Genomic DNA, 57,387 nt, shown 5'->3' on the forward strand with positions numbered 1-57,387 from the left:
CGTGTATTATCAAGGGGCGATTTACATTTTTGGCGGTGGATTAACGCAAGTCGATGTGTTTTATACGGACGACCAGCCAGAAAGAGTAGCTTTATTAGCATGGCTAGCTACAAGATAGGAGGGATACAATGCGTACCAAAACACAAAATCTCGGACTTAACGTCTGGAGCCGCGATGATAAACTTAACGTTGCGGAGTGGACCGAAAACTTTACGAAGCTGGACGCTGCCGTCCCTGCTGCCGAGCAAGCCGCAAAGGACGCCGCAAAACAGTATACGGATGACGCGGTAGGTGACGTAGAGGCACAAGTACAGCTCGTCAGCGATGCGGTCAACGGGGCGACAGCGGATGTAGGCTCGCTAAATCAGCGCGTGACGGCGGCAGAAAACAAAAGTGTAATAACCCAAATCAATGACCTTGCCGCGAGCTCCCCATCTACATCCGTTAATATTGTTGGAGGCACGGGTATTTTGGTGGAGAGTGTTGCGGAGACAAACGAAATAAAAGTAACCGCAACAGGGACAGCATTACCCGGGGAACACGCATCTACGCATTTAACAAATGGCAGTGATCCGATACCGGAAGCAACAACATCATCAAGTGGGTTAATGAGCCCGTTGGATAAGCAAGCTATCGCGGACACAACTGGTATGCTAGACGACATTGCCGCGCAGTTGGCGGAAACGGCAAATGGAAACGCATTAATAAACGGTAATTTTGATGTTTGGCAAAGGGCAGTAAATGCCAATATGGTCGGTATGCAGTATGTTGCAGACAGGTGGCAAAATGTTCTCATATCTAGCGTAAGTGACCCCTCGGTAATCACTGTAAATCGCATGCCTTCGCAAGGTGGAGACGTACCAGGCTCGGCTTATTATATGCGATTTGAGATAACAAACCCTGGTACAGGAATCGTTTCATACGCGCGTTGCAACATGATGCAAGCAATAGAAAATGGCGTTCGCAAGCTCGCTGGCGCGGGGAGAAAGGTAACGTTGAGTTTTTGGGCCCGTACCAATATCCCTGGAAAATTAATCGGAGTAAATCTCCATCAAGACTATGGTACTGGCGGTACGCCATCAACATACGAAAACATATACGGAAGAAACTTTGAATTAACCTCCGAATGGAGGAGGTACTCACATACATTTGAGACAAACTCTCTTGCAGGGAAAACATTTGGATTGAACAATAACGATGTATTGACACCACAAATTTGGCTAATGTGGGGAGAAGACTACAAGATCAGATTTGGAACACCAGTGCCAGAAACTTTCCGGTCAGCCGGCTACGTTGATATTGCCCAAATACAGTTAAATACTGGCGACAAGGCGTTATCTTTTCAACCGAGAAGGATCGCCGATGAAATAAACGCTTGTCAGCGGTACTTTAAAAAGTCCATTGTAAATTTTGTATATTCCAACGTAGATAAAATCTACACCGCATTAGGCGGATGGGGGAGACCAATGCGTATTCCACCTACAATAACCTTCGGCCAATTGCGGGGGACTTACGGAACAGAAATAGACACGACAGCCACATTATTACAACAAGACGAGAATGGAATTAAAACTATCCTTCTCGGTGAACTTCCCGTTTTAAATCAGGCGATAAGTTGCGAAGTTTCCGCTGACGCTGAATATTAAGGAGGTTTTAATTTGCTGGGATATAAGCATTTCATCCGAACTGATCACGGTGGTAAAGTTCTGCATGGTTTTTCGACGGCCTTTGAAAGTCCAAGCGGAAATGACATAATGGTGAATGGAAACGCCGAAAGACACTTTCCAATAAACGTGTTGAATGCGGCCGGAGAACCTATATACGAATTCATTGACGGGAAAATGGTAGCTATGGAGAAAGCATAGTAGGACGAAACTGCACAACAAGCACACTTATAATGAGTGTGTTTTTATTAAGCCCTCGGAGCTGATCCGGGGGCTATTTTATTACGGAAGAAGGCGGATGGATGGATTGGGTAGCGGTAATCGCCGTAATCTCAACGGTAAGTAGCATTATACTCGCGTGGACAACTTTCGCACGCAACGCAAAGCATGACATCAGCGCAAGCACGGAGTCCGACGTTGTTCAGCGTGTGGACGTCGAATATATCAAGCGCGGCATTGACGATATTCGTGCGGACGTGCGTGCGCAAGGCCAGCGTGTGGACGGTTTGTCCGAGCGAGTAACGCGACTTGAGGAGCGTCAAAACAGTCGCGAACGGTTGGACAAATTTGCGTAGGAGGCGCGGCATATGATTTACTCCGCGATTGCGATTGGAGTTGCGGTATTGGCGGTCGTACTGGCGCTGTTTTGGCGGCCCGGCGAACGAAAGGAACGTAGGAAGCGTAAGAAAATCGAGTTTAGCAAGATCGTGCTGGCGCTCGTCATGGCGACGTACTTTTTCGGCGTCGTCATCGGCGTCGTCGTTGTATTGCGGTCGAGTGCGGAATTGGGCGCATTGCTTGCGTTTATTGGCGCGCCGGTGGCAACGGCTCTCGGCTTTTATTACTGGAAGGCGAAAAATGAAAACGTAAGTAAAATCAAATTACATACGCCGGACGACCCGGCAGAGGAGGAAGGACCCTGATTGATTTAACGCCAATTGTACAAGCGGTTGTCGTATTGATCGCGGCTGTTATAACGACGTTTGTCGTCCCGTATATCCGCAGCAAAACCACTGAGCAACAACGCCAGCAGATCGCCGCATGGACGCGCATCGCCGTAGCCGCAGCGGAACAAATTTATAACGGACCCGGGCGGGGGGATGAAAAGAAGCGCTATGTGCTCGACTTTCTGGCGGCGCGCGGCTATACGGTCGACACCGACGCCATTAACGCGCTGATTGAAGCTGCGGTCCACGAATTGGGGGCAGTTTAAACGTGAATAAATCGGAGTTTATCGCCAAAATCGCGCCTCACGCTGTCGCCGACATGCGCAAAACGGGCGTAGCGGCTTCGCTAACCATCGCTCAGGCTGCGCTTGAGAGCGGATGGGGCGGCAGTGGCCTTACGAAACGCGCGAATAATCTTTTCGGGATCAAAGGCGCAGGGCCGGCGGGGAAGTGCGTTATGCCCACGCGTGAGTATAGCGGCGGCAAGTGGATTACGGTCGATGCGGCCTTTCGCGCATACCGCGATTGGGGCGAATCGATTGCGGACCACTCGGCGCTGTTTTTGCGCGGTGTATCATGGGACCGCAATAAATATCGCGGAGTCATCGGCAAGCGCGGGGCTGCGGCGGCCCGTGCGGTGGCGGCGGCTGGCTACGCGACCGATCCGGATTATGCCGCGAAGTTGATTGCGATTATGGATGCGCACAATTTGTACGACTATGATACGCAGGGGGAGGCGGAACCGAAAGTGACGAAGGATGACGCGAATAAGATAATTAACACGTGGCTGAAACCGGCGTATGGCGCGGCAAAAACGGTAGCCGAACGTAAGGAAATCGGACGACTGGCGGATGAGCTACGTGTGGCGTCGGGCCAACCGAAACAAAATGGTTGATGCAAATTCTTGCGCATATAATTGCGTTGCAATACGGAAATAAGAGAACAAAACCGAATAATGCGAAATAACGGAACCCCTCGCGGGTCTTTGCGTAATTGACGTAGAGACTATGTCGAGGGGTTCTTTTTTCGTTTATGGGATGGTATGATTTAGGTAATTCGGAGGGGATACATATGCGGTTTAAAAATAAATGGGAATATGCGCTGGCTGGGTTTGTACTTGCGGCCGCTGTTTTAGCAGTAATTGTCCTAAGTTTAAACTATGGAAGTAGCGGCGGTCGGTCGAAACCCGCGGACAGATCCGAAACGAAGGATGCGATGCAGACGCAAGCGCCCACTAATTCAGAAACTAAAACCGAACCAGCGGACAACGCGCAGGGTACAGATAAATCGGAGCCGAAATTTGACTGGGCGAATGCGGAAGTGACCGAAGAAAACGTAAAAAAGGCGCTCGAAGATAATATAGGCGCTGCGATGGCTATTCCGTTGACGGAAGAAAGATTCCGCAAGTTCGTGACTAGTGCGGATGCGCAAGGGGAGTACGTTGAAATAACGTTAAACCCCGGAATTTTTGCGGATTATAAAGACTTCGTTAAAAGAGCGGGCGGTTCGTTGATCGCGTACTCTAAGGTTTTATTTGAGAATCCGCAAGTTTATGAGGTCTCGTTGAATGTATTAATTGATAATGTTGGTGGCGGTGAGAATAACGGGGTATACATATCGTGGAGACGTGATCAGGTGGCCGACGTTGATTATGACGCTGTTTTGGACAATATGTTTGGCGACTACACGATTCCTTATCAGTTGGCGCGGAAATACAACATTCAAAAGGATATATATGATGGGCTGGAAGAGTTCAACTTACCTGAATCGAATAACTTATAAGTAAAGAGGGCGCAGATTCGCGGAGTCAGATCCGTTGGGTCTGCGCCCTCTTTATTGTGTTTATCGCTTAGTCTTTCTACTGCGTTCCAATTTACCAACAATCGCGTTCATTGGCGAAAACTCTTCGTGGTTTTTTTTCACGTTCTTATCGGACAGGTGCGTGTAGTGTGCCGTCATTCTTCCGTCCGCGTGTCCGAGAATAACTTGTAGATGGCGTTGCGAGCCGCCTTCTTCAAGAAAGAGAGTCGCCCCGGAATGGCGCATTAAGTGCGGGTATACTCGCTTATCTAATCCAGCCATTTCCGCGTACTTTTTTAATTGGTGGCGAAAGTGATTAGGAGTCAGGCGCTCTCCGTAATTACTCAGAAATACGTAGTCACTGCTAAACTCGACAGTCTCACGCATCAACTCGGTTATAAGTTTCAGAGTCCGCTTTGTGATCGGAACTATCCGTGACTTTCGTGTTTTTGTAATATCGCGGCGAAGGAATACGCTGCAGGTCGACGGGTCTACGTTTTCTCGCCGGAGAGTCAACGCCTCATCAACGCGAAGCATTCCGTCAATTAGTAAGTTAAGCACAACGTAGTCGCGGAACTCGCTATACTTCCGTTGGTTCGGAGCGTCGAGTAGGCGCTTCAACTCCTCAGGAGACAAAACCTCGATGTCGCGTCCGATATCTTGAACATTCCTCAAATATGCGAAGGGGTTTGAGTCAATGACTCCTTCTTCATGCAAAAACTTGAACATTGTCTTTAAATTCTTGATACGCGTGTTAATCGACTTAGGCTCAAGCCCGATGGTCCTCACGTAATCAGGAACGTTACAATCCTCGCTAAACTTAACCTTTTCGTCGCGCAACCATATGATGTACTCGCGGCCGAGCTCTACGTCTACGTTTCGAATGTCTCGCCCAACGCCGCGCATGTCCAGGTACTCGCAGAAGTACTTATAGTTCGCAACGTATGTCTTGAGGGTGTTGTCTGCGCGCCCCTCTGCTTTTCTCGCCTGATAATAATATTCGAACAAATAGTCGAGCGAATATCGCAGCTTGTCCGAAGTTCTCTCGTTCTTAACCGCGCGCCCCTTACGTTTGTCTTCGCTCAAATCAAAAAAGCTCCTTCCCGTTATATTACGGAAAGAAGCCGATTATTCTGCGCGTATATCTTCGTCAATTTAGAGCGTATATCCGTATATGTCAACGTACAGTCAACGTATACAGTCAGCGTACAGTTTGCGTTGAAACAACGGGATTTTAACGATGACGCTGCCAGCGATGCGCTCTCCCAGCTGAGCTAAGGCCCCTTGTCTCATAAGCGACTATTTTATTTTATAAAAATGGTTGCTTGATGTCAAGAATTTTTTTGAAAAAAATATCCGGCAAGATTACCGGATTAAATACTGCCCTAAAATTAGAAGCGGACTGCGGTAATTCTCGGAAATGGAATCATTACGACTTGTCCGGAATCATCGATCAGTTCGAGAGATTCTGTTTGGATAGATACGAGAGTTCCTTGAATCAGGGATTCTCCGGCAATAACCGTCAAAAACCTTCCTTCCGACTTGGCTAACTTCTCGTAGGTTTCGGCATCCGGAAATTTTGAGGCCTCGATGGACGATTCTAGGTGGTCAATCCGGTTCTCCAGCAGTTCGATTCTGGCCTGGAGTGTTCGTATTCGTGTGCGTAGCGGGGTATTCAACAGAAATTGTAATGCGCGCATACATATCACCCCCTTCACTATATGATATGTTTAATAGTTTGATAGGGTTTGGACAACGTTAAGAAAGGTGAGAAGCCGGCGGGCTTTCGGTGTGGTTACTTTGGAAAACATTCAGGTCTGCAACGCTATTGTGCGGTCATTTAGGGTGTGGTTCAATAGACTGGTAAGGCGGATTTTGATGTTTACCTTACGAGGCGATTCTCATGGGAGTATAAGGAGGAATTAAGGTGAAGCCTTCGACTTCGTCTTCGCTTCATATTCAGCCGGACCAAATAATCTTGCCGTCAAGGTTTCCGCTCTCGATTTCGAGCTCCAAGGGGGTAACGCCTTCCTTCCAGCGGCTGCACTGGCACCGGGCGCTCGAGATTAACTGGATTACCGGCGGCAGCGGCATTTATATGATCAATGGCCGGGAATATCATTTCGAGCAGGGGGATCTGTTTCTGATCGACTCTCATGATCTGCACCGTGCCTACGAAAGCAAAAACCTGGAGATGGTGATCGTGATGTTTGAACCCGCATTACTTGGAGCCGAACAGAGATACGATCCGGATATTTTGCAGCCATTCAGACATACAGGAACGAGATTTTCCAATCACATTTCTCATACCCATCCGTCCAGTCCATTGCTGGGCGAATATATTGAAAAAATGCAGCGGGAGTATGAGTCGGGCCAGCCTTCCTTCATCTCGGCTGTCCGCGGGCTGCTACTGTTGTTCATGACGGAAATTAACCGGCGTTTCCGCACGGAGCAAGACACATTCGGGTACGCCAGCACGAAGCATTTGGAGCAAATCCGCGAGGTCATTCAAACGATGGATGCAGACTTGGCGAAGCCCTGGTCCTTAAAGGAGTTAGCCGATCTGGTTCATTTAAGTCCATCGCGCTTCAGTGTGTTATTTAGTCAAATCGTCGGATCGTCGCCGATGAATTATCTGGTTCAACTGCGGCTCGAATACGCGGTCAAGCTGCTGGAGGAAGATGATCTGAGTGTACTGGAAATTGCCGAGACCACCGGATTTCGCAACTTGTCCAATTTTAACCGGTTATTTCTTCATCATATCGGGGTATCGCCGAGCGTTTTAAGAAGACGGCTTCGCGGTAAAACCGAATAAGACTCAAAACAGTAAGATAGTATCATTATAGAGGACTATTGCAGAGGAATTGCGATAGTCCTTTTTTGTATGCTAATGGTGAAGGAGAGATGCGGGATGAAGTTTTATATGGGTGTTGATGCAGGAGGAAGTAAAACATATTGTTTGCTGGTGAACGAGAAGGGTGAGACCGTGGGCCGGGGAGTCTCCGGTAACGGAAATCACCAGACCAATCCGCTGGATGCGGAGAAGAATATAGCATCAGCGTGTTCCAATGCCCTAAGGGAAGCGGGTCTGAAACCGGCTGAGGTGGAATTTGCTTATTTCGGGCTTGCCGGGGCGGACCGGGAACCGGATTATGTCATTCTCCGGCCGATGATCGCCAAGCTCGGCTTTCCGAGACACGCCATTGCCTGCGATACCATGATCGCTATGCGCGCCGGAACGGACCGTTCTTACGGAGCCGTTGTCATCAGCGGCACCGGGTTTAATGCGGCGGCAAGGAACCGGGCGGGAGAGGAACTCCAATATGGCGGCTTCGGTTATTTATTCGGGGATGGACAGGGTTCGGGCCGGGACATGGCCAACTTTGCGTTCCGTTCGGCGGTACGTGCTTGGGACGGCCGCGGCAGACCGACCCTCCTGCATGACATGGTCTTGGAGACGACAGGATTTGCAAGCGTACCGGATATGCTGGATGCAGCCTTGGATGAGGGTTATGCGCCGCCGCTGCACTTGGCTGAGCTAATATTCCGGGCAGCGGGACAGGGTGATGAGGTGGCGGTCGGCATTCTCGCCGAGCAAGGAGTTGAGCTTGGCAATGCGGCAGCCGCATTGATTCAGCGTCTTGGAATGGAGAATGAAGAATTCGACGTCGTTCTGGGCGGTAGCGTGCTGGCCAAAAGCGTGCCGGCTATTATGCAGGATGCGCTGGCAAAGAGGGTACGGCTCACGGCACCGCAGGCGAAAATCACGAGAATCACCATGGAACCGGTTGCGGGCGCCGTGCTAAGCGCAATGGATCAGGCGGGAATTCAAGCCGGGACTCAAGTGATGAATAATCTGAATACTGTTTCATTTGACGATTTGAAAGGGGATGCGAGGTAGTGAAGGAACAACGGAAAATCAAAATTGCTGTCATAGGCGGGGGCTCATCTTATACGCCGGAACTGGTGGAAGGCTTGATCAAAGGTTACTCAGATATGCCGGTATCCGAATTATGGCTCGTTGATATCGAAGAAGGCAGACATAAGCTTGAAATCGTAGGAAGTCTGGCGAAACGGATGGTAAAAAAATCAGGACTTCCCATGCAGGTCCACTTGACGCTGGACCGGCGGGAGGCGATTCAGGGCGCTGATTTCGTTACTACCCAAATGCGCGTAGGCCTTTTGGAAGCCCGGAAGCTGGATGAGCATATTCCCATCCGTCATGGAGTCATCGGCCAGGAAACGACGGGTCCGGGAGGCATGTTCAAGGCGCTCCGAACCATTCCGGTCATCCTGGATATTTGCCGCGATATCGAAGAATTGGCACCGAACGCATGGATGCTGAATTTTACGAATCCAGCCGGGATGGTAACGGAGGCGGTGACCAAATATTCCCGCGTGAAAACCGTAGGCTTATGCAACTCACCGATCAATTTCAAGAAATTTCTTGCCGAAGCCTACCAAACGCCCGAAAGCCAGGTTTTACCCGAATTTGTCGGAATCAACCACCTGCACTGGGTAACCTCGGCACTAGTGGACGGTAAAGAAAGATTGCCGGAATTGCTGATGGGCAAGGGCGAATACACAGCCAAAAACGTACCTACCATGGGCTGGGATCCGGAATTTTTGCAATCCCTCGTCTGTATTCCGACGTATTATCTGAAATATTACTATATGACGACGGAAATGCTTGAAGAGGAGAAGGCAGCGCTTGAAAAGGATGGGACCCGGGCCGATGTCGTTAGCCGTGTGGAGAAAGAATTGTTTGAGCTCTATGCCGACGAGACACTGGAGGACAAACCGAAACAATTGGAGCAGCGGGGCGGAGCGTTCTACTCCGAGGCGGCGGTTCATTTAATGCAGTCGCTTTATCTGGGCCGGAACGATATTCAAACCCTCAATGTGCGAAACGGCGGAATTTATGATTTCCTGCCGGAAGATGCCAGTATCGAAATTAACTGTGTCGTTACCTCCGGGGGCCCGATTCCGCTTGCGCCAAAGCATGTTCCGCAGCAAATCAAAGGATTGCTGCATGCGGTGAAAACCTATGAAAGCCTGGCGATCGACGCGGCCGTCAGCGGGGATCGGGGGCTTGCCCTGCAAGCGATGGTTCATCATCCGCTCGTGCCTTCGGTCTCCATCGCCAAGGTGCTGCTGGAAGAATTGCTGGAGGCTCACAAGCGTTATCTTCCGAACTTCTTTGCTTAATTTAATCAGTTTTGCATGACCACAGCAGCCTTGGGATCATCTGGCCCCGGGCTGCTATTTTTGCGGGCTTATCTCGTTCCTGATTCCACAGTACAAAAGCTTCCTTCCTTGCTTCTGACCGTTATGATATATTTTGATTAGAGCAGTTGGACAAGCATAGGCCGAAACGGCCACTATCGTTGAAGGAGAGATTGCGGAATGATCAAGCATATCGTGTTGTTCAAATTGAAGGACTCCTCCCCGGAAAGCATTGCAACTACGGCCGGCGTGCTGCGCGACCTGAAGGGAAAAGTAGAGCAGCTCCGGGAGCTGGAGGTCGGGATCGATGTGGTTAAATCCGCGCGTTCCTACGATATCGCACTGGTGGCAACATTTGATTCTCTGGAGGATCTGGAAGGCTATCAGGTTCATCCCGAGCACAAAAAAGTAATCGAGCATATGACGCAGGTCCGGGAAAGCCAGGTAGCCGTCGATTTCGAATTTTAGATCTTAATTAAACTGATTTCATAACTTCATCTATTGATCACGAAGGAGAACATGCCATGTATTATGTAAACCGGGAACAAATCGAACGCCGGCTGAATGTAATTCCTGAGCTTGTGCAAGTTGTCGAAGCTGCCGGCTCCGCCCGCGAAGCGTCATTGCTCGAACGGTTTGCCGAAGAGAGAGCGCTTCATTTGGCGATTGAGATCGTAACGGACGTAGGGAGTTATTTGATCGACGGCTTTATTATGCGAGATGCAAGCAGCTACGAGGATATCGTTGACATCATGCATGACGAAAAGGTGATCGGCGAGGAGTTGTTTCAAATGCTGACCCGCCTGGTCCGGTTACGGAAGCCGCTCGTTCAGGAATATTTCGATTGGGACCGGAGCGGCGCTCATGCGCTGGCGGGACTTCTTCCGCAGCTGCTGGATGATTTTGCGGGCAGAGTTCGGGCGTATTTGGATAAGGAAGGGATCACAGTCTGACCGGAGCCTCTTTTTTTCTCGGGATGTGTGACGGGATAAGCCCAAGGTGCTTATAATACATTATCGATATAGGCATTTGCCCGGTAAACACAGGGATCGCCGTTTACGTCAGGGAAGATCCGGGATAATGCCGACAAGGGAGAGATGAAGCGTGAAAAAAGAAACTAAAGGCTTGATCTGGGGTGCCGCCATCGGTACGGTTCTTGGCGGGGTAACTGCGTTGCTGTTCGCTCCGAAACCGGGACGCGAGCTCCGCAAGGATATCGCCGACGGGGCGCGTCAGGTTAGCGAGAAAACGCAACAGGTCGCTGAGAAGGTTGGCGAACAAAGCAGCCAACTGGCAGGCAAGGTAAAGGAAACGGCCGAAGGACTGGTTAATGATTTCCAAGCATGGCGTGCGGCCAAGGGGAACACGGAAATCGAAGACAAGGAAGTGCTGATTTCCTCGTTCGGGGAAGAAGAGGTTACTTCCGATGAGACGGCCGTAGTCGGTATTGCCGAAGAAGCGGAAGTTGAGGCGGCGGCTGCGGTAGAGCCGGAAGAGGCCGAAACTACAGTGGAGACAGCCGCTGCGGTCATAGAAGGGGAAACGGAACAAAAATTATAATATGCAATTTAAGCATAAGAACAAGGAGACCCGAAAGGGTCTTTTTGCTTTTTTACGGTTAAATATGGAAAGAGCCCTTTTAGTTGTACGGCTTCATAAATTGAGTTAAGATTTAGGTACGCTTTATGGCCGCAAAACATAAAGTAGGTAGAGAAAACGAAATACAAATCTTTTGGCAAAAGGAAGCGGTATGTTCGTGCAGCAAGCCATCGCAATATTAGACTCGGGCGTAGGAGGTCTCACTGTCGTCAAGGAAGTTATGAGACAGCTGCCTAGAGAAAAAATTATTTATTTCGGCGATACCGCGCGCTCTCCCTATGGTCCTCGCTCTTCGGAAGAGGTGCGCCTATTTACCGAGCAAATCGTAGATTTTTTAGTTCAATTCGACCCTAAAATGATCGTAATCGCATGTAATACCGCAACTGCGGCTGCTTTGGATTATATCAAGGCGAAGGTTTCCATTCCCGTCATCGGCGTCATTCATCCGGGAGCCCGGGCTGCCATCAGCGCTACAAAGACCGGCAGAGTCGGAGTCATCGGAACGATCGGAACGATTCGGAGCGGCGCATACACCTCTGCTCTTAAAGAGCTGAATCCGGCGATTGAAATCGTCAGCGAGGCTTGTCCCACACTGGCTCCGCTTGTGGAGCAAGGACGGTATGAAATGCCGGAAGCGCTGGAAGTCGTTGAGGATGCGCTCCGCGATATTAAGCAGTATCCGATTGATTGCTTGATTCTGGGTTGTACTCATTATCCATTTTTGAAAAGAACCATGCATAAAGTGATGGGGCCCTCGGTTAAACTGATCAGCTCGGCGGATGAAACGGCTCGGGAGATCAGTACGGTCCTTCATCAAAAAGGCCGGCTTGCCCGCGGAAGCGAAATTCCGGTTCACCAGTTCTTTTGCAGCGGGGAACCTGAAATATTCCGCAGAATTGCACTGCAGTGGCTGGGAAGGCAAATTGAACTGACACCCATCGTCTGGCAGGTTTCCAACCCTTCCCGATGAAGCAAAAAACCTTTGGACGGGATTTGTTCCGCCAAAGGTTTTTTTGTACATGTAGGTCTGGGCTATACAGCCAGGGAGTCCGGACACATCACCCGCAAAGCTCCCGGATCCGCGGATGCGGTGAGCGGAGTGGATGCGACATGTTCCCCGTCCCCCAGCGCCAGTCTCGGCAGGCTGCTGTGAATGGTAACGTTGCTGCCGCGGAGCATCGTCACGAAGGGGAAGCGGGTATGCTTGCCGAACAGCAGCGTCGGGAACAGCAGCATAAGCTTCAGCCGAGAACAACCGTGGACGATGCAAATGTCCAGGAGACCGTCATCGGTTTTCGCATCGGGACAGATCGCCAGTCCTCCGCCATAAGTGGTTACATTGTTCACGGCGGCGAGCCAGGCGGATGGGAAAGTGTGCTCGATCCCGTCGCATTCGACGCTCAGAGGTGCGGGACGGAAGGTAAGCAGCGTGTGGAAGACGCCGATAATGTAAGCGAGACGGCCCATGCCGAGTGCATTGCAAATTTTTTTGTAGCGGCTGTTGTTTACGTTATGGGCGACCTCGGCGTCAAACCCGACCGCCAGCGCAGTCAGCGTGCTGCCGCCGGAAATCGAGATGAGGTCGGCGTTCCGCGGCATCCCTTCCAGCATGACGTCCAAAGCGGCGGCAGTTTTTCTAGGAATCCTGAAGCCGCGGGCAGTATCATTACCCGAGCCGGCGGGGAAGACGGCCAATGGAATGCCCGAATCCCGCATGGCGGGGAGAAGGCTGTGAATCGTGCCGTCGCCGCCCACCACACCTACCGCTCTCCAGTCGGATTTAAGGGCGAATTGCTCCTTTAAATATGAATGCGCTTCCTCTGCGCTGCGGGTATATATATAATCATAAGGAATATTCCGACGTTGCAGGATATCCCGGATCTTTTTCCAAACCCGGTCCCCTCCGCCGTTGCCGGAATTTTGATTTACGATAAATAAATACATGACCATTCCCCCATCAATTTAGCAAGCAATCACCTGTAAATTCAGTGTAAGCAAAATAACGTTAAAAAGAAATCATTATTAATTAAAAGTGTGTGTTCAAAAAGTCGACTTTTCAGCACCGGAAGGCCCGTCTGAATTCAAGATTCGATGTCGGGTAAGCAACATGAAGCGCTTCGTGATCAAAAGATGACTTTATTGAATAACCTCTTAAAAGGAGTTTCGCGTATGCAGTTGATTGCCATGATTACGATGCTGATCGATCATATCGGACTGCTGTTCTTCCCGGGCGAAATGGCCTGGAGAATAATAGGGCGGATCGCGTTTCCGATTTACGCTTATGCGCTTGTTCAGGGCTACACCCACACTTCCAATTTTAAAAAATATGCCCTCCGGCTGCTGTTAATCGCAGTCTTATCACAAATTCCCTATCAAATTGTCGTCAACGAAGGCGGTTTGAACGTGGTGGCCACGTTGCTGGGAGCTGTGCTAGTGCTGCGAATGCTGGACAGTGTTAAACCGGGTCCGCTCTCCGCCTTGCTCATTGCGGGTTGCTGCATTGTGATGGAGGTACTGCCGTTCGATTATGGGGCATATGGACTGCTCCTCGTGCTTATATTCAAATATGCGCGTTCAACGCAAATCCTGCTGATGCACCTGCTGCTGAATCTGGTTTATTTGCTGTCTTACGGCTGGGTCGTTCAAATGGTCAGCATATTGCCGACCCTGGTCATCGTCTTCGGTCCGCAGCTTTGGAAGGCGATGGAGGCCCGGCGTGTGCCGGCCTGGGTTTGGCGTTCCTTTTACCCGGCGCATCTGGCGATCCTTGCCGTCATCGTTTATATGGCGGGAACCGGGTAGGTATCAGCCTGTTTTCGAACGGGTGGTACGTTTGGGAATACGGATGACGTTCCGGCGAAACGCATTAATGGATTGAGAGAGGGGGCTTGGAAATTCTGACTGCTGCCGGCAATCACGTCCATCGTCCTATCGTCGCCATTGAGCGCGGCGGATTCCGCAATGCAGATTATGTAGATCAAATGAGTCGCCTGTTGCAAAAATATGATGTCCTGAGAAGCAGGCAGATCGGCACAAGCGTGCTGGGGCAGCCTTTGTTTGCCCTGATTGTGGGCGATGGCCCGGAAAAGGTTCATATCAACGCCGCGGTTCATGCTAATGAGTGGATTACAGCGCCGCTGCTGCTGCGCTTTGTGGAGGAGCTGGCAGCGGCGAGAAGCGCTGGCGACACTTGCGGCCTCGATGCGGTCACGCTGTGGGCGGTGCCGATGGCCAATCCGGACGGCGCGGACCTCGCGCAGGACGGAATCCCGCCCGGCTGCGCCTGGGCGGAGGAGCTGGCCGCGTGGAACGGCGGCAGCGGGGATTTTCGCCGCTGGAAGGCCAATATCCGCGGCGTCGATTTGAACGACCAGTTCCCGGCATGCTGGGAACTGGAGCGGGAGCGCCGGGGACTGGCTGCCCCGGCGCCGCAGGATTACGGCGGGCCGCATCCGCTCAGTGAGCCGGAGGCGGCCGCGCTGGCCGGGCTAACCCGCGCCGAGCGGTTCAGCCGGGTCTTGTCCTTGCATACGCAGGGCAAGGAGATTTACTGGAACTACCGCGACCGCGAGCCGCAGGAAGCGGAAGCGATGGCGGAACGGCTCGCGGCGGCAAGCGGCGAAGGGAGCGATGGCAGCAATGGCAGCGGCGGCGGATACCACGCAGTCAAGCTGAGCGGCAGCGATGCCGGATACAAAGACTGGTTCATCGACGAGTTCCGCCGGCCCGGCTTTACCGTGGAGGCGGGGGAGGGCGTGAACCCGCTGCCGGTGGAGCAGTTTGACGACATCTACAAGGGATTGGCGCCGATTTTGGCGGAATTTATCCGGGGGTAAGCTGCCCTCGGATTTTTGCCGTGAGCCTGGCCTTTTCCCCATGTAATTGGAAATATCCATTCATTTTAGCTCGACATTGCTCAAAGATATGCCTTGATTGGAAATATCCAATGAAATTATCGGATTGGCACTTGTTTATAGCAAAAGAGCCCATTATGATTGGAAATATCCAATCAAACTCTTAAATTTGCTTCTTGTGCATTGCTTTAACTGGAAATATCCAATGAGCACGGCTAGCCGATTTTTGATTTCACTAAAAATAGGGTATCTTATCGTATAAAGTATTGAAGGGGGAATGTCGATGAAATGGTCAAAAATATGGTCGCTGCGCCACTGGGGACATGTTTTTCGCCGGCTTCCCGCACTGTTGAGGTCGCCCCGGATTCCGCTTATGGACAAGCTGCTGCTTGTAGTGCCCGCTATTTTGTACTGGGTCTTGCCGGATGTGCTGCCATTCATCCCGATTGACGATATGGCGGTGACGATGCTGCTGATGAACTGGTTCGTGTCGAGAGCGGAGCGGAAAGAACAGGCCGGCATGAAGCAAATCGGGAAATGAGTAATCATGCGAGCGGAGCTCGGATTTAGCGAACATGACTTATATGTGACGGTCTTGCGCGATAGACGATGATTATTTACAATAGGAATATTGAAGATGTTACTCTGGATAGAGATAGGAGAGGTTCTATGAGCGTCAAGATTACCCGCAATGCGGCGAAAGTGATAAAGAAAGAACTGGACAAGGAAGAGAACAAAGGCTTGGTGTTGAAAGTAGTCATCACGCATGCCCATGGCGACCACGCTCACTATGGCATGGATTTGGTCAAGCCTGGAGACAACGATAACGTCATCTCGACCGATAAAGAGATTGATGTAATCATTGATAAAGACGAGCCGCTGCTGGATGGCGTAAAAATCGATTATTTGTATTTTCCTCAAGAAGGATTCGTGATTACGAACCCGTCCAAAGGAAATCACGGGGATCACTAATCAGCATGGAACAAAGAAGGGAATAGCATGGCAAACGATATTCGTATATGCGATAAATGCAATCATATCCGTATGAAGACTTTTGTGCCCAAGCTGCAAAAGCTGGCGCCGGACGCCGAGATCAAAATCGGTTGCAAGTCCTACTGCGGACCGTGCGGCAAGAGACCCTTCGTTTACGTGAACGGCCGCTATGTCAGCGGACCTACGGAAGACGAAGTGCTGGCCAAGGCCGCACCTTTTGTAAAGAAGCCGAAACAATAAATCAAAGCCGCTCCGGTCCTCAGACCAGAGCGGCTTTATTGATAGCTGTACTAAAATCGGTTTTTTTGACCTGGCCGCCCGGTTATCCTTCATCCTTGCGGTAGAGCTCCCGGCTCTTGTAGCCCGCGCCAAGAATGGTCTTCATCTCCTCACGCCGCTTGGTTCTCGTGCTCTCTTGTTTGGCGCTGTATACGTATCTGGCCCAGTCTTTCCGGTATCCAGGCGTAAGTGAACGATAAAAGGCAAGGAGCTCCGGGGCGTCGTGCAAATCTTTCTCCACTTCCGGGACCATAGCCTCGTAATCATCGACACGCTGGCTCGGCCGTGAGGTGGACTGTGGCCGGTTCCGGCTTCGAGCGTCTTCCTTTAGGCCAACGACCGTAAACACCTCATCCATGCCTACCATGCGGGCAAACTTGATAGAGCTTGTCCCGACATATCCGTCCTCGTCCGCGCCTAACCCGTCCAGCAGCTCATCGCGATGAATGAAGGTGGGGTATTTTTTGTTGCCTTTTTTCGGATAGGCGAGATACAAGTACCCGTCCTGTTTTAGGCGATCTTCTTCGATCACTTTGCTGACCATAGCCTTCAAGGCATCCATGTCCAGGACGAAAGCAAAAATAAGATCGTATTTGCTTTTCCTAAGCTCGCGGTCAAAGGTCAATTCCGCCAGATCGCCGGTGTCCTGCGGCAGATTTAACACGGCGGCTGTTTCATACTTTTGCAAATTCAGCTTTTCGACGATTGATTTTGCCATAAGGTTAGAGTCCTTTTCCGCCTACGGGCCGAATTTGACAGGACTCTACCCCCGCGATTAATGGCATGGCCTGCCGGATCGAAGCTTTGCTGGCTTCTTGATCGAGAGAGGCTTGATGTGCTTCCGCATTACTCCAAATTTCATACACCCAGATGACATCCGGTTCGGTGTCCGACACGCTGATGATATATTTTTCGCAATCCGGCACACCCTCTGCGACCGCTGCAGCGCCTAGCAAGATTTGCGCCAGAGCATCCCGTTGCCCTTCTTTTGCCGTAAACTTCACATTCATTCCGAATTTGCTCATTAAACACCCCTCCAAGGGAACAAAATAGATAATCATAAACAAACCTTTACGAAAAGAGTATAGCGAATAGGCGATAGAAGATTCAAATGAAATGCTGGCGGGAATTCATTTAAATCAAAAAAACATAAACAAGGACCCCGAGTTCCGTCAGCGGAATCATCAGGGTCCTTTCTCAAAATTTATGGTTGTTGCGCATCCTTGCCGCTTCTCAGCTCTGGAATTAGGTCTGAGGCGATCAGATCATCGGAAATTTGCAGCCGTTTCTTGGCTTCTTCATGAGGAACCCGGCATTTTTCGATATCCGTTTTCTCTTTGGTTGAAAGGTCATAGCAGTTGCCGTTCTCGAACAAATTGTCCGGGGAAGGAATGTAATATAATTTACCGTCCGTAAAAGCTCCCGATCTCAGGACGACGAATTTGTCTCCATCGGCAAACAAGTTGTTGCCCATCATGTAGTACGGTTTCGTCGATATTCCCAGCAAATGCAGGATCGAGGGGGCCATGTCGAGCTGCCCGGCCGGCTGATCGTAGATTCCGGCAGCTTTGCCGTCCGGCAAGTGTACAAGCAGCGGCACCTGGTTCATGATTTGATGCATATCGAGTTCGGTCAGCGGCTTGCCGAGGAATTTCTCGTAATCCGCTTGTTCCGTGATCGAGTTGTCATGGTCACCATAAACGTAAAGGATCGTATTGTCCCACAGTCCGTCCCGTTTCATGCCCTCCACCAGCTCGCCAAGAGCGGCGTCCGCGTAATGGATCGATTCCAGATAATTTCCGAAGATGGTGTCCTTGAATTCGCCGGTATCAAGCTGGCGGACCGATGCCGGAAGAGAGTAGGGATGATGGCTGGACAGCGTAATTAAGAACGAATAAAAAGGTTGTTGTTCTTCGGACATCTTGACGAGCGATTGGCGGAAGAACGATTTGTCACCAAGCGACCAGCCGAGCGATTCGTCCATAGCGTATTCTTTTTTACTGTAGAAATGATCGTATCCCATCGCTTTATACATATTGATCCGGTTCCAGAAGCTGCCCTCGTAAGCATGGAAAGCACCGGTCTCATATCCGTTTTGGCTAAGAATTTGCGGCAGCGTATCATACGTATGGTCCGGATAGCGGACGAATACGGAGCCTGTTGGAAGCGGGTGCAGCGAGCTTTGCGATGAGAAGTCGGCATCGGAAGTCCGTCCTTGGCCAGTCTGGTGAAAGTAGTTGGAAAAATACAGGCTCTCCTGCATCAGCTTATTGAAATTCGGGGTAATTTCCTGGCCACCGATTTTTTTGCCGATCATGAAATTCATGAAGGCTTCTACCTGCACCGCCAGAACATTGCTCCCTTTATAAGCGCCAAAAGTCCCGTCAGTGGCTGTCTCGCGGGCATCGCCGGCTTTTTGAAACCAATCCCGGATATTGTCCTTCTCCTCCGCCGAGAGCTCGGGTTTGTCGCCGAGGTGTTCTTTAGCGTAACGATAAGCGTCATAATAATGGAAGCCGAGCAGTCCGGTGACATTGTAAAGCGAAATATTCCACCATCCCCCTTCGAACAGGCCGACCGCCCACGTTTTTGCATAGAACCGGATCGGTCCCATCGTAATAACAAAGCCGAGTACGAAGACGCCTAGGCCTGTAATGAATCGGGATAACAGACGGGAACTTCGGGTTTTACCGGGACGGGGTGACTGAGAGTATGCTGTATGGTTTCTGGCCGTTTGTTTTCGTGTAACCGTGCGGTGGTAGAACATGAGGCCGATTGTAATTGCCAGCCAGATAATCCAGTCCGCAACGAGCCAGAGATCCCTAAAATGGATCAGCGACAGAATACTGTCTCCGAGTTCACCGACCTGCCCGGCTTGAAGCAGAACCGGAACCGTGATGAAATCGCCAAAATAACGATAGTAGACGAGATCCGAGAAAATGATCCCCGTCAGCAGTATATTCAAGATAATTAGTGCAATGGAGCGGCCCCGACGGGGCAGCCATAGCGTCCAGAACGATACCAGCAGGATGGAGCCGATGGCGATCACGTCATCCAGCAAATTCATATCGATATATCGTGCATGTAGATTATCGTGAAGAATATGCAATTTGAGAAAAATGATCAGCGTGAACAAAATATATTCAAAATTACGGTAATGGTCCAGTTTTTTCAAAAAATGACTCGTTTTATTGCCTGGTGTTGCCAAGTCGGATTTCCTCCTTTCCATTCCAAAACGGAGAAACCCTCCACCCGGGCATTAATGCCGCGGGGGAAGGGGTCCAAGAAACTGCAGATATTGGCATTCGATCCGGCCGTTAAACAGCTTGCGGCGTTTATCCGCTTTACGCTGAAAGTCTTGTTCGAATTGTTTCGTAGGTGTCAGCGCGAAGAACGACCAGGTCGGCAATTCGGCTGTAACGCGGCCGAGCTGGGAGATCAGGCGGCGGACTTCTTTTTCCTCGCCGATACGTTCGCCGTAAGGCGGGTTGGTAATCATGCAGCCGTAATCGCCTTCCGGCTGGATTTTGACGGCAGGGAGCTGCCGGAAGGTAATCTCTTTGGCGAGCCCTGCGGCTTTGGCCGCCGCTTGGGCCACTTCAATGGCCTGCGCATCGATATCGCTGCCGGCGATGTTCAGCGGGATATCGTCCTTCACTGCATCGATCGCTTCATCGCGGGCCTCCTGCCACATCGATTCCGGCAACACCGGCCATGCTTCCGAATTGAACGTACGACGCAGCCCCGGAGCGATGTTCCAGGCGATCATCGCCGCCTCGATCGGCAGCGTTCCTGAGCCGCAGCACGGGTCGTAGAACGGCCGTGACGGGTTTTGGTTCCAACGGCTGAGCAGGATCATCGCTGCCGCCATCGTTTCCTTTAAAGGCGCTTCGGTCGCTATTTTGCGGTAACCGCGCTTATGCAGCGCCGGGCCGGTAGTATCGAGCGTCAGCAGCGCCTTGTCGTTCAGCAGGTTGATTTCGATGACGTATCGCGGCCCGTTCTCATCGAACCATTCATTGCGGTACGTTTCCTTCAGCTTCTCAACGATCGCTTTCTTCACGATCCCCTGGCAGGCTGGCACGCTGCTGAGCTGGGATTTATGCGATCGGCCCTCCACCGGGAATTCGCCGTGCACGGGGATCCAATCCTGCCAGGGCAGCGCCTTCGTGCCTTCGAAGAGTTCATCGAACGTGAGCGCGGTGAACTCGCCCATTTTAATGAGGACCCGGTCGGAAGTGCGCAGCCACAAATTACAGCGGCAGATGTCGCTTAAGTTTCCTTTAAATGTGACCCGGCCGTTCTCGACGACGGTGTCATGGTAACCCAAATCTTTAAGCTCGCGGGCAACGACGGCTTCGAGCCCCATCGGTGCGGTAGCGATCAATTCTAATTGTTGTCCTTGTCCTGGCATATGATCATATCAACTCCGTGAAATACTTGTGGTTATAGTGCAAAAACCATACAATTCAGTATAGGACAATGTTAAATAAGATACAAACGGCTTTTTGACAACAGGAAAAAGGAGTGTGCCGGGGAGATGAACCCTGAACAATATAGTGAGGAATTATATACCGAGGACAGCATGCTGAAGAGCGTCACGGAATCCATCCTGGAAAGCGGGAAGAACGATGTCTCGATCGCTCCAGGATACGGCAGGCTTCTTACGATGCTTGCCGCTGTTTCGGGAGCGGAGGCGGTACTCGAAATCGGCGCCCTCGGCGGCTATAGCGGCGTTTGCCTGGCGCGGGGAATGAAGCAGGGGGGAAGACTCGTCTCGCTCGAGTTGAAAGAGGAAAATGCCGCCCTGGCCCGACGGAACTTGGAGCGCGCCGGATTCGGCGTAATGACTGAGTATATGATCGGTCCGGCGCTGGACAGTCTGGCACAATTGGAGAACCGGGGCGAGAAGTTCGATTTCTTCTTGATCGACGCCGACAAGGAAAACTATCCTGCATATCTGGAATACGCGATCCGGCTGGCCCGGCCCGGGGCGATTATCGCAGGGGACAATACGCTGCTGCGCGGACGGACGCTGAATCCTGACAAAAACGGGCCTTCGGTCCTCGCGATGCGGAAGTTCAACGAATCGATCGCTACCGACGAGCGGCTGATCAGTACCATGCTGCCGGCGTACGACGGCCTTGCGCTCGCAATGGTGAAATAGCCGGACTGACTCTCCGGCTGTTTTTGTCAAGGCGCACTGAGCTAAGCACGTATCTTATAGCCAGTGAAAGTCTGATTGCGGGGGGATCTAGGTGCTAATTGGTTTTACTTACCTCATTGTCAATATCCTTATCATTCATACTTAAAAATCCATAGTAAGTGGCATAGGGAAAATAAGCGTAAGATTTATTATCATATTGATAAGTGATTTTAGGCCGGATAATGTAGAATTTGTTATCCTTATTCAAGCTAGAGGCTTCTAACAATGTATTTAGTCTACTATACGGATCAATACTTAAATTATAGTTTTTAAGCTTTGCTTCAAATAAATTAATCCCTAAATCTATTATTTCGATTTTTTTACTGGAATTATTTTTAAAGTTAAAATTGTATCCATTAAAATCATTAGTAACAAGAGGGAACTCTTCTCCCATTTCGATATAATTGGATTCTTCATTATGATTAGAAACGTCAAAGTACCAGTGTCCAATCGAATATTCCCGAACAGTATTGTCATTAAAAGTTACTACTATATTATTCAGATTCTCTTTTCCGCTATTTATAAAATTCACTTTAAGTGCAAGATTCCTAATATCATATTTTTTTGATGAATCACTTTTTTTATAATTTATACTTTCTATATTTGTGGTATTTGAATTTTTGAACTTGATTTGTTTTATAAGTTGTGGATCCAGAATATTCTTACTTCCCTTTACTACGAAATATGCTAGATCAATAGTATAGGAAGAGCCGCTTGGAGCGGAAAAAGAGGCATTGTATTGAACAAAATGAGGCTTACCGAATACACTTTTTTTTGGAAGTACTATAAAAGTAATTATAATAATGACTAATATAGTGAAACTTATGTACAATACTTTTTTCTTCATTTTTTTCAACTCCATTGGATCTAATAATCCGATGCTTAAGCATCGGATTATTAGAAATTTAATTAATTTGGAATTCACTTGTAAACTACATAAAGATAGGTGGTACTTGTCGGTTCTTTATAACTAATATATTTTCTAGGATCTGATGATGAATGGCAACCGTCGTAAATAGTACAGTAACTGATACTTCTTACATAAGAGAGATTTTGTGTATAAAAGTCCGATCCATAAGCCAATTTGCTAAATTTTGTTGAGTCAGCGGGTAAAGTTATAGCGACTGAGTAGGTTGTTGTAAAGCCTCCACTTAGTCCAAACTGTATCTTGATTTTATCTGTCACTTCACCAGTAACATTCCCGCTAAATGTTAAATTTGTGGAGTTGGATTTGGACCACGTATACGAGCTAGCTTGAGCCCAGCTTTCTGTTAGGTATTTAACTAATAACTTTTTTTGCAACTTTTTCGGAGTTTCTTCTTTAAATTCATAGGTAACGGTACCACTTCCACCGCTTAATGGTCCAATGTTTGACGGTAACGTGGAGGAGAAATCCTCGGTTGCTTGAGTCTCCACTATTGCACCAATATTAGTATTTTCAGTTGTTAAAGAGAGATCACTTGCAAGTGCCTGACTTGTTAAAGAAAAAAAGAATGTACATACAGTTAATAGATAAAGAACTTTTCTCATCAAAACCCTCCTCTTAGTAAAATGGTTATTGGCCAACAACTATTCCATATAATACCACATTTAAACTATTAATCCATTCTTTTTATAAAATATTTTCCAAAAAAGTAAATTAAAATCCAAATTTGTTTTAGTGGGGTGACTCTATCAATCCATTGACTGGTATTTTAACGTAGTAATAAAATTCTTTCTGTATATCACTTAGTTATAGATATTATTGATATCTTATTAAAAAACCGCTCGATAAATCGAACGGTTGTACCTTTATACTCTGGTTTACTTAAAAGGAGTCAGTTTCGGCTTGCCATACAGCTTCCATCGTACCCAGAAGGTGTTGAGAACCAGTAGAATACCGGAAACGACAAAAATTCCTTCGATCCCGATAAAGCCGGACAGGAAGCCTCCGATCAAGGAGCCTAGCATGTTGCCGAGCGCCAGGGTGCTGCTGTTGAAGCCGAAGGCCCGGCTCTCCATGCCGTCAGGCGTATAGAACCGGATAAGCGCATTGACGCTTGGCAGCAGACCGCCCATGAAGACTCCCATAAGGAAGCGGATGAGAATGAGCTGCCAAACCGTATGCACAAAAGCTTGAGGAATGAGGGTGGCTGCTGCGCCGATTAAGCAAAAGGTCAATATCCGATGCGCCCCGACTTTGTCACTTACACGCCCCAGCACGGGCGAGGTGATCATGTTGGAGATCCCGGTCACGGCGGTAACGAACCCGGCCCAGAAGGGAACGTCGGTCGGAACGCCGTGCAGTTTTTCAACATAGAGGGGGAGCAGGGACATTGGGCTGAGCATGGCGAATTGCAGAAGGAACGTTACTGCAAATAAAGCGGTCAACTGCGGGGATTTGTTCAGCTCGACAAAGCCCTGCATAACAGAGATCTGCGGCGTATGAGCCGCTTCTTCCCGGTCGAATTTCTCGCGGACGAACAATAAAGCAAGCATGGAAGCCACAAACAGCAGGGCCCCGGTAATATAAAAAATAGGGCGGAAACCGATATATTCCGCCATAAGTCCGCCGATCAGCGGGCCCAGGATCGTGCCGGCCACGTTCCCTGATTGAATCGTGCCCATGGCGAAGCCCATCCGCTCTTTTGGAGCGGTGCCCGATATGAGCGACACGGCGGCCGGATTGAAGCCGGAAATCGTACCGTTCAGCAAACGGAGCACCAGCAGATGCCACGGCTGTGTCGCAAAGCCCATTAGTGTAATTACGATGGCCATTCCGAAACCGGAGCGCAGCAGCATGATTTTGCGTCCGTACTTGTCGGCGAGTTTGCCCCACAGCGGTTGAAATATAAAGGACGTCGCAAAGTTGGCCGCAAAGATCAGGCCGGCCCAAATGCCGATGGCGTGTTCACCTTGCACATGCAGGTTTCTGGCCAGGTAAAGCGATAAAAAAGGAGTAATCATCGTCATTCCCGCATTGACGAAAAACAGTCCGAACCAAAGCACAATGAGGTTCAATTTCCACGATTTCAATGTGCTTTCACTTCCTTTCGGGTTCATCTGGTTGTAAACAAAGTCTTTTTAGTATAGCACAGTTTTAAGAGCGCCCTGTCGGAGCAATGTCATACGATTGTCATGGGACGAGCCGGTGTGATAGTTGTTACTTACTTTTAAAAAGGGCATAATGTATATTAGAGATTTTAGTATAGGAGGCCTGTAAACGTGGCTTATAATGATCGGTTCATCCGAGCCTGTCAAAGGCAGGAGGTGGATCGTCTCCCTGTATGGTACATGCGCCAGGCGGGTAGATATGATCCCGAATATCGTAAAGTCAAAGAAAAATACAGTCTGCTCGAAATTTGCCGGCAGCCTGAACTGGCAGCGGAAATTACGATGATGCCCGTACGTAAGCTGGGCGTGGATGCCGCTATTTTATATTCGGATATTATGAATCCCGTAGCCTCGCTGGGCATTGACTTTGACATCGTCAAGAATATCGGGCCGGTTATCGACAATCCGATTCGTTCCAAGGAGGACATTGACCGCTTGAAGCCGATCGATGTCGAGAAGGATCTCTCGCATATCCTGGAAACGATCGCTATTTTGGATCGGGAGCTTGAAGTGCCGTTAATCACTTTTGCCGGTGCTCCGTTTACGATTGCAAGCTATCTGATCGAAGGACGACCTTCGAAAAGCTATATCCGCACGAAAAGCCTGATGTACGGGGAACCGGAATTATGGGACAAGCTGATGGGCAAGCTCGGCGATATGGTCATCACTTACTTGCGAGCCCATGTCAAGAGTGGCGGGAAAGCGTTCCAGCTGTTTGACAGCTGGGTCGGGGCGCTTGCTCCGAAGGATTTTGAACGGTTTGTGCTGCCGACGATTACCCGTATTTTTGCCGAACTTGGCGATTTGGATGTACCGAAAATATATTTTCCAGGCGTAAGTTCCGGAGAACTGTTGCCGACGCTGACCCAACTTCAGACCGATGTCATCGGTCTCGATTGGCGGGTATCCATTACGGAAGGACGCCGGCGCATCGGGGAGAAGTTTGCCGTTCAAGGGAACCTGGACCCGTATATTTTGACCGCACCTATGGACACCATTAAACAGTATGCCAAAGAATTGATTAATCAGGGACTTGAAGCTCCCGGATACATATTCAATCTCGGCCACGGATTGTTCCCGGAAGCATCGCTCGAGAAGCTTAGAGAACTGACTGACTTTGTACACGAGTACTCGGAGCAAGTCATTTCTCAGCGTCATCATATTCAATTGAACTCTTGAGAACTCATGACACGAACTTATTGAGGTGAAGAAGACCATGAAGACAAAAATCGGTGTATTGGTGATGTCCTATGGCACACCGGAAAGTCTGGACCAGGTAGAACCTTATTACACGCATATTCGTCGGGGGAATCCGCCGACCGCGGAACAGCTGAAGGAACTGAAGGACCGTTATGAGGCGATTGTCGGAGGCGTATTCCCGCTTCGCGCTAACACGGATAATCAGGTGACTGCGCTGCAGGACACGCTAAACCGTTTAAATCCTTACGCAGAGCAGGAATTCGTTTGTTACCAAGGATTGAAGCATGCCCGCCCGTTTATCGAAGACGGAGTGGAGGCTATGGCCGGCGACGGCATTACGGAGGCGATCGGCATCGTGCTGGCACCGCATTACTCGGTGATGAGTATCGGCGGTTATATCAAGCGGGCCGAGGCGAAAGCGGCCGAAGCCGGAATCGCCATGAAATTCGTCCGCAGCTATCATTTGCATCCAAAGCTGATTGAATCGTTGGCCGCAAGAGTATCGAGCAAATTGGATTTGTTCGTGGAAGCCGGGGCGGAGCGGGAGAAAGTCAGAGTCTTGTTCAGTGCGCACAGCTTGCCTGCAAAGATCCTCGAAATGGGCGATCCTTATCAGGACCAGCTGCTGGAAACTTCAAAAGCGGTAGCTGAACGGGCTGGAGTGACCTCCTGGCAGTTTACGTGGCAGAGCGCGGGACGTACGGCAGAGCCTTGGCTTGGGCCGGATATTCTGGACACGCTCCGCTCTTTGAGCCTGGAGCAAGTCGAGGACGTCCTGGTAGCTCCGGTCGGATTCGTATCGGATCACCTTGAGGTTCTTTACGATCTCGACATTGAAGCCAAAGCGATCGCAAAAGAACTCGACATGAGGCTGGAGCGGATCGATTCGCTGAACACCGATCCATTGTATATGGAAACGCTCAGCGATGTGATTTTTCAATTGCGTAAAGAGTAGAAATTAAATATCGGCTTATCAGGCCGAAGTCGTCCTAACCGACTAGGCCCCAAGGTACCCTTCGCTTAAAATAGGCGAGGGGTTCTATTTATTTCAGGTTACCTGATATAATAAAATCAATCATGTTCAAGAAGCAAGGAGAGTATGAGGGAAAAAGGAGTTAAACATGTACCCACCACGTTCGGAGAAATACAGCAAGAAGAAAAAGGATAAGGGGCGGAACCAGAGCCGTTTTTGGCTTGGCCTGAACGTATCGCTTATTCTGATCATCGTTGTTTTGGGCACTTATTTTTATTTATCTGATCTTACGAAGCAAGGCAGTCCCGATTCGGGAAATGCGGACTATTCGTCTGATGTAAATGGTGACAACGGCAAAGGCGGAGAGGCCGGCAACCAAATTCCGGACCAGGGAAATCAATCGCCAGACGCTAATAACACTGTGCAGAAACCTGACGGTTCAGACCCAGCGGCGGAGCCTGACGATTCAGGGAATCGAACCGGTAATAGCGGACAGCAGGAAATAGAGCGGGATGAGACTCAGGATCCGGATCCGGTGCAAAATACCGATCCCGATGAACGGCTTCTCATTCATTTTGCGGGGGATACGATCTTTTCCAGCAAAGTGGCGGAGAAACTGCAAAAGGAAGGGTATGATTACCCTTATCGTTATGTGAAAGATCTGTTTCTGAACGATGATCTCAGCGTCGTGAACCTGGAAACGCCGGTGACGGAACGAGGTACGGCGGCCGAGAACAAACAGTTCGTGTTCAAATCGTCGCCCCAGGCGCTGCCGGAGCTGGCCAAAGCGGGAGTGGAGGCTGTAAACCTGGCCAACAACCACATTCTTGATCAGGGTGTGGAAGGTCTGCTGGATACGATAGATCATTTGAAGGAGAGCAAGCTGCATTACGTCGGAGCGGGGAAGAATAGCACGGATGCGTATGCCCCGGTCTATATTGAGCGAAAAGGGATTAAAATTGCGCTTTGCGGCTACACAAGAGTGATTCCCGAGTCGCATTGGGTAGCGGGAAAGAACCCTGGCGTAGCGGCCGTGTACGATTCCAAACAGGCTCTGAAGGCCATTCAGACGGCACGTCAAAATGCCGACCTTGTGTTTGTCGTTGTTCATTGGGGTAAGGAACGTACAACGAAGCTGGAGGAGCATCAAACGACGCTGGCCCGGGAATTTATCGATGCCGGCGCTGATCTGGTTGTTGGCGGCCATCCGCATGTGCTTCAGGGACTTGAGAAATATAAAGGAAAATGGATCGCTTACAGCACGGGGAACTTTATTTTTACGAAATCGAAGGATCCGAAAACTTGGGAAACCGCCGTTTTTGCTGCGGAATGCACGCGTGGAGGCGATTGTGACCTGAAGCTGATTCCTTACAAAACGGAGCTTGGGCAACCAATTCCGATGAGTGATGAGGAAGGTAGTAAATTGTTTAAAGAGGTAGAGAGCTTCTCACCCGGAATTTCGATCGGAGCATCGGGCGAAGCGAAGGCAGACAATACCTGAACCATAGAATACAGCAGGGAGGGAGCGTGGTTGTGTGTCCAACCTTTGCGTTGCGCACCGTGGATTTTCGGGAATTGCGCCGGAGAATACAATGGCTGCCGTCTCTCTCGCGATGGAGCAGCCTTATGTTGGGTGGATTGAAATTGATGTCCAGCTGTCTAAGGACGGCGTGCCCCTGCTGATTCATGATTTCACGTTAAACCGTACTACCAACGGGCGGGGGCCGGTCAAGGACAAAACATGGGAAGAGCTGCAAAGACTGGACGCCGGCCGATGGAAGTCCAAGGCATATACCGGGGAGAAACTGATCAGTCTGGATGAATTTCTGGATAAAATCAAAGGCCGGTTGCAAGCGAATATCGAAGTGAAAACCCAGGGCAACCTGTATCCCGGCATTGAAGAGAAGATTATTTCAGCCGTTCGGAAACGGCGCATGGAGCAGGATGTCGTTCTAACCTCTTTCGAGCCGCGAATATTGGCCAAGATCAAAGAGATCGGCCGGGGAATCCGTACAGGCCTGATTGTCAACGGCAAGGCGAGGGATGTGCTGCTAAGGCTGCAGATGCTTCAATGTTCATTCTTGTCCATGAATCATCGATATTTAACGGCCGAGATCGCCGGCAAGGCCGCCAGACGCGGTATTGAGGTCATGGCCTGGACGATGGATGATGTCCGTAGAATGCGGCGGGTGGCCGCCATGCACGGCGATATACTTCTCTGCACGAACCGGCCCGATGTATGGCGCAAGGCAATAATAGAAAACTGAACTATTGACCAGGAATCCAGGAGGCTTAATGAATGAATAAAATGATTTCGAACGTCTATTGTGTTGGACGCAATTACCGGCTGCACGCCGAGGAGCTCGGCAATGAAGTGCCGTCCGAGCCGATGATTTTTCTAAAGCCTTCCCATGCGGTAGTTTCGATGGAGGGTGCCGGGCTGGCGCTCCCCGAGAACCGCGGAGAAGTTCATTATGAAACCGAGCTGGTCCTGCGGATCGGCAGACGGTATGAATCCGGCATGACCGTGGACGAGCTGGTGGATGTAATGGCGTTCGGCATCGATTTCACGCTGCGCGATGTACAGAGCGAATTGAAGAAAAAGGGGCAGCCTTGGACGGCGGCCAAAGGATTTAGAAATTCCGCTCCGATTACGCCTTACATCGCTTTTCCCGGAGCCGAAGGAACAGCCGGAGAAGATTTCACGTTGCGGAAAAACGGGGAGCTGGTACAGCGCGGAAATATTAAGAATATGATTTTTTCGCTGCAGCAAATCGTGGATTATATAGCCGACAGATATGGATTGGATGAAGGGGATCTCATCTTCACGGGAACTCCGGAAGGGGTGGGGCCTGTGTACCAAGGAGACCGTTTTGAAATTGCTTACGGAACCAAGGTGCTGGGCAGCTTTGAAGTTTCGGCGGGTCCCCGGGCAGAACAATGATGATGGACTGGATCATAGGGGCGCTAGGCGCCCTTTTGGTCTCTACGGCCGCTTACCGTAAATCGTCCCTTTCCTTATCGGGCATGATCGCCGCCACTATAATGGGGATGGTATATTACGGGGCGGGCGATTTGTTCTGGTTCGGTATTTTGCTGCTGTTCTTCATTACGTCTTCGATATTCTCCAAATTCCGCGGGGAGCGGAAGCGGGAACTGGAGAAATCCTATGCCAAAAGCGGCAGGCGGGATGCTGGACAAGTGTTTGCCAACGGCGGGTTGGGGATGCTTGCCTGTATCGGCAATGCGATTTGGCCCGATCCTGTTTGGGCCTATCTATTCGTAGGCACCATGGCAGCGGTCACCGCGGATACGTGGGCGACCGAATGGGGCGGGCTTAGCCGCAAGCTCCCGCGGTCGGTGCTGACCTGGAGGCAGCTGCCCGCCGGAACTTCCGGAGGGGTATCGCTGCTTGGCAGCACCGCCTCACTGGCCGGCGCGATGCTGATCGGCGGGGCCGCCTGGCTGCTGCTGCGTTGGACCGGCGGGACAAGCACCGGAACGTCCGTGCTACCCGCCCTGTCCTTGTGGCAGTGGCTTATCGTTGGCGGCATCTCAGGCTTTGCCGGCGCGTTTGCCGACTCCCTGCTCGGCGCGACCATCCAGCGGATGAACCGCTGTCCGGTATGCGGAAAGAGCGTGGAGGTGGACAAGCATTGCGGGGTCGATACCGTACCACTGCGGGGACTGCGCTGGATGAGCAATGATGCGGTGAATATGCTCAGCTCCCTTGCCGCAGGCCTGATTGCTTGGGGACTTGCCTCCGCGCTTTTGATATAATTAGCCGTAGACTGTCCTAGAACCCGAAGCATTTCGGACCAAAGGATATTTTTTTGGACAACCTCTTAAATGGCTTAGAGAGTAGGTAAAACTTAATGAATATATTGACTGTGGAACATCTAACGAAAAGCTATGGCGAAAAGGTTCTGTTTCAGGATGCCTCGTTCGGCATGGATGAGCATGACAAAATCGGCGTAATCGGGGTCAACGGTACGGGGAAATCCACTTTTCTCCGCGTGATTGCCGGGTTGGAACCAGCCGATGAAGGCAGGGTTTCGGTAAACCGGGACACTCGGATTACTTTTTTATCCCAGAACCCCGAATTTGATCCGGGTATCACCGTATTACGCGGGGTGTTCCAAAACGGCGGTCCCGAGCTGGAGGTCGTCTCCGCTTACATGGAGGCAATGGAGGAGCTGGACTTGCTGCCGACGGATGAGGGTCTTCAGGCCAAAGTGACGAAGCTGAGTCAGGAAATGGACCGGCTACAGGTCTGGAGCCTGGAGAGCGACGCCAAAAGCGTGTTGTCCAGACTCGGAATTACCGACTTCGGCCGAAAAATGGGCGAATTGTCCGGAGGACAGCGCAAGCGGGTCGCTCTGGCGTCCGCGCTCATCGTTCCTTCGGAGCTGCTGATTATGGACGAGCCAACCAACCATATCGACAACGATTCGGTCGCCTGGCTGGAATCGTTCCTTCAGAAACGGCGCGGCGCGCTGCTGCTGATCACGCATGACCGGTATTTCCTGGACCGGGTCTGCAATGTCATGTTAGAGCTGGATCATGGCCGTTTGTTCCGCTACGAAGCGAATTACAGCCGCTTTCTGGAGCTGAAGAGCGAACGCGAGGAGCGCGAAGCGGCCTCGGAGCAGAAGCGCCAGAATTTGCTGCGGAACGAGCTGGCCTGGATCCGGCGCGGCGCTCAGGCTCGTTCGACGAAGCAAAAGGCCCGGATCGAACGCTTTGAGAAGCTGCAAAATATGAAAACGGAATTCAAGAGCAATTCGCTTGATATTTCCGTGGCTTCGACCCGGCTGGGACGAAAAATATTGGAGATTTCCGGGCTGCGCAAATCCGCCGGGGAACGGCTTTTGATCGGTGAGTTGACCTATACGGCGGTCCCTGGTGACCGTGTCGGCATCGTCGGTCCGAACGGCAGCGGGAAATCCACGCTGCTCAACATGATCGCCGGTCGGATTCAGCCGGATGCGGGGGAAATCGAGCTCGGCCAGACGGTAAAGCTCGGTTATTTCACCCAGGAGCATCAGGAGATGGACGGCAAGCAGCGGGTGATTGAATATATCAAGGAGGAAGCCGAGGTTGTGGAAACCGCAGACGGCTCGCGGATTACTGCGGCTCAGATGCTGGAGCGGTTCTTGTTTCCGCCGGCCATGCAGTGGACTCCGATTGCGAAGCTGTCCGGGGGAGAGAAGCGGCGTCTGTATTTGCTCCGCGTCCTGATGGGCGCCCCTAACGTGCTGTTGCTGGACGAACCGACTAACGATCTGGACATTCAAACTCTGACCGTCCTAGAAGCTTACTTGGACGAATTTCCGGGCGCCGTATTCGTGGTATCCCATGACCGGTATTTCCTTGACCGTACGGTCGATAAGATTATGGCGTTCGAGGGCGGCGGCGTAGTAGCCGTGCATGTCGGGGATTATAGCGACTATGAGGAGCGATTGCAGGCGGCTGGCAAAGACGTGGTGAATCCTGGCTTATCGTCCGGTGCTGCTGGCGGCAAGAGTCTGGCGGGCAAGGCGGCGGATAGCAAGAACGCAGGAGGTGCGGACAGTTCTTCCGGCGCTGTATCCGCTTCAACCGCTGGAAGCAGTAAAGATCCGGCCCGCGGCGAGAAGCTTAAGTTCAGTTATAATGAGCAGCGGGAATATGAGACGATCGACGAGAAGGTGGAAGCCGCAGAACAGCGGCTGACTGCAATTACGGAAGGGATGGCAGCCGCAGTGAGCGACGCGGTCAAGCTGCAGGAACTGATGCAGGAGCAGCAGGAAGCCGAAGCGGAGCTGGAGCGGCTGATGGACCGCTGGGCCTATTTGAACGAGCTGGCCGAGAAAATAGACAGTCAGCGGAACGGGTAGGCGTTTCATTGTAATCCCGATGACCTGTGGATAAGGACTTTTAGGGCGTTATTCTCATTATATTGAGCTTTCAGAGAGAAATAAGGGCTTTTTAGGTTCTTATTAATAGGGAAATCGCGAAAACAGGCTGTTTTTATATAAACCTAGGAAATAGGGCCCCTCATGTCCCTTATTTTAGGCGTAATGCGGCATTCAAGGCCCAATAAGACCCGTTTTGTCCCTTAATCATGACCCTAGATTAAAACCGCCCCCGGATCCACTATGGATTTTGGGGGCGGTTTTGTTGTCTCAGCACAACACGCCGTTCGCAATCGACATCATCAGCTTGATCCGGTTGATCTGGTTGACCTCGCTGGCGCCGGCATCGTAATCGATTGCGGCAATGTTCGCATCCGGATACATTTCCTTCAGGCCCTTGACCATGCCGCGGCCGGTAATATGATTCGGCAGGCAGGCGAACGGTTGAATGCAGACGATATTGTTGACGCCGTGATCCAGCAGTTCCATCATTTCGGCGGTCAGAAACCAGCCTTCTCCCATCTGGTTCCCGACGGATACGAGCCGGCTGGCTTTATCCGCCAGATCATAGATACTCTCAGGAGGCGTGAGGAAGCGGCTATGTTCAAGCGCTTTTTTTACGGGCTTGCGGTACATTTCCAGATAGCCGATCACCATCGGATTGACCAGTCCCAGCATTTTGCTCTTGCCGAGCTGATCGGCTTTGTAAATCGGGTTATACAGGCAGTAGAACATAAAATCCAGAAAATCCGGCACGACCGCTTCGCCGCCCTCGGCCTCGATTACCTCCACGAGCCGGTTGTTGGCATCGGGATGGAACTTGATGAGGATTTCGCCGACGATGCCGACTCGGGGTTTAGTCTTCCCGGTTAGGGGCAATGCCTCGAATTCCTCAACCATCGTGGCAATATACTCCTTATATTGTGCAAAGGAAAACCGCCGCAGCGAGTGACGGCATAAATTCATCCATTTGCGAAACAGCAGTTCCGTATCCCCGGCATTGAGCTCATATGGACGGAAGCGGTAAAGCAGCCGCATCAGCAAATCGCCATAACAGCAAGCGGCGATCAGCCGGTTGATGATTTTTAGATTCAGCTTGAAGCCGGGCTGGTTCTCCAGTCCCGAAACATTGAGCGAGATGACCGGGATTTGCTCCATCTTCGCTTCCTTCAGAGCTTTGCGGAGGAGGCCGATATAATTGGTGGCCCGGCATCCGCCTCCGGTCTGCGTCAAAATGACCGCAGTCCGGTCCGGATCATAATCCCCGCTTTTTAACGCGGCCACGATTTGTCCGATAGTCACGATGGCGGGATAGCAGGCGTCATTATTGACGAATTTGAGCCCTTCTTCCGTCGTTTCTTTACTTGCCGTCTTCAACACCTTAAGCCGGTATCCGGCTTCCCGGAACACCGTTTCGAACAGCTCGAAATGAATCGGGGAAACTTGCGGCGCCAGGATCGTATAGCTATCTTTCATTTTCTTCGTAAAAGAGGCCGGGTGAACCGGGGCAGGCATACCGTCCAGTGGCGATTTAGCCGTTTCCCGTTCCTTCATGGCGGCAAGTAAGGAGCGCAGCCGAATCCGCGCGGCTCCCAGGTTGCTGATCTCATCCACTTTGATAAGGGTAAACGTTTTGCCTTCCCGTTCCAGAATTTCCTGGACCGCGTCGGCGGTGATCGCATCGATGCCGCAGCCGAAGGAAGTAAGCTGTACCAACTCCAGATCCTCCCGCTCTGTAACGACATAGGCGGCCCGGTACATTCTTCCGTGATAGGTCCATTGATTAACGACTGGCAGCGGATGCTTCACTTCGCCGAGATGGGAAATCGAATCCTCGGTCAGCACGGCGAGACCCATTCCCGTAATCAGTTCGGCGATTCCATGATTGATTTCCGGGTCCGTGTGATACGGATGTCCGCAAAGCACGATACCTTTAGTCCCTGTGCTTCGCAAATAATCGAGTGTTTCTTCACCTTTAGCTCGGATGTCGTCCTTGGCCCGTTCCGCTTCCTCCCAAGCGTCTGCAAACGCGGATGCCAGCTCTTCTTTTGGAATGAACGGAAACGTCTCCTGCAGGCGTTTGCGCAACACCGGTTCCGAATCGAAATTGAGGAAGGGGCTAACCAGCGGAGTTCCGCCTTCTTTTAACGCATCGACATTCGTACGGATGACCTCCGGGTAGCTGGCCACCACAGGACAATTAAAATGATTGTCCGCGGATTCATCTTCCTTTTTCTCATATACGACGGCAGGATAAAAGATAAAGTCCACCCGGCTCCGAATCAGACTCTGGATATGGCCGTGCGCCAGCTTGGCAGGATAACAGACGGATTCGGAGGGGATCGTCTCCATTCCGCTTTCATACAGCTTTTTCGTCGATTTCGGCGATAATACTACCCGGTACCCGAGCTTCGTAAAGAAGGTGTGCCAAAAAGGATAGTTCTCGAACAGATTCAGCACCCGCGGGATGCCGACAGTACCTCGGACGGCCTGCTCGGGCTCAAGGGAAGCATATCTGAACATCCGGTCATATTTGTAGGCCGTCAGATTCGGCAGCCCGTTCTTCTCCATCTTCTGGGTTGCCCCGCGTTCGCAGCGGTTCCCTGTCACATGGAAGTTTTTGTCGGGAAACCGGCTTACGGTCATGGCGCAATTATTGCTGCACAGATAGCATCTGGCATGAGAGACCTCGCAAGCAAAAGTATCCAGCGCTTCCCGCGACAAAATTGTGCTAGATCCGGTCCCGGCGTAGCCGGTCCGTGCGATCAAAGCACAGCCGTAAGCGCCCATCATGCCGGCGATATCGGGCCGAATCACTTCCCGGCCGGTAAGCTGTTCAAACGCACGCAATACCGCGTCATTCATGAAGGTACCGCCCTGTACGATAATCCGTTCTCCCATGTCTTCGGGATTGCGGATTTTAATGACTTTTTGCAGCGCATTCTTGATTACGGAATAGGCGAGGCCGGCGGAAAGATCGGGGAGGGTCGCACCTTCCTTTTGTACCTGCTTGACCTTGGAATTCATGAATACCGTGCAGCGGGAACCGAGATCGACGGGCGCTTTAGCCTGCAGCGCTTGGTCGGCGAATTCGGTGATGTTCAGACCGAGCGTGCCGGCGAAGCTCTCCAGGAACGAGCCGCAGCCGGCCGAGCAGGCTTCATTCAGCATCAGGGTATCGATGGCGCCGCCTCGGATTTTGATGCATTTCATGTCTTGGCCGCCGATATCCAGAATAAAGTCGACTCCCGGCAGAAAGGAAGAGGCCGCTTTATAGTGAGCAACGGTTTCAACTTCGCCGCCGTCAATCCGGAACGCGACTTTAACCAATCCTTCCCCATAGCCGGTAACGTACGCGTGAGCTATGAAGCAATCGGCAGGAAGGATGTCGTAGATTTCTTTAAGAGCCTCCCGGACGGTAGCCAGGGGATTGCCTTTATTACCTGCATAGAACGTATGCAGGATTTGATCCTCGCTGCCGGTCAGGACGAGCTTCGTCGTCGTGGATCCGGCGTCGATACCGAGGAAGCAGGGACCTTCGTAGTTTGCCAGCTCAGCGCGTACGGCAGATGCGGCGCCATGGCGCAGCTGGAACGCAGCCAGCTCCGCTTGGTTTGCGAACAGGGGCGGGAGCAGCGGGTCTTTGCCGCCGCCATACGAGCCTGAGGCAGCAAAGTTGACGGCCTGTAGCCGCTCCAACCAAGCGGACAGCGGAAGCTGCTCGCCACTCGCGCTGTGCAGACAGGCGCCTAAAGCCACGAAGTATTGACTGCGCTCGGGGAAGAGGACCTCGTCTTCTGCGAGGCCCAGTGTCAAGGGAACCGCTCCCGGAGCATAGGCAGGAACGTCAGGGGGCCGCCAAGTAAAGCCACTTTGCCGCGAATCGGGCGGCCGCAGGCCAGCCCGCTGATCGTCTGGTTGACGATGGCCTGGAAGATCGAGGCGGCGATATCTTCCCGCCGTGCGCCTTCGTTTAACAGTGGCTGAATGTCCGTCTTGGCGAATACCCCACATCGGGAAGCGATGGGGTAGATCGTCTCATAACGGCTTGCCAGTTCATTAAGCCCGGCCGGGTCGGTCTCCAGCAAGGCCGCCATCTGGTCGATAAACGCACCCGTGCCCCCGGCACAGGCGTTGTTCATTCTTTGCTCGATGCCCCCGCGGAAATAAATAATCTTGGCGTCTTCGCCGCCCAATTCGATGGCGGTATCGGTCTCAGGCGCCAGAAGCTTGACGGCCTTCGTGCAGGCGACTACCTCTTGCAGAAATGGAATCCCGGCAAGCTCCGAAAAGGAAAGGCCGGACGAACCGCTCATGCAGACTGTCGCTTCCGCATCGGGATGTAAACGCATCAATTGTTCCCAAAGAGATAGAACCGCGTTCTGAATGTCCGAATAATGGCGGATGTAATGCTCATGTACAATTTCCGACCGTTGCATTGCGATTATTTTGGCCGTTGTCGATCCGATGTCCAGTCCGATTTGCAGCAGCATCTATTCACCTAATCTCATAAAGATTGACTTTGCATTTGCAGCGGGTGCTGCGTGTAACCCGTAGTAAACTTCTCCTGAATCACCCTCAGCGACCTCAAAAATATAGTCAGGTGCTCATCCGAAAAATCATCTAGAATATTTTGAAATACAAGGTTGCGTTTTTCGATCATTTCAGCCAGGGCCGATTGGCCGGCCGGGGTGATTTCAATCCAGCAAATTCGTTTGTCCTGTTTGTCTTTGACCCGCTTCAATAGACCTTCCTTGACCAGTTTATTCACCGCGATCGTGTTGGCACTGGAAGAGAGGCCTACCCGGTCGGCGATTTGAGTGACCATGCAGGGTCCGCCCCGGGAAACCGTCAGAAGTATGAAGAACTTGCTGGGCAAGACTGAATCGCCTTCATTAAAAAATAATCGGCCCATATGATGGGCTATGGCCAAGGTAGACTCGCAAATTTCATTTACGGCGTCCTGGCCTGGAGGGTCACTGTTATTCATGTGAAAAACACGACCTTTCTCGGGTTCGAAGAAAGTTTTATGATAAAGCTTTATATACAAACTTTAACAAATTAGGTATTCAAGAAGCTGTGTTATATATAACAACTGGATATATTTTGATGGGAACGAATCGTTAATTCTTTTCCGCCCGTTCATGCAGTGAAGATGCATGGAGTGATTGTCTGTTTTAGCAGAACAGCGAACCTGGAAGAATGGCCTAGGTAGGACAATTAAGAATACAAAAAAACCGCCCGATTTAACGAGCGGTTTAAGCAAGCAATTAGCCGAGAGCCAGCTACAGAGTTATAGCTATCAATGGATCACGATAATCTGCTGCAGATCTCGTGAATCGCCGTACAGCGATACTTCGGCGGATTTCAATTGAGCGGAGCCGTCGCCGTCCAGAAAAATACCTTCTTTGGCGGAGCCGGGCGCAATCACTTCAAGAATCGCCGAGCGAAACTCGGCAGCGGTACACCGGTCCGGCGTTACGATCAGCCACAGAAGCCCAGCGTCGTCGTATACGAGGCCGGAGCGGAGGCGCCGTTCGTCAGGGTTAGGCAGATGCTCGCGGAGCATAGCTTCCTCCCAGGCGTTCTCATCGCCCAGATTCATGCTGACACCGCCTTGGGCAAAATACCGGCTGCGGTCCTGCACCTGCAGCTCGTCGGCGGACGAGGCGACTTGGACCGAGAATCTGTCAGCTGCTTCGTCCCAAACCAACGTACCGCGGGCGTATTTGGCGTTGAACCAGCCGGAGCCGTATTCGCCCGCCTGTCCTTTCACCGGCTCATCTCCGTTCACTGCGATAGACAAAACGGTGTCCTGGTAGAAGAAGCCGCCGTTGATACCGTACACACGGTAATCGCGCAGCGGCCGATCCGCGGCTCGAAGCTCGATCCGCTCAGGCTTTACGGCCATTGCGTGGATCTCGAGACCGCTGCTAGCGATAGCCTTATGATAGGTGTAAGGGTGGGGCAGCAAATAGCTCCGTCCCCAGGCCAGCATCCCGATCACACATAACGCGAGCAGTGCCGCGGCCGAAGCTGCCAAGGGCCAGCGGCTTCTTACCGTCGTAGCATTAGCCGGCAACATAAGCGGCCAGCAGTCTGGTCGTATTGAGAATCGCCTGCTTGTGCGTTCTTTCCATCGCGTGCGAGGCATGCACGCCCGGACCAATCAGAGCGGCCCGGATGTTATGGCCGCCGTGGAGCGCGGCAGAAGCGTCCGAGCCGTAATGCGGATAAATATCCACCGCAAAGGCGATGTCCAGCCCTTTTGCCAGCTCGATCAACCGGCCGGTCATATCATAGTCATAAGGACCGGTGGAGTCTTTCGCGCAGATGGAGACATCGGTCTCCTTACAGCTCAAGTTATCGCCCATCGCGCCCATATCGACGGCGATCATTTCATGGACGCCGTCCGGGATCCAGGACGCCCCATGACCGACTTCCTCATAGTTGGAGATGAGGAATACAAGATCGTGCTTCGGCGTCCAGCCTTCGCGCTTGCTGGATTCCAGCAAGCCGAACAGCGCGGCGACGCTGGCCTTGTCATCCAGGTGGCGGGACTTCACATAGCCGCTAGGCGTGATTACCGCCCGGGCGTCGAAGGAAATGAAGTCCCCGACCGAGATGCCCAGCTTCAGCACATCGTCCTTGCTCTCCACGAGCTCGTCGATACGCACCTCCATGTTCCGTTCCTCTCGCTTGAAGTCCCGCGCGTCGCTGTATACATGGACGGAGGGATGGGACGACAGAATCGTCCCGGTGTAGACCTTGCCGCCGCGGGTGTGAATTTGGCAGTACTCGTTCTCGATACTGTTCATCATAAAGCCGCCGACGGAAGTGATCGCAAGCGTCCCGTTCGAATTGACGGCGCGGACCATGGCTCCGAGCGTATCGACATGGGCGCTGATCGCGATCTTGCGTGAAGAGTCGCTGCCTTTCAAGGTCAGTAATGCTCCGCCTTTTTCATTTTGCGAGAACGGTACGCCCAATGCTTCCGCTTCTTCGCGAACCAGGTTCATGACTTCCCGGGTAAATCCGCTTGGGCTGGGGGTATCGAGCAATTTTTTCAGTAATTCCAAAATATAAGTCTCATTGGGTTGAATGTTCATGGATAAGCCTCCTATGAATTCGTGTAGGTAAGTTAGTCTTGGAGTGGAGTCGTATCTTCAGCCGGTACGGCCGCGGTTGCGGGTTCCGGAAAAACATACCCCGTAGCCTCCTGGATATGTACAAGCTTTGCATTCAGTGTCTTTATTTCTCTTTGCAGTCGGTAGCCGCGATAAATGCCGAAGGCTCCGACAATAATGCCGCCGAGCAGCGTGGAGCCCAGGATCAAAAGGATCAAGGGGAGGCTGATCGAGCCGAAGAGCAGATTCACGGGCACGGGATCGACATTGATTACGGCGAAAACTGCGGTAATTAGCGCAAAAACCATGGCTAAAATTAAGGACCATTGAATTTTCATGACGAGGAACACCTCCTTCTTATGACAGTATAAAATCCCTTGCCCGCAAGGAGCAAGGGATTCTCTGTTAAAGCCTACTTTATTTCGTCAAGTTCTCCATTTGTTCAATGATGTCTTCGAACACGCTCATCGCTTCGCGGACCGGTTGCGGGGTGGACATATCCACGCCGGCCTTGCTCAGGATATTGATCGAATAGTCGCTTCCGCCGCTCTTCAGGAAACCGAGATAACGGTCGATCGCCGGCTGGCCTTCTTCCAGAATCTGTTTCGAGAAGCTGGTGGCCGCGGAGAAACCGGTGGCGTATTTGTACACATAGAAGCTCGTATAGAAGTGGGGAATCCGCGCCCATTCCATTTCGATATCCTGATCTACGGTCATCTCTTTACCGTGGTATTTCAAGTTGAGATCGTAGTAGATGGAAGACAGTTCCTGCGGCGTGAGCGATTCGCCCGCTTCAGCCCGTTCATGGATAAGCTTTTCGAATTCCGCGAACATCGTCTGCCGGAACAGGGTGGTCCGGAATTGATCGGCGTAATAGGTGAGCAGGTACATTTTTTGCTTCGGATCGGTCGAATGCTTAAGCAGGTAATCCATCAGCAGCGCTTCATTCGTCGTCGAGGCTACTTCCGCCAGGAAGATAGTGTACTGCGCGTCCCGGTACTTCAAGGCTTCGTCGGAAAAATACGAATGCAGTGCATGACCCATCTCATGGGCCAGCGTGAACATGCTGTTCAAGTTGTCCTTATGGTTCAAAAGCACGTATGGATGCGTTCCGTAAGCGCCCCAGCTGTAAGCGCCGGTCCGTTTGCCTTCGTTCTCGTAAACGTCGATCCAGCGGTTGTCGAAGCCGTCCTTCAGCACGCTGAGATAGTTATCCCCAAGCGGCTTCAAGCCCTCTTCCACCATTTTTTTGGCATCCTCATAAGTGATGTCCCATTTATACTCTTCAACGAGAGGGGCAAAAAGGTCATACATATGAAGCTCGTCGACGCCGAGCAGTTTTTTGCGCAGTTTCATATAGCGGTGGAGCAGCGGAAGGCTCTCGTGCACCGTGTCAATGAGGTTGGTGTAAACTTCCTTCGGAATGTTGTCGCCATACAGGGACATTTCGAGAACCGAAGGATATTTGCGTACTTTGGAGTAGAACATGTTTTTGTTGACGTTGGCGCTCAAAGTAGCCGCAATCGTATTTTTTTGCTTGCCGTAAGTTTCGTAGACCGCTTTGAAGGCGCGGCGGCGTACATCGCGGTTCGGATTTTCCAGGAATTGAATGTAGCTGCCGTGCGTAAGCTCCACTTCTTTTCCGTTCTCGTCCTCGATCTTCGGGAACTTGATATCCGCATTGTTGATCATGCCGAAAATATGCTGAGGCGCTTGCGATAAGTTACCGACCTGGGCCAGCAACGCCTCTTCGGTTTTGCTCAGGACATGCGCTTTTTCCCGCTTGATTTCCTGCAGCGTAAATTTGTAATCCGCCAGCTCGGGATTGTCGATCAGGGCATCCAGCTCGCTCTCAGGCAGGGAAAGAATTTCCGGCGTGATGAAGGACAGCGCTTCGCCGATTTCCACGTTCAGTTTCTTGGCCTTTTGCGTCAGCGCCTGGTATGTAGGGTTTGTCGTATCCTGGTCATGGTTCAAATGGGCATACACATACAGCCGCTCCAGGTTTTGCGAGATTTCATCCTCCAGGGCAAAAATAGCTTTGACGCTCTGCGGATTATCCAGCTTGCCTTCGTAATCGGCTACTTTATTTTTCTGCTGTTTCAGTCCTTCAAGGGCCGTGTCCCAGGCTTTCTGATCAGGGAACATGTCTTCCAGCTTCCATGTATTCTCGGTTTGGACTTCGGAACGTTTCGGTAATGTGCTCATCGGAATCCTCCTTTGGTTTGGGTAAACTGAACCGGCAGCTGCCGGATGACCGGCTGCAGCCGCACTCGGCAAGGCGGTAGCCATGACGCAAACGGTCAGCAGCAAATGGAGCAGACGGGGTCTTTGCATATTTAAATAGGAAACCTCCCTTGAAAAATAGAGACATTGTCCTATCATACCCTTTGTCGTCCGCTGTTATTTACCATTTCACCGGCCCATATTATAAAAACTGTAAACCAATAAAAAGAACGCAATTACGACCATCACGAGGGCAGCAATGGCATAGCCGCGCCGCAGCTTGGGAGGGATACTGTTCTTGGTCAATATAAGTACGACTCCCAATGCAAACGCGCAAATAATGAAAATTAGCAGGTTAGAACTGTCCATGACTTGGCTCCATCTCTCTTGTGTTTTTGGCGCGGTGCAGGGCTTAGACCTGCTTGAAGGCGTTCATGATGTCATGCCATTCTTCTTCCTTGCCGGCGAATTCCTCCTTGGGAAAACGGTTCTGCGCCCATTGCATCAATGCCGGACGGCTGAGAAAAGTATGGGATTCTTCGCCCCACTGGTCGGAAATTTCGCGTAAAATGATGTATTTTCCCTGTACTTCCACAGTCATCATATTCCACTTGTCTCTTTTGTATATTTCGTGTTTTTTGATCATGGCAATGGCTCCGATCTTTGGCGTCTTAATCTGCAAAATCGAGATGTCAGATTGTTCTGCTTAAATGAAATATTTTTATGTAAAATGATAACTCACCCCCTTAAGGAAAGCAAATGATTATAGGCACTCCATGAAAGAAATGGCGGGGAAAGTTTGGGGAAAATGACACGTTGCATTGTCATGGGTCATAGAGTATAATATGGGTATTCGTCAATGATGACGATTATTTTTAGGAGGTTGTTCATTTGAAAGGTACAGTTAAATGGTTTAACGCAGAAAAAGGCTATGGCTTCATCCAAGTTGAAGGCGGCGAAGACGTATTCGTTCATTTCTCCGCGATTCAAGGCGACGGTTTCAAAACTCTAGAAGAAGGCCAAGCTGTTGAGTTCGAAATCACTGACGGCAACCGTGGTCCTCAAGCTGCTAACGTAATCAAATTATAAGACCTCTTCCGGGTTACCGGATCACTTATAAAGTTTGGTTCCAAGCACGATAATGAAGAACACAGCTCTTTTGGGCTGTGTTTTTTTTGCATCTACCGGAAGCGTTGGAATGGCGGGTGAAAAGGTGTTTGAGATGGGTGCAGATTGTTGTGGATGATTGGAAATGGCGCGGTGCCGGGGAACAATTGGAGTGATTTGGGTGATATGAGTGATTGGTGTGTTTGGAGTGATGTGATTGATTAGGGTGATTGGAGAATTTCCAATGAGAATTCTCTTAAGTCAGGTCTCTGTTGGGATCATTGGATAAATTCCAATGAAAAGGCGTTATTTTCGGCAGAGAAAGGCATTTGCGGGATTTTTATTGGAAATTATCCAACCAGAGCGCGGAGTTCGGCTAAATTAAACTTTTTTATTGGAAAAAATCCAAACCGTACATAAAAATTGACTCCGAGCTGCTGCCCGGCGCGTTGGCGGATCTGTTTCGAGCCTCAAAAGGAATCGGAAAATAATTGGAGAAGAGTATTAGGAATAACCTTCAAAAATTAGTGACAGCCAGTTGTCACCAATGCCATGGTAAGGTGAAATTGATCGGGAGGAACTGAACAGTAATGAAGCGAATGGACCGGATGATGGCGATTGTAATGGCGCTTCAACAGCGGGCGGAGACCGCGAAGTCGTTGGCGGACAAGCTGGAGGTATCCAAACGGACGGTGCTGCGCGATATGCAGGCCCTATCTGAAATGGGGGTACCGCTGTATGCCGTATCCGGTCCGGGAGGGGGCTATCGCCTTATGGACGGTTATCGGCTTGCGCCCCTACAGCTTACCGCCGACGAGGCGCTGACCCTGCTGCTTGCCTTGGACGGGATGACCAAATACAGCGACGGACCGTTTCAGCAGGCAAGATGGACGGTGACGGACAAAATCCGGTCCGCTCTGCCGGAGCAAACTTTAGGTGAAATCGCGCCTTGGCTTGCGCATATCGGTCTGGAAGTGCCGAATCGCCCCACAAGGACTCCGCATTTAAATGCGCTGATGAAATATGCGGCAGAAGGTGCCTGGTTGCATGTGCTGTACCGTTCGCAAAACTACCGGCGCTATCTTGATTTACGTCCCGCCCGGATCTATGCGGCGCACGGCTTTTGGTATTGCGAGGCTTATTCTCACCAGCACGAAGAAACGCGGACCTTCCGGGTAGACCGGATCGAGGAGTTGGCTGCGTTGACCCCTGAGGAAGCCGCGGGTTTGGAAGGTACGGCGGCACGGCAGGAATCCGTTGGCAACGGTAACGCATCCTCTGGACAGGCGGTTCGAATACTCGCCAAGCTTACTTATCGGGGAGCGCTTCAGGCGGAGCAGGATCCCGACATCGGGCATTTTGTCAGACAGACGAGTGACGAAGAATGGGAGGTTGGCTTTGATTGCCCGCCTTCGGAATGGAATTGGGCGATTTCTTTTTTCTTTCGTCTCGGTTTGGATGCGGAGGTGCTTGAACCGCGCTTGCTGCGGGACCTATTAAGGCAACAGGCAACGGACCTGATGGAAAGATACGAAGCTTAAGGAGGAAGCAGGTTGGAGAATTGGAAGCAAGGCATTATTTTGGCTGAACGGCTAAAAAGACAGGGGCTTGCGCACCCGCTCGTCAGTCCGGGGGATGAAGATGCTTACAAGGCTTTGTTCCGCAGGCTGCAACCGGTCGCTCCGGTTCATTTTACCCGTCCGGGAGACCCTCCTCGGCTCGTTCATCGTACGGTCTATCCTGATTTTGGGGTATCGTCGGCCATCCGGGAACGGGGGGAACTGGTAAAGGCACGTTTTCAGGGCGGACGTATCGCTTACGTGTTGGAGGAGGATTTGAAGCTGTATGCGACGGCGTTCAAGAAAGAAATGACCCGGTCGGGGAATATCCACCAAGAGATTTTGGCGCTGATTCAAGAATCGGGAGGATTGTCCAAAGACCAGTTAAAAGAGGAGCTTCCTTACCGGGCGGGAGATATCGGCAAAGCGCTGGAGGAACTCCAAAAGGCGTTTATCCTTTACGAACAGCAAACCGATACTGATTGGGATACGGGTTGGCTGGATTTTGCCGGGGAATGGTTTGAAATTCCGGGAGATCCGGAGAGCCGCCTTCAAGCGATGGAAGAAGTCGTGCTGCGTTTTACGGAAGCTATGGTGTTTGCAACGGAAGCCCAGATGAAAAGCTGGAGCGGCTGGACGGGGAAGCAGATCCGTGCTCTTGTTGAAGGACTTGTGGAGCAGGGACGATTGATTAGAACCGAAGTGGAAGGCTGGGGCACAGGCGTGATCTGTGAGGGAGATCCTATTTTGACTGACCGGCTTGCCGCAGGTAGTGATCCTTCGTCTGTTCCGAAAAGAATATGGATGCTGGACAAGTCGGATTTTCTCGTTCGTACCGAATTAGATGAGCTTAAGAAGCGATACGAGGGCCGCGAAGTACTGCAGTACTTGTTGGTTGACGGAGTGTTTCAGGGTGCGGTAACCGGTCATTGGGGATTCAAAGACTACGATATCGAAGACATCATTCTGGATTTGCCGGAAGAAGAGGTCGCGGCGCGTCGTGATGAAGCCATTTCGGCAGTAAGGGAAGTTTATGATTCGAAGCATCATGCGATACTGAGATACAATGGGATACCACTTTAATAGTGAAAGAGGGGTTGAAATGGCGGATAATAAACCACCGGAAGTACTTGAACAAGCCCGCAAATTTATATATAGCAGTGCTAGGCTGCTGGATCGGATGCGCTTTGCCTATCATTTCGAGAATGGAAGCAAAGAACAGGTGTTGAATGCGCTACGTCCTTATCAGAATGCGGATGGCGGCTTCGGGAATGCGCTTGAGCCGGATATGCGCTGTCCCCAAAGCCAACCGGTCACGACAGAGATGGCTTTAATGGTCATCAAGGAAGTCGAAGGTTGGGATAGTAACATCATGGATGGAGTGCTTTCCTATCTGAAAGGAATCACGCTGGACAATGGAGGATTTCCCAGAGCCACGACAAAGGTCAACGATTATCCCCATGCCCCGTGGTGGACTACGGAGCAAGATGGAATTCCTTCGCTCAACCCTACGGGCAGCATCATCGGAATGCTATTGGGACAGCGAGTACGGACCGATTTTTTGAACGAAGACTGGTTCGCAAAAAATATCTCCTTCCTGTGGAATTGTCTCGAGGATTCTGTCCCCGGCGATTATCATGATGCGGCTCAGTGGATGTCCTTCTTGGGGAATGTGGAGGGGCTAGAAGCAGATGATCGGGGTTGGAAGAATTGGAGGGTGCTCGATGAATGGCTGGCCGGTCCGAACGGGATCGAGAAGAACCCCCACGCCGAAGGCTATGTGCACAAGGTGCTGGATTATGCACCGTCTCCCGACTCCTATGCTTCCAAGTTGATTCAGTCAGAGGAACTTAACCTGCATCTCGACTGGATGATCGGCAATCAGCTGGAGGACGGCGGATGGGACATCTCGTTTCCGGCCGTCAGTACCGCCGGGCACCAGGAATGGCGGGGCTGGCTGACCGTGGAAAATTTGAAGACGCTGAAGGCATATGGGAGAATCTAAAAATTATAAGAAGAATCTCTTAAGGCTGTGGCTCAAGGGGTTCTTCTTTTGAACAGAGAATGCGGTTAAGGCTGTTGTTCAAATAGGCATTAGAAGTCATGAATCTAATGGCGAAGGAACGTATTATTCGGACGATTTATTTTTTGGTGTATGACTAGGGCTAGCTTTATACTCTAGAAGTTTATAAGAGTCTGAATACTGGGGTATATGGGCATGGAGCTAGCCTTCACGCTCTAAATTGTTTTAATAAACAGGAGTGGGAAAATGTATTATTTAAAAAGATATCTTGCTTTTCAAATTGATGTTGTTTTATCGGGATTTCTTTTTGCTCCCTTATTAGTATTACTTACGTTTACAAATCCTGAGTTTTTCTTTATTATGAAAAGTCAAATCTTTATTACCCTTACATATGCAATTATTATTATTTCATATTTTATTATAATGGATCTGATCGCCGGTAGATTGATCGGTAAAATTCTGTTTAAGCTAAAAATTGTTTGTTTGAATAACAAAGAATTGCCTAAATATCGAATTCTCTAAAGGGATCTCACTCGTATAGTCGATTTGTTATTTCTTGTACCTATGTTTTTAATGCTTTTTAATAAAAATAAACAAAGCCTACCGGATAAGATAATGAAGACAATGGTGATAGGTGATTTGGAAGTGAGTAGTAGTAAGTAATGGAAGGGATGTATGAGGACAAAGCGCTTAATAAAGATGAATTTCATCTTCGAAAGATAAAATTGAGAAACCTTGATTTGCCTAGTGCAATTCAAGGTTTTTTCTTGGTAATAGTATATTTTAATTGCCTTTCGCGGTACTTCAGGCTTTACATCCCATCTAACGGACATAGGAGCCGTTACTGCCTGCTTTTTTGAGTATTTTGAAATCTAACGGACACCAGAGACCTTAAATGGTGGATATGAGCTAATTTCACCTACAATTCAGATGGTTAGAGGCCGCTGTGTCCGTTAGAATCGAAAAACTGCAAAATACGGGGGATTAAGGGCAGTGGTGTCCGTTAGAGCCAGGCGAACTAGCGAACAGCGATTTAGCGAACTTGCGGAACTAACTCAATCAGCAGCAACTTACTTCCCCACACTCTCTTCCTCAGCCGAAGCGGCGGTAGCCGCTTGTGCCGCAGATAGCTGAACCCCTGCCCCAGTAACTGTCTTCACCCGCGGGCCCCGATAGAAATACCGGCTCGCAAAGCCGAGGGAGGCAAACAGCGCGAAGGACATGGCGACGATGTAGAAGTTGTGGCGTCCGAACTCTTCGAAGATGACGCCGCCGAAGGTGCCGCTCAGCAGGCCGGAGGCGCTCGACCAGACGATGGTGTAAAGGGCCATCCCTGTTGCCCGGTAATGGTCCGGAATCAACCGGGTCAACATCCGGATGGATGTGACATAGAATACGCCGAACGATACGCTGTGCAGCAGCTGAATCGCAACGATCATGCCTGCCGAATCCGCAATGCCGACCAGCAGGAACCGTGTAGCGAACATCAGACTGGCAAAGACGAGCAGCGGAAGCTCCTTGATTTTTTCCCCATAAAGGCTCAATAACAGGAAGATCGGAATTTCCGACATCGAGGAGGCGAGCTGTGACCAGCCGATGATGTTCTCGCTGGCTCCCAGATTATTTAACGTAACTGTCAGAAAAGCATCGTTCATCCGCACGGCGATGGCCAGGGAGAAGACGCACCCGAAAAACCAGAGCAGCTCTTTTTGCTTCAGGATGCCCCAGATCCCCGACATGTCCATTTTGGCGACCGGGCTGTCCTGGTCTTTAATGAACAAGGTAATCGCCAGCGCGATGGCCGCGATCCCGATCGCTACCCACATCGTTTGAGAGGAGCCGATCACGGAGAGGACATAGCCGATGAACAGGGCGAAAAACGCGTAGCCGATAGACCCGAAAATCCGAACGGTAATAAAGTTCTTGTTATGCCGTTTGGCGGCGTTGATGGCGATGGTGTCGGACAACGGAAATACCGGGTAAAAGAAGAAATAAAATATCGTAATGACGAGCACGATGACGGAAAACTTGGTGGATACCGATAACACGGCGCTCATGATGATTTGTCCGATCAGCAAAATGAGCATGATTTTTTTAATCGTCCTGTATTTGTCGCTTGCGACGCTCCACAGCAAGTTCGCTACAAGGGATATCATGGGACCAAGTGCGTACAAAAGCCCGATTTGGCTGCTGGAGAAGCCCAACTGGGAATAAAAAAGCGGGAAGTACGATGAAACAAGGACACTCGTACCGAATATGGTAAAAGTAAAGGCCCGCAGCCATGGAAGCTCAGGCCGGGCCGATGTAGAAGATCTCATAAATTTCGCAGACTCCGTTCCGATAATTTTGCAATAATCTCTGACATATGCAAAAGATAGTGATAAGTATAGCATAGTCTATTGAAAAAGGGTTTAGATTCTGCGCCGCTTCTGTGTATAATGTGAGGCATAGGCAGTTTAAATCGTATTCTAATAAGTTGGAGGCATTGTTCATGAGTCATTCCTGCTTTGTATATGATGAAAGGCTGGATATTCACGTCCCCTCGCTGGATCGTCCTTTTGAAGACTATCAGCTTAGCGAGCGTCTGGCTATGATAGAAAAATGGGAGGATACCCGCGGCCGGATTCCCACTAAAGTGAAAAAGCTGGAACGTGAAATTGAAGGCAAGCTGGCGAATTTGAACGAAGAAGAAGATTTTGACCTGAGCTGCGAACTGAACGGAGAAATCGCGGAACTTGCCAGCCGGATTAATGATTTGCATATTTGGTACCGTACGAGCCAAGACGAACATTCGATTTCCGTCAAACGGCACTTGTGATTTTGTTTATTTGTACAAAAAGTTGGATCATATTATAATATAGAATGATTTTTTAATAATGCGATTTTTAACAACGTAGCGGAGGCAGGCCATTGATTGAACTAGAGCAAAGCCGAAACCAGTTTCCGAAAGAGCCGATCCGGTTGATGAGCCGCGTCTATAAGTTCATTTTGCCGGATGTCCGGAGGGAACTGGACGGTTGGAGACAGGAAGCGGCTTCGATTCCCGATCCCGAGCTTAGAAAACAGGCGCTTGCCAGCATAAAGGCAAAAGAGTTTCATTGCCAGGGCGGTTCGGTATACGCCGCTGCTAATTTGGCCAAGCGTGAGATATTGATCCCTCTTATCGTAGCTTTTCAAACGATCAGCGACTATTTAGACAATTTGTGTGACCGAAGTACTTCCATGGATGCGGATGATTTTCGCCTTCTGCATCAGAGTATGCTGGACGCGGTTAATCCCAGCAGCGAGTTGCAGGATTATTATGCGCTGCGTGAAGAAAGTGATGATGGCGGGTATCTCCATCACCTGGTGCAGACTTGCCGCGATAACATTGAGCAGCTTCCCGGTTACCGCGCGGCCAAGCCGCATATTCTGGATTTGGTCGGGCTGTATACCGACTTACAGGTGTACAAGCATATAGACCCGAGCCTGCGTGAAGCGGCGCTGCTTCGCTGGTGGGAACAGCATAGTAATCGTAGCCCTCAGTTGCGGTGGAATGAATTTGCCGCGGCTACCGGCTCTACGCTGGGTGTGTTCATGTTGTTTCTGGCGGCCAGCAATCCCGAATTGGACGACAGCAGCGCTGAAATTATTCATGACGCCTATTTCCCACATGTTTGCGGACTACATATCATGCTCGATTATTTAATCGATCAGGAGGAAGATGAAGTAGGCGGAGATTTGAATTTTTGCAGTTACTATGAGAATAAGGAAACGATGCTTAACCGGATTGCCTTCATCGTGGAAGGAGCGCGCCGGGATATCAAGCGGCTTCCCGCTTCATCGTTCCATCGTATGATCATCGAAGGGTTACTGGCGCTGTACTTATCCGATCCAAAGGTAAGCGAGCAGCAGGAGATTCGTGAAGTATCGAGGCGTCTAATGAAAAGAAGCCCGCTCATGAGGTTGTTCTTCTTCGTGAATAGCCGTTGGATCCGCAAACATCTTTAATAACATTTAGGAGGAATCATCATGTCAGCAGTTAAAAAAATCGCAGTTCTTACCAGTGGGGGAGATTCTCAAGGCATGAACGCGGCGGTACGTGCCGTCGTGCGCAGCGGATTGTACTACGGACTGGAAGTATTCGGGATTCAGCGCGGATATCAAGGATTGCTTAATAACGATATTTTCTCTATGGATATTCGAAGCGTAGGCGATATTATCCAACGCGGAGGCACGATCCTTCAATCGGCTCGCTGCCTGGAATTCAAAACGCCGGAAGGCCAGCAAAAAGGCGCGCAAATTTTGCGTGACCGCGGTATCGACGGATTGGTAGTTATGGGCGGCGACGGTTCTTACCAGGGCGCAGAGAAGCTGAGCAAACTCGGAATCAAAACGATGGGACTGCCGGGTACGATCGATAATGATATTTCGTTCACGGACTATACGATTGGATTCGATACGGCTGTAGGCATCGTAGTGGATGCAGTCAATAAATTGCGCGATACGATGTCATCCCATGAACGCGCGTCCGTTGTTGAAGTTATGGGTCGTCATTCGGGGGATATCGCTCTCCATGCGGGCCTTGCTGCCGGAGCGGAAACGATTCTGGTACCGGAAGTGCCGTTCGATTTGAACGAGGTAGCGGATCGGATGAGACAAAACTTCGATAACGGCAAAAGACACAGTATCGTTATCGTAGCCGAAGGTGTAGGCAAGGGCGAAGAAGTCGTACAAGCCATCAAGGAGCGCCAACCTTCCCTGGAGCCGCGCGCAACCGTGCTTGGACATATTCAACGCGGAGGATCGCCGACGCCGTTTGACCGTAACTTGGCGAGCCGCTTGGGAGACTTTGCCGTACGGAGTCTGATCGCGGGCGAATCGAACAAAGCCTGCGGCATGATCGGCGGAGAAATGATTCTGACCGATATCGAGAAGGTCGTAGCCACCAAGAAAGAGTTCGATATGGACTTGTATGAGCTGGCATCGCGTTTGTCCCAATAAGAAAGTACGCGAAGAACTTGAATTAATTTAACTGGATTTACTACAGTTAAATTACTCATGTTTCGAAATCTTGGACCAATTAGATGTAAATACTACAGTTATTTCAACTGAATTGGTCCCTTTAGCCGTAAAAACGTGGAAATAGCTGTAGGTTATACAGTTAATTGCACGCCAAGGCTCACAAACGCTGAATTACCTGTAGGTTTTACAGCTAATTCTTTAGATGTACAAGTAAAAGGGCTGTTCCCATCGTCATAATTATGATGACGCGGGAACAGCCCTTTTTTATGATGGTTCATGAGATTGGGAGAACTTCTTCTGTATCACGAACAACCGCCGCAGAAGCAGGATAGCGGCCACGCCAAGTCCGGTAATTAGTCCTATCCAGTATCCGTACGGTCCCTGGTTCGTGAAATTCGCTAGGACGTAACCCAGAGGTAGCCCGATGATCCAATAAGCCAGCAACGAGATCCAGAAGCCGGGATTGACGTCTTTGTAACCCCGGAGCACGCCCTGGATCGGAGTAGCGATCGCATCGGAAATTTGAAAAAAGATGGCATAGACAAGGAAATGCGTAATCAGCACAATGACCTCTTCTTCGTTGGAATACAGGCCGGCCACCCCTCTGCGGAACAGCATGAGTATAACGGCGGTAAACAAGGAGAGGGCCACGGCGGTGCTGATGCCCAGAATACCGTACTGTCTGGCATCCTTTTGTCGTCCCGCGCCGACTTCATACCCGACGAGAATCGTCAGAGCCAGGCAGATACTTAACGGAATCATGTACAGTGTGGAAGCAAAATTGTTTGCGGCCTGATGCGCAGCGATTGTCAGCGTGTCGAACCGGCTCATCAGCAAAGTTACGGCAGCGAACACCGCGGTCTCAAAAAAGATGGCGAACCCGATCGGAACGCCGATCTTCATCAATTCCTTCCATTTGGCCAAAGATACCCGGTGGAATTTACGGAAAATGCCATAGCCGGCAAACGGTTCCGATTTATGCGCGATCCATAACGCTATCAGGAAGATGCACCAATAGGTGAAAGCTGTAGCGATGCCCGACCCGATACCGCCGAGCCGGGGAAATCCGAGCCGTCCAAAGATTAGGATATAACCTGCGCCTACGTTCAGTGGAAGGGAGGCGAGCGTAATGAGCATGGAAACTCGGGTCTGGCCGAGCGAATCAATAAAGGAGCGGATTACGATATACCCGAATAGAGGGAGAACGCCCGTAGATATCGATACGAGAAAATAAAAAGCGATATGATGGACTTTCGGTTCAAGTTGCATACTTCCCAGCAGTGGGGAGATGGCCAGTCCGCCTATGAGAAGGACTACGGCACTGACGGCGATAGCCAGCCAAAGCGCTTGCATCACGTGATATCCGACTTTGTTCTGCTGTCCGCCGCCGACAAGCTGGGAGACAATGGGCGTAATCCCCATTAAAATCCCGCTAAGCCCGGTTTGTACCGGAATCCAGATGCTGGATCCAATCGCAGCCCCGGCAAGATCGGCGGGACTGGCGTGGCCGGACATCATCGTATCAAAAAAGGTCATCAATGACATCGTAACTTGTGTAACCAGGATGGGAATCAGGATTTTGAGAAATTGAATGTATTTTTGCTTGAGATTATGTGTTTCTTTCATGTCGAGAACTCCATTTCATCGTCTAAGACCCGGGCGGATTGCCCGGGTCTCCTAGAACATTCATCAATTATAGGGTAAGGAATAATGCCGGATACATCTTGGATAATTGTGTATCGATAAATTAATAATCTACGCCTTCCGTATAGCGGTTGGACGCATTCCACAGCAGATATTCATCGATCTTCATTTCGCTGAGGGCCCGAATTTGTTCTTCGACCTCATGCTTGCCATATTTCGTATAATGGCCTTTTCCGAGCCAGCTCGCCGTAAAGTCCTGAATCCAAGGGCGGATAATGGGTTGCTCTTCTCCCAGCGGGTCGAGTTTCTTCTGCGTATCGATAATAGCTCCCTTGATTGTCTGGTAAGGAGCTTTGTCGGGATCTTTGGCATTGAACCATCCGGTTGTATAGTGGCTTGGATAGATCATTGGACAGATGATATCGACCTGGTTGGAGATCTTCACAAAATCCTGTCCGATGCCTTCCGCCGCCGGAACCGAAGCTGCGTACCCGAAAATATCGACCGATACCTTGATACCCAGCGGCTTAAGCTGTTCGCGGGCATATTCTACGAAAGCGGCGACGGCGTCAATCCGGCTGAGCTCGTTCTTAGTATACTTCAGTGAATCGGCTCGTTTCTCGAAGCCTTCCGGAAAACGTACATAGTCGAATTGAATTTCTTTGAAGCCATGCTTGGCTGCTTCCTTGGCGACCTCTATATTATAGTCCCAAACTTCTTTGCTATACGGATTGACGAAACTGTCGCCTTTTCCGTTGCTCCATACGGTACCATCACTGTTTCTGAACGAGAGTTCCGGGTTCTTCTTGGCGAGAATCGTATCTTTAAATACGACAATTCGCGCGATTGGATAAATTTCATGTTTTTCAAGACGAGCCATCAATCCGTCGAGGTCCCGAATGAAAGGCTGCGGCTTGCCCAGCTTTTGCAGCTCCGGGTTATCCGTTTTGTAAGTGATATAGCCTGCGTCATCCTTAATGTCGATGACCATGGAATTTAATTCGGTGCTGTCGACGAGGTCAATCAGAGTGTTAAGCCGTGATCCGCCGGCGCTGTAGGCCGTGACGTAAATTCCTTTGACTTTTGGAGCTTCGGCCTGCTGAACAGGGATCACCATTTCGGATGGGGATAGAGGATCATCTCTTCTTCCCTCTGCTAGATTCGCTTTAAAAGTTTGATAGGTTGATTGCATAATGGCGGGCATTTTGCCGGTGTCAGCCTGGTCAACTGGCGTTCCTCCGGAGCCCGTACCCAAGGCCAGAAGTAAAAGTGTCCATAGGATGTTCATAAAAATTCCTCTCCCTTGATTGCATTTCGATTTGATTATATCCGATGGTCCGTTTGCAGAAAGAACATCATTGTCACCATTAAATCGTTCGCGATACTTTTGTTTCTTTAAACCTAATGACCTTATCTTAAACTATTAATTTTGAGAGGACAGGTGCAATACTCATAGTTTATGTATGAGAACAAGAAGGCCGCTTCTTCCGCTTATGCAGAAGAAACGGCCTTGGTGGTAAAGTGCTTATTTAATGAAGGAAACCCGTGCTTTGATGCTCGCAGATGCTGAACTGGATAATTTCCATCGCATCTTCCGGTTCCAGGATGGTCAGACCATCACGAAGGACAATCATGGAGTTCAGTTCCCTTTGATTGAAAAAAGGCAACATATCCGGAAACCACTTCATGACGATTTGCTCCAGTTTTACCGTTTCCATTTCCACATCCATCACCCTTTCCTACAAGAATCATTCGTTCCGGAATCATTCCTACTTCGGAAAAGCAGTACAGCCTGTGAAATAAAGGTAAAGCTGATGACTATATTCAGTTGTTGAAGGAACCGCTTGATATGATTATACCACAATCCGATGCAAATGGAACGCCGAACGCGTGCCCACAGGCTTATCTTCTCCGGAAAGAGCCCATAACGCCGACCGTTTCGACGATATTTACGAATGCCGCCGGATCGGTCGATTTAATGATTTCTTTGAGCTCGGTGAGCTCATAGCGGGTGGTGACGGTCATAAGCATGTCCTTCTCCTTATGGGAGAAAGCCCCTTGTGTCTTTATCAAGGTTACCCCGCGGGGACGGCAGAGGAGCCGCTCGAGCAACTCGTCCGTTCGGTCGGTAATAATGAACAGGGTCACTTTGAGATGGTTGATGTGGATGAAATCAAGTATTTTACCGGCCAGATAGATGGACACCATCGATGCAAGGGCCAGATTCCAGTTTCCTTCCAAGTATCCCATAGCCAAAATAACGAGTCCGTTCATCCCGACGAGAATATTGCCGATCGGAAAGTCGCGGTAGCGGGTCACAATCGATCCGATGATATCAAAGCCGCCGGAAGAACCGCCTACGCGAAACGAAAATCCGCTGCCCATGCCAACGAGCACTCCGCCGAATACGGCGGATAACAACGTATCCGAAGCGAGCGGCTTCTCCGGAATGAGGGCCATGAAACACGTTACGCCGATTACGGAAAGGATACTGAGTCCGACAAACCGCTTACCGAGCAAAAACCAGCCGGCAATCAGAATCGGGGCATTATAAACCAAGTACATCGTTTTGATGCTGAGCGGAGAGAAGTAGCCGGTGAGCATGGCCAGCCCCGATACACCGCCGCTGAGCAGATGATGCGGAACGAGGAACAAGTTGAATCCGGAAGCGATCAACGCGGCTCCGATCAAGATGGCGATGCAGTTCCTTATTTCCTTAAACACAAAATTTCACCTCGCGTTGAATATGGAAGTATCCCAACCTGCTTGCTGGTATTCTCAAACTGTTTTGTGCTATAATGTTTGAGATATTCTTGAGTAGGGATCCATTTCCAATTTTAAACGGTCGTTTAACCGTCAAGAAGTTTTCTCGCGTTCCAATCCCTTATGTAACTTTTATGGGGAGATTGGATAGTCTATAAACGTTTGAATGCTACTTAAGAATACAGTCAAGCTTGTGGAATGTCCACTATATAGAAGGAGTATGAACAATTTGAACACATTTGCAGATTTCGGCTTAGAGCCTAAAGTGTTACAAGCAATTACGGAGCTCGGTTTCGAAGAAGCGACACCGATCCAATCCAAATCCATTCCGATTGCCCTCACCGGGCGCGACCTGATCGGACAAGCACAAACCGGTACAGGTAAAACGGCGGCATTCGGTCTTCCGCTGATCAACAGAATTCCTAAAGAAGAAGAGCGTATCGTGGCGCTGATTATGACGCCGACACGCGAGCTGGCCATTCAGGTGGCTGAAGAAATCGGTAAACTGGCCCGTTTTAAAGGCACGCGTTCCCTTCCTATTTATGGCGGTCAAGATATCGTCCGTCAGATTCGCGCTTTGAAGAAGAAGCCCCAAATTATTATCGGTACTCCGGGCCGTCTGCTTGACCACATCAACCGGAAAACGATTAAACTCGACGATGTCCAGACCGTAGTGCTTGATGAAGCCGATGAAATGCTGGATATGGGCTTCATGGACGATATTCAGTCCATTTTGAAGCTGGTTCCGGAAGAGCGCCAGACAATGCTATTCTCCGCTACCATGCCTGCAAATATCCAAAAGCTGGCCCAACAGTTCTTGAAAAACCCTGAGCATGTCTCCGTTATTCCTAAACAAGTCAGCGCTCCGCTGATTGATCAAGCTTATATTGAAGTGCATGAACGTCAAAAATTCGACGCTCTGACCCGTTTGCTGGATATGGAATCCCCTGAACTGGCTATCGTTTTCGGACGTACGAAGCGCCGGGTAGACGAATTGTCGGAAGCCCTGCAAAAACGCGGATATTCCGCCGACGGGCTGCATGGTGATTTGTCGCAGAACCAGCGCGACAACGTAATGCGGAAATTCCGCGACGGCAGCATCGATGTGCTCGTGGCAACGGATGTAGCCGCACGCGGTCTCGACGTATCCGGCGTTTCTCATGTCGTCAATTTCGACCTGCCGCAGGATCCTGAGAGCTATGT

59 protein-coding genes (1 of these 59 only partly in view) are annotated in these 57,387 nt (G+C 50.5%); 35 read left to right on the forward strand and 24 right to left on the reverse strand.

Features of this window, described 5'->3' with window-relative positions; all coding sequences use genetic code 11:
• The first annotated feature begins 128 nt into the window (after positions 1–128).
• From KJS57_RS10535 to KJS57_RS10560, 6 genes are all read left to right on the forward strand, one after another.
• The gene (locus KJS57_RS10535) at positions 129–1,646 is read left to right on the forward strand and encodes a hypothetical protein (protein ID WP_213654759.1); all 1,518 of its coding nucleotides are present in this window, start codon (positions 129–131) and stop codon (positions 1,644–1,646) included.
• A gap of 320 nt (positions 1,647–1,966) precedes the next feature.
• Positions 1,967–2,239: a hypothetical protein gene (locus KJS57_RS10540; RefSeq protein ID WP_213654760.1), complete on the forward strand. Its 273-nt coding sequence runs from the start codon at positions 1,967–1,969 to the stop codon at positions 2,237–2,239.
• Positions 2,240–2,251: 12 nt separating this feature from the next.
• Complete coding sequence (locus KJS57_RS10545) at positions 2,252–2,587, forward strand: hypothetical protein (protein WP_213654761.1); 336 nt, start codon at positions 2,252–2,254, stop codon at positions 2,585–2,587.
• A gap of 14 nt (positions 2,588–2,601) precedes the next feature.
• Positions 2,602–2,877 (forward strand): phage holin, LLH family, encoded by a 276-nt coding sequence (locus KJS57_RS10550; protein ID WP_280520379.1) that lies wholly within the window; start codon positions 2,602–2,604, stop codon positions 2,875–2,877.
• A 2-nt stretch (positions 2,878–2,879) separates the two neighbouring features.
• Positions 2,880–3,506: a glycoside hydrolase family 73 protein gene (locus tag KJS57_RS10555; RefSeq protein WP_213654763.1), complete on the forward strand. Its 627-nt coding sequence runs from the start codon at positions 2,880–2,882 to the stop codon at positions 3,504–3,506.
• Positions 3,507–3,682: 176 nt separating this feature from the next.
• Positions 3,683–4,393: a hypothetical protein gene (locus tag KJS57_RS10560; RefSeq protein ID WP_213654764.1), complete on the forward strand. Its 711-nt coding sequence runs from the start codon at positions 3,683–3,685 to the stop codon at positions 4,391–4,393.
• Positions 4,394–4,453: 60 nt separating this feature from the next.
• Here KJS57_RS10560 and KJS57_RS10565 read toward each other — a convergent pair whose 3' ends face one another.
• The gene (locus KJS57_RS10565) at positions 4,454–5,497 is read right to left on the reverse strand and encodes a tyrosine-type recombinase/integrase (RefSeq protein ID WP_213654765.1); all 1,044 of its coding nucleotides are present in this window, start codon (positions 5,495–5,497) and stop codon (positions 4,454–4,456) included.
• Positions 5,498–5,802: 305 nt separating this feature from the next.
• Positions 5,803–6,111 (reverse strand): hypothetical protein, encoded by a 309-nt coding sequence (locus tag KJS57_RS10570; RefSeq protein ID WP_211021037.1) that lies wholly within the window; start codon positions 6,109–6,111, stop codon positions 5,803–5,805.
• A 227-nt stretch (positions 6,112–6,338) separates the two neighbouring features.
• Between KJS57_RS10570 and KJS57_RS10575 the strand changes: the two genes are divergently transcribed.
• The 7 genes from KJS57_RS10575 to racE all read left to right on the forward strand — a co-directional run bounded on the left by KJS57_RS10575 (position 6,339) and on the right by racE (position 12,206).
• Complete coding sequence (locus tag KJS57_RS10575; protein ID WP_213654766.1) at positions 6,339–7,226, forward strand: AraC family transcriptional regulator; 888 nt, start codon at positions 6,339–6,341, stop codon at positions 7,224–7,226.
• Between the two features lie 96 nt (positions 7,227–7,322).
• A complete protein-coding gene (locus KJS57_RS10580) occupies positions 7,323–8,312 on the forward strand; it encodes an N-acetylglucosamine kinase (protein ID WP_213654767.1) in 990 nt (329 codons plus the stop codon).
• Positions 8,312–9,619, forward strand: coding sequence for a 6-phospho-beta-glucosidase (locus tag KJS57_RS10585; RefSeq protein WP_213654768.1), 1,308 nt, complete (start codon positions 8,312–8,314; stop codon positions 9,617–9,619). Before KJS57_RS10580 ends, KJS57_RS10585 begins: the two co-directional genes overlap by 1 nt.
• A 198-nt stretch (positions 9,620–9,817) precedes the next feature.
• Positions 9,818–10,105: a Dabb family protein gene (locus KJS57_RS10590; protein ID WP_213654769.1), complete on the forward strand. Its 288-nt coding sequence runs from the start codon at positions 9,818–9,820 to the stop codon at positions 10,103–10,105.
• Between the two features lie 56 nt (positions 10,106–10,161).
• Positions 10,162–10,590 (forward strand): DUF86 domain-containing protein, encoded by a 429-nt coding sequence (locus KJS57_RS10595; protein WP_211021042.1) that lies wholly within the window; start codon positions 10,162–10,164, stop codon positions 10,588–10,590.
• Between the two features lie 151 nt (positions 10,591–10,741).
• A complete protein-coding gene (locus tag KJS57_RS10600) occupies positions 10,742–11,197 on the forward strand; it encodes a YtxH domain-containing protein (protein ID WP_213654770.1) in 456 nt (151 codons plus the stop codon).
• Between the two features lie 190 nt (positions 11,198–11,387).
• A complete protein-coding gene (gene racE / locus KJS57_RS10605) occupies positions 11,388–12,206 on the forward strand; it encodes a glutamate racemase (protein ID WP_213654771.1) in 819 nt (272 codons plus the stop codon).
• Positions 12,207–12,268: 62 nt separating this feature from the next.
• Here racE and KJS57_RS10610 read toward each other — a convergent pair whose 3' ends face one another.
• Positions 12,269–13,180 (reverse strand): diacylglycerol/lipid kinase family protein, encoded by a 912-nt coding sequence (locus KJS57_RS10610; RefSeq protein ID WP_213654772.1) that lies wholly within the window; start codon positions 13,178–13,180, stop codon positions 12,269–12,271.
• Positions 13,181–13,405: 225 nt separating this feature from the next.
• Here KJS57_RS10610 and KJS57_RS10615 point away from each other — a divergent pair, with 225 nt between their 5' ends.
• The 5 genes from KJS57_RS10615 to KJS57_RS10635 all read left to right on the forward strand — a co-directional run bounded on the left by KJS57_RS10615 (position 13,406) and on the right by KJS57_RS10635 (position 16,323).
• Entirely contained in the window at positions 13,406–14,038 is a 633-nt protein-coding gene (locus KJS57_RS10615; RefSeq protein WP_211021046.1) for a TraX family protein, read from the forward strand.
• An 86-nt stretch (positions 14,039–14,124) separates the two neighbouring features.
• Positions 14,125–15,072, forward strand: a complete 948-nt coding sequence (locus KJS57_RS10620; RefSeq protein ID WP_244861485.1) for a M14 family metallopeptidase — start codon at positions 14,125–14,127, stop codon at positions 15,070–15,072.
• Positions 15,073–15,373: 301 nt separating this feature from the next.
• Positions 15,374–15,631 carry a YkvA family protein gene (locus KJS57_RS10625; RefSeq protein WP_211021047.1) on the forward strand — a complete coding sequence of 86 codons (258 nt, stop codon included), beginning with the start codon at positions 15,374–15,376 and terminating at the stop codon, positions 15,629–15,631.
• A gap of 128 nt (positions 15,632–15,759) precedes the next feature.
• A complete protein-coding gene (locus KJS57_RS10630; protein ID WP_211021048.1) occupies positions 15,760–16,062 on the forward strand; it encodes a HesB/IscA family protein in 303 nt (100 codons plus the stop codon).
• 27 nt (positions 16,063–16,089) lie between these two features.
• Positions 16,090–16,323: a YuzB family protein gene (locus KJS57_RS10635; protein WP_211021049.1), complete on the forward strand. Its 234-nt coding sequence runs from the start codon at positions 16,090–16,092 to the stop codon at positions 16,321–16,323.
• An 82-nt stretch (positions 16,324–16,405) separates the two neighbouring features.
• Here the strand turns inward: KJS57_RS10635 and KJS57_RS10640 are convergent, their stop codons facing one another.
• The 4 genes from KJS57_RS10640 to KJS57_RS10655 all read right to left on the reverse strand — a co-directional run bounded on the left by KJS57_RS10640 (position 16,406) and on the right by KJS57_RS10655 (position 20,776).
• Complete coding sequence (locus KJS57_RS10640) at positions 16,406–17,080, reverse strand: YdeI/OmpD-associated family protein (RefSeq protein ID WP_213654773.1); 675 nt, start codon at positions 17,078–17,080, stop codon at positions 16,406–16,408.
• 4 nt (positions 17,081–17,084) lie between these two features.
• Positions 17,085–17,387: a putative quinol monooxygenase gene (locus KJS57_RS10645; RefSeq protein WP_211021051.1), complete on the reverse strand. Its 303-nt coding sequence runs from the start codon at positions 17,385–17,387 to the stop codon at positions 17,085–17,087.
• 179 nt (positions 17,388–17,566) lie between these two features.
• Complete coding sequence (locus KJS57_RS10650) at positions 17,567–19,591, reverse strand: LTA synthase family protein (protein WP_213654774.1); 2,025 nt, start codon at positions 19,589–19,591, stop codon at positions 17,567–17,569.
• 30 nt (positions 19,592–19,621) lie between these two features.
• Entirely contained in the window at positions 19,622–20,776 is a 1,155-nt protein-coding gene (locus KJS57_RS10655) for a THUMP domain-containing class I SAM-dependent RNA methyltransferase (RefSeq protein ID WP_211021053.1), read from the reverse strand.
• 126 nt (positions 20,777–20,902) lie between these two features.
• Here KJS57_RS10655 and KJS57_RS10660 point away from each other — a divergent pair, with 126 nt between their 5' ends.
• The gene (locus tag KJS57_RS10660; protein WP_213654775.1) at positions 20,903–21,529 is read left to right on the forward strand and encodes an O-methyltransferase; all 627 of its coding nucleotides are present in this window, start codon (positions 20,903–20,905) and stop codon (positions 21,527–21,529) included.
• A 94-nt stretch (positions 21,530–21,623) separates the two neighbouring features.
• On the opposite strand, the gene KJS57_RS10665 is transcribed toward KJS57_RS10660, so the two are convergent.
• From KJS57_RS10665 to KJS57_RS10675, 3 genes are all read right to left on the reverse strand, one after another.
• Positions 21,624–22,415, reverse strand: coding sequence for a hypothetical protein (locus KJS57_RS10665; RefSeq protein ID WP_213654776.1), 792 nt, complete (start codon positions 22,413–22,415; stop codon positions 21,624–21,626).
• Positions 22,416–22,489: 74 nt separating this feature from the next.
• On the reverse strand, positions 22,490–23,098 hold the full coding sequence (locus KJS57_RS10670; protein WP_213654777.1) for a hypothetical protein: 609 nt from the start codon (positions 23,096–23,098) through the stop codon (positions 22,490–22,492).
• A gap of 273 nt (positions 23,099–23,371) precedes the next feature.
• Entirely contained in the window at positions 23,372–24,610 is a 1,239-nt protein-coding gene (locus KJS57_RS10675; RefSeq protein ID WP_213654778.1) for an MFS transporter, read from the reverse strand.
• Between the two features lie 162 nt (positions 24,611–24,772).
• Here KJS57_RS10675 and hemE point away from each other — a divergent pair, with 162 nt between their 5' ends.
• The 7 genes from hemE to KJS57_RS10710 all read left to right on the forward strand — a co-directional run bounded on the left by hemE (position 24,773) and on the right by KJS57_RS10710 (position 32,713).
• Positions 24,773–25,840 (forward strand): uroporphyrinogen decarboxylase, encoded by a 1,068-nt coding sequence (gene hemE, locus KJS57_RS10680; RefSeq protein ID WP_213654779.1) that lies wholly within the window; start codon positions 24,773–24,775, stop codon positions 25,838–25,840.
• 37 nt (positions 25,841–25,877) lie between these two features.
• Positions 25,878–26,816 (forward strand): ferrochelatase, encoded by a 939-nt coding sequence (gene hemH, locus KJS57_RS10685; RefSeq protein WP_213654780.1) that lies wholly within the window; start codon positions 25,878–25,880, stop codon positions 26,814–26,816.
• Positions 26,817–26,982: 166 nt separating this feature from the next.
• Complete coding sequence (locus KJS57_RS10690; protein ID WP_213654781.1) at positions 26,983–28,335, forward strand: CapA family protein; 1,353 nt, start codon at positions 26,983–26,985, stop codon at positions 28,333–28,335.
• Between the two features lie 34 nt (positions 28,336–28,369).
• Entirely contained in the window at positions 28,370–29,101 is a 732-nt protein-coding gene (locus KJS57_RS10695; protein ID WP_211021060.1) for a glycerophosphodiester phosphodiesterase, read from the forward strand.
• Between the two features lie 32 nt (positions 29,102–29,133).
• Positions 29,134–29,778, forward strand: coding sequence for a fumarylacetoacetate hydrolase family protein (locus tag KJS57_RS10700; RefSeq protein ID WP_213654782.1), 645 nt, complete (start codon positions 29,134–29,136; stop codon positions 29,776–29,778).
• A gap of 2 nt (positions 29,779–29,780) precedes the next feature.
• Positions 29,781–30,614 carry a DUF92 domain-containing protein gene (locus tag KJS57_RS10705; RefSeq protein WP_213654783.1) on the forward strand — a complete coding sequence of 278 codons (834 nt, stop codon included), beginning with the start codon at positions 29,781–29,783 and terminating at the stop codon, positions 30,612–30,614.
• Between the two features lie 95 nt (positions 30,615–30,709).
• Positions 30,710–32,713 carry an ABC-F family ATP-binding cassette domain-containing protein gene (locus KJS57_RS10710; protein WP_213654784.1) on the forward strand — a complete coding sequence of 668 codons (2,004 nt, stop codon included), beginning with the start codon at positions 30,710–30,712 and terminating at the stop codon, positions 32,711–32,713.
• A gap of 288 nt (positions 32,714–33,001) precedes the next feature.
• Here KJS57_RS10710 and KJS57_RS10715 read toward each other — a convergent pair whose 3' ends face one another.
• The 9 genes from KJS57_RS10715 to KJS57_RS10750 all read right to left on the reverse strand — a co-directional run bounded on the left by KJS57_RS10715 (position 33,002) and on the right by KJS57_RS10750 (position 42,730).
• Positions 33,002–36,547, reverse strand: a complete 3,546-nt coding sequence (locus KJS57_RS10715) for an acyl-CoA dehydratase activase-related protein (RefSeq protein ID WP_306434215.1) — start codon at positions 36,545–36,547, stop codon at positions 33,002–33,004.
• On the reverse strand, positions 36,544–37,224 hold the full coding sequence (locus KJS57_RS26685) for a BadF/BadG/BcrA/BcrD ATPase family protein (protein WP_306434216.1): 681 nt from the start codon (positions 37,222–37,224) through the stop codon (positions 36,544–36,546). The genes KJS57_RS10715 and KJS57_RS26685 overlap by 4 nt, the downstream gene beginning before the upstream one ends.
• 14 nt (positions 37,225–37,238) lie before the next feature.
• A complete protein-coding gene (locus KJS57_RS10720) occupies positions 37,239–37,721 on the reverse strand; it encodes a MarR family winged helix-turn-helix transcriptional regulator (RefSeq protein ID WP_213654785.1) in 483 nt (160 codons plus the stop codon).
• A 312-nt stretch (positions 37,722–38,033) separates the two neighbouring features.
• Positions 38,034–38,816 (reverse strand): hypothetical protein, encoded by a 783-nt coding sequence (locus KJS57_RS10725; protein WP_211021065.1) that lies wholly within the window; start codon positions 38,814–38,816, stop codon positions 38,034–38,036.
• Positions 38,803–39,840: a M42 family metallopeptidase gene (locus KJS57_RS10730; protein ID WP_211021066.1), complete on the reverse strand. Its 1,038-nt coding sequence runs from the start codon at positions 39,838–39,840 to the stop codon at positions 38,803–38,805. The genes KJS57_RS10725 and KJS57_RS10730 overlap by 14 nt, the downstream gene beginning before the upstream one ends.
• 32 nt (positions 39,841–39,872) lie before the next feature.
• Positions 39,873–40,196 (reverse strand): LapA family protein, encoded by a 324-nt coding sequence (locus KJS57_RS10735; RefSeq protein WP_211021067.1) that lies wholly within the window; start codon positions 40,194–40,196, stop codon positions 39,873–39,875.
• Positions 40,197–40,275: 79 nt separating this feature from the next.
• The gene (gene pepF, locus KJS57_RS10740; RefSeq protein WP_211021494.1) at positions 40,276–42,066 is read right to left on the reverse strand and encodes an oligoendopeptidase F; all 1,791 of its coding nucleotides are present in this window, start codon (positions 42,064–42,066) and stop codon (positions 40,276–40,278) included.
• A gap of 207 nt (positions 42,067–42,273) precedes the next feature.
• Positions 42,274–42,453: a hypothetical protein gene (locus KJS57_RS10745; protein ID WP_211021068.1), complete on the reverse strand. Its 180-nt coding sequence runs from the start codon at positions 42,451–42,453 to the stop codon at positions 42,274–42,276.
• Positions 42,454–42,496: 43 nt separating this feature from the next.
• Positions 42,497–42,730: a hypothetical protein gene (locus KJS57_RS10750; RefSeq protein WP_211021069.1), complete on the reverse strand. Its 234-nt coding sequence runs from the start codon at positions 42,728–42,730 to the stop codon at positions 42,497–42,499.
• Between the two features lie 245 nt (positions 42,731–42,975).
• Between KJS57_RS10750 and KJS57_RS10755 the strand changes: the two genes are divergently transcribed.
• From KJS57_RS10755 to KJS57_RS26790, 5 genes are all read left to right on the forward strand, one after another.
• Positions 42,976–43,173, forward strand: a complete 198-nt coding sequence (locus KJS57_RS10755; protein ID WP_018750471.1) for a cold shock domain-containing protein — start codon at positions 42,976–42,978, stop codon at positions 43,171–43,173.
• A gap of 608 nt (positions 43,174–43,781) precedes the next feature.
• Complete coding sequence (locus KJS57_RS10760) at positions 43,782–44,732, forward strand: helix-turn-helix transcriptional regulator (protein WP_213654786.1); 951 nt, start codon at positions 43,782–43,784, stop codon at positions 44,730–44,732.
• Between the two features lie 12 nt (positions 44,733–44,744).
• Positions 44,745–45,833, forward strand: coding sequence for a DNA glycosylase AlkZ-like family protein (locus KJS57_RS10765; RefSeq protein ID WP_213654787.1), 1,089 nt, complete (start codon positions 44,745–44,747; stop codon positions 45,831–45,833).
• Positions 45,834–45,852: 19 nt separating this feature from the next.
• On the forward strand, positions 45,853–46,755 hold the full coding sequence (locus tag KJS57_RS10770) for a hypothetical protein (RefSeq protein ID WP_213654788.1): 903 nt from the start codon (positions 45,853–45,855) through the stop codon (positions 46,753–46,755).
• A gap of 264 nt (positions 46,756–47,019) precedes the next feature.
• Positions 47,020–47,295: an RDD family protein gene (locus tag KJS57_RS26790; protein WP_213654789.1), complete on the forward strand. Its 276-nt coding sequence runs from the start codon at positions 47,020–47,022 to the stop codon at positions 47,293–47,295.
• Between the two features lie 548 nt (positions 47,296–47,843).
• Here KJS57_RS26790 and KJS57_RS10780 read toward each other — a convergent pair.
• On the reverse strand, positions 47,844–49,091 hold the full coding sequence (locus tag KJS57_RS10780; protein WP_213654790.1) for an MFS transporter: 1,248 nt from the start codon (positions 49,089–49,091) through the stop codon (positions 47,844–47,846).
• A gap of 173 nt (positions 49,092–49,264) precedes the next feature.
• On the opposite strand from KJS57_RS10780, the gene KJS57_RS10785 reads away from it, so the two are divergent.
• The 3 genes from KJS57_RS10785 to pfkA all read left to right on the forward strand — a co-directional run bounded on the left by KJS57_RS10785 (position 49,265) and on the right by pfkA (position 51,756).
• Positions 49,265–49,591: a hypothetical protein gene (locus KJS57_RS10785; protein ID WP_211021074.1), complete on the forward strand. Its 327-nt coding sequence runs from the start codon at positions 49,265–49,267 to the stop codon at positions 49,589–49,591.
• A 146-nt stretch (positions 49,592–49,737) separates the two neighbouring features.
• Positions 49,738–50,763, forward strand: coding sequence for a tetraprenyl-beta-curcumene synthase family protein (locus KJS57_RS10790; RefSeq protein WP_373316820.1), 1,026 nt, complete (start codon positions 49,738–49,740; stop codon positions 50,761–50,763).
• A gap of 21 nt (positions 50,764–50,784) precedes the next feature.
• Positions 50,785–51,756: a 6-phosphofructokinase gene (gene pfkA / locus KJS57_RS10795; protein WP_211021076.1), complete on the forward strand. Its 972-nt coding sequence runs from the start codon at positions 50,785–50,787 to the stop codon at positions 51,754–51,756.
• Positions 51,757–52,041: 285 nt separating this feature from the next.
• On the opposite strand, the gene KJS57_RS10800 is transcribed toward pfkA, so the two are convergent.
• The 4 genes from KJS57_RS10800 to KJS57_RS10815 all read right to left on the reverse strand — a co-directional run bounded on the left by KJS57_RS10800 (position 52,042) and on the right by KJS57_RS10815 (position 56,145).
• The gene (locus tag KJS57_RS10800) at positions 52,042–53,403 is read right to left on the reverse strand and encodes an MATE family efflux transporter (RefSeq protein ID WP_213654792.1); all 1,362 of its coding nucleotides are present in this window, start codon (positions 53,401–53,403) and stop codon (positions 52,042–52,044) included.
• A 121-nt stretch (positions 53,404–53,524) separates the two neighbouring features.
• The gene (locus tag KJS57_RS10805; RefSeq protein ID WP_213654793.1) at positions 53,525–54,709 is read right to left on the reverse strand and encodes a putative glycoside hydrolase; all 1,185 of its coding nucleotides are present in this window, start codon (positions 54,707–54,709) and stop codon (positions 53,525–53,527) included.
• A 241-nt stretch (positions 54,710–54,950) separates the two neighbouring features.
• Positions 54,951–55,151: a hypothetical protein gene (locus tag KJS57_RS10810; protein WP_211021079.1), complete on the reverse strand. Its 201-nt coding sequence runs from the start codon at positions 55,149–55,151 to the stop codon at positions 54,951–54,953.
• 172 nt (positions 55,152–55,323) lie between these two features.
• Positions 55,324–56,145: a YitT family protein gene (locus tag KJS57_RS10815; RefSeq protein WP_211021080.1), complete on the reverse strand. Its 822-nt coding sequence runs from the start codon at positions 56,143–56,145 to the stop codon at positions 55,324–55,326.
• A 268-nt stretch (positions 56,146–56,413) separates the two neighbouring features.
• Between KJS57_RS10815 and cshA the strand changes: the two genes are divergently transcribed.
• Positions 56,414–57,387: the 5' portion of a degradosome RNA helicase CshA gene (cshA, locus tag KJS57_RS10820; protein WP_211021081.1), read on the forward strand. It continues 604 nt past the right edge of the window; the window shows 974 of its 1,578 coding nt (coding positions 1–974); the start codon lies at positions 56,414–56,416; the stop codon falls past the right edge of the window.

The organism is Paenibacillus vini (assembly GCF_018403325.1).
In the GTDB taxonomy this organism is placed as follows: Bacteria; Bacillota; Bacilli; order Paenibacillales; family Paenibacillaceae; genus Fontibacillus; species Fontibacillus vini.

Excerpts from the sequence above, each read along its gene's own strand:
- KJS57_RS10810 (WP_211021079.1), bottom strand. The coding sequence starts at position 55,151 with ATGGATGTGGAAATGGAAACGGTAAAACTGGAGCAAATCGTCATGAAG.
- KJS57_RS10640 (WP_213654773.1), bottom strand. The coding sequence starts at position 17,080 with ATGGCAAAATCAATCGTCGAAAAGCTGAATTTGCAAAAGTATGAAACA.
- KJS57_RS10725 (WP_211021065.1), bottom strand. The coding sequence starts at position 38,816 with ATGTTGCCGGCTAATGCTACGACGGTAAGAAGCCGCTGGCCCTTGGCA.
- KJS57_RS10570 (WP_211021037.1), bottom strand. The coding sequence starts at position 6,111 with ATGCGCGCATTACAATTTCTGTTGAATACCCCGCTACGCACACGAATA.
- KJS57_RS10670 (WP_213654777.1), bottom strand. The coding sequence starts at position 23,098 with ATGAGAAAAGTTCTTTATCTATTAACTGTATGTACATTCTTTTTTTCT.
- KJS57_RS10710 (WP_213654784.1), top strand. The coding sequence starts at position 30,710 with ATGAATATATTGACTGTGGAACATCTAACGAAAAGCTATGGCGAAAAG.
- KJS57_RS10690 (WP_213654781.1), top strand. The coding sequence starts at position 26,983 with ATGTACCCACCACGTTCGGAGAAATACAGCAAGAAGAAAAAGGATAAG.
- KJS57_RS10615 (WP_211021046.1), top strand. The coding sequence starts at position 13,406 with ATGCAGTTGATTGCCATGATTACGATGCTGATCGATCATATCGGACTG.
- KJS57_RS10655 (WP_211021053.1), bottom strand. The coding sequence starts at position 20,776 with ATGCCAGGACAAGGACAACAATTAGAATTGATCGCTACCGCACCGATG.
- KJS57_RS10800 (WP_213654792.1), bottom strand. The coding sequence starts at position 53,403 with ATGAAAGAAACACATAATCTCAAGCAAAAATACATTCAATTTCTCAAA.
- KJS57_RS10665 (WP_213654776.1), bottom strand. The coding sequence starts at position 22,415 with ATGAAGAAAAAAGTATTGTACATAAGTTTCACTATATTAGTCATTATT.
- KJS57_RS10730 (WP_211021066.1), bottom strand. The coding sequence starts at position 39,840 with ATGAACATTCAACCCAATGAGACTTATATTTTGGAATTACTGAAAAAA.
- KJS57_RS10790 (WP_373316820.1), top strand. The coding sequence starts at position 49,738 with ATGAGCCGCGTCTATAAGTTCATTTTGCCGGATGTCCGGAGGGAACTG.
- KJS57_RS10745 (WP_211021068.1), bottom strand. The coding sequence starts at position 42,453 with ATGGACAGTTCTAACCTGCTAATTTTCATTATTTGCGCGTTTGCATTG.
- KJS57_RS10630 (WP_211021048.1), top strand. The coding sequence starts at position 15,760 with ATGAGCGTCAAGATTACCCGCAATGCGGCGAAAGTGATAAAGAAAGAA.
- pepF (WP_211021494.1), bottom strand. The coding sequence starts at position 42,066 with ATGAGCACATTACCGAAACGTTCCGAAGTCCAAACCGAGAATACATGG.
- KJS57_RS10785 (WP_211021074.1), top strand. The coding sequence starts at position 49,265 with ATGAGTCATTCCTGCTTTGTATATGATGAAAGGCTGGATATTCACGTC.
- KJS57_RS10595 (WP_211021042.1), top strand. The coding sequence starts at position 10,162 with ATGTATTATGTAAACCGGGAACAAATCGAACGCCGGCTGAATGTAATT.
- KJS57_RS10780 (WP_213654790.1), bottom strand. The coding sequence starts at position 49,091 with ATGAGATCTTCTACATCGGCCCGGCCTGAGCTTCCATGGCTGCGGGCC.
- KJS57_RS10660 (WP_213654775.1), top strand. The coding sequence starts at position 20,903 with ATGAACCCTGAACAATATAGTGAGGAATTATATACCGAGGACAGCATG.
- KJS57_RS26685 (WP_306434216.1), bottom strand. The coding sequence starts at position 37,224 with ATGCTGCTGCAAATCGGACTGGACATCGGATCGACAACGGCCAAAATA.
- KJS57_RS10610 (WP_213654772.1), bottom strand. The coding sequence starts at position 13,180 with ATGTATTTATTTATCGTAAATCAAAATTCCGGCAACGGCGGAGGGGAC.
- KJS57_RS10735 (WP_211021067.1), bottom strand. The coding sequence starts at position 40,196 with ATGAAAATTCAATGGTCCTTAATTTTAGCCATGGTTTTTGCGCTAATT.
- KJS57_RS10540 (WP_213654760.1), top strand. The coding sequence starts at position 1,967 with ATGGATTGGGTAGCGGTAATCGCCGTAATCTCAACGGTAAGTAGCATT.
- KJS57_RS10580 (WP_213654767.1), top strand. The coding sequence starts at position 7,323 with ATGAAGTTTTATATGGGTGTTGATGCAGGAGGAAGTAAAACATATTGT.
- KJS57_RS10625 (WP_211021047.1), top strand. The coding sequence starts at position 15,374 with ATGAAATGGTCAAAAATATGGTCGCTGCGCCACTGGGGACATGTTTTT.
- KJS57_RS10760 (WP_213654786.1), top strand. The coding sequence starts at position 43,782 with ATGAAGCGAATGGACCGGATGATGGCGATTGTAATGGCGCTTCAACAG.
- KJS57_RS10590 (WP_213654769.1), top strand. The coding sequence starts at position 9,818 with ATGATCAAGCATATCGTGTTGTTCAAATTGAAGGACTCCTCCCCGGAA.
- KJS57_RS10750 (WP_211021069.1), bottom strand. The coding sequence starts at position 42,730 with ATGATCAAAAAACACGAAATATACAAAAGAGACAAGTGGAATATGATG.
- KJS57_RS10650 (WP_213654774.1), bottom strand. The coding sequence starts at position 19,591 with ATGGAAAGGAGGAAATCCGACTTGGCAACACCAGGCAATAAAACGAGT.
- KJS57_RS26790 (WP_213654789.1), top strand. The coding sequence starts at position 47,020 with ATGTATTATTTAAAAAGATATCTTGCTTTTCAAATTGATGTTGTTTTA.
- KJS57_RS10535 (WP_213654759.1), top strand. The coding sequence starts at position 129 with ATGCGTACCAAAACACAAAATCTCGGACTTAACGTCTGGAGCCGCGAT.
- KJS57_RS10560 (WP_213654764.1), top strand. The coding sequence starts at position 3,683 with ATGCGGTTTAAAAATAAATGGGAATATGCGCTGGCTGGGTTTGTACTT.
- KJS57_RS10675 (WP_213654778.1), bottom strand. The coding sequence starts at position 24,610 with ATGAACCCGAAAGGAAGTGAAAGCACATTGAAATCGTGGAAATTGAAC.
- KJS57_RS10805 (WP_213654793.1), bottom strand. The coding sequence starts at position 54,709 with ATGAACATCCTATGGACACTTTTACTTCTGGCCTTGGGTACGGGCTCC.
- racE (WP_213654771.1), top strand. The coding sequence starts at position 11,388 with ATGTTCGTGCAGCAAGCCATCGCAATATTAGACTCGGGCGTAGGAGGT.
- KJS57_RS10700 (WP_213654782.1), top strand. The coding sequence starts at position 29,134 with ATGAATAAAATGATTTCGAACGTCTATTGTGTTGGACGCAATTACCGG.
- KJS57_RS10545 (WP_213654761.1), top strand. The coding sequence starts at position 2,252 with ATGATTTACTCCGCGATTGCGATTGGAGTTGCGGTATTGGCGGTCGTA.
- KJS57_RS10770 (WP_213654788.1), top strand. The coding sequence starts at position 45,853 with ATGGCGGATAATAAACCACCGGAAGTACTTGAACAAGCCCGCAAATTT.
- KJS57_RS10720 (WP_213654785.1), bottom strand. The coding sequence starts at position 37,721 with ATGAATAACAGTGACCCTCCAGGCCAGGACGCCGTAAATGAAATTTGC.
- KJS57_RS10645 (WP_211021051.1), bottom strand. The coding sequence starts at position 17,387 with ATGAGCAAATTCGGAATGAATGTGAAGTTTACGGCAAAAGAAGGGCAA.
- KJS57_RS10705 (WP_213654783.1), top strand. The coding sequence starts at position 29,781 with ATGGACTGGATCATAGGGGCGCTAGGCGCCCTTTTGGTCTCTACGGCC.
- hemH (WP_213654780.1), top strand. The coding sequence starts at position 25,878 with ATGAAGACAAAAATCGGTGTATTGGTGATGTCCTATGGCACACCGGAA.
- KJS57_RS10635 (WP_211021049.1), top strand. The coding sequence starts at position 16,090 with ATGGCAAACGATATTCGTATATGCGATAAATGCAATCATATCCGTATG.
- pfkA (WP_211021076.1), top strand. The coding sequence starts at position 50,785 with ATGTCAGCAGTTAAAAAAATCGCAGTTCTTACCAGTGGGGGAGATTCT.